This window comes from Maribacter caenipelagi (assembly GCF_004364175.1).
In the GTDB taxonomy this organism is placed as follows: domain Bacteria; phylum Bacteroidota; class Bacteroidia; order Flavobacteriales; family Flavobacteriaceae; genus Maribacter; species Maribacter caenipelagi.
On sequence record NZ_SNZW01000020.1, the window covers coordinates 115,344 to 156,461 of the forward strand.

45 protein-coding genes and 1 tRNA gene are annotated in these 41,118 nt (G+C 36.2%); 25 read left to right on the top strand and 21 right to left on the bottom strand.

All coding sequences use genetic code 11. From position 1 onward, the window contains the following. Positions 1-55: 55 nt before the first annotated feature. The 4 genes from DFQ03_RS18470 to DFQ03_RS18485 all read left to right on the top strand — a co-directional run bounded on the left by DFQ03_RS18470 (position 56) and on the right by DFQ03_RS18485 (position 3,637). Positions 56-1,033: a polyprenyl synthetase family protein gene (locus DFQ03_RS18470; protein ID WP_133674711.1), complete on the top strand. Its 978-nt coding sequence runs from the start codon at positions 56-58 to the stop codon at positions 1,031-1,033. A 144-nt stretch (positions 1,034-1,177) separates the two neighbouring features. After that, complete coding sequence (locus tag DFQ03_RS18475; RefSeq protein ID WP_133674712.1) at positions 1,178-1,741, top strand: RNA polymerase sigma factor; 564 nt, start codon at positions 1,178-1,180, stop codon at positions 1,739-1,741. Further along, positions 1,728-2,474: a hypothetical protein gene (locus tag DFQ03_RS18480; protein WP_133674713.1), complete on the top strand. Its 747-nt coding sequence runs from the start codon at positions 1,728-1,730 to the stop codon at positions 2,472-2,474. The genes DFQ03_RS18475 and DFQ03_RS18480 overlap by 14 nt, the downstream gene beginning before the upstream one ends. 89 nt (positions 2,475-2,563) lie before the next feature. Beyond that, positions 2,564-3,637, top strand: a complete 1,074-nt coding sequence (locus DFQ03_RS18485; protein WP_133674714.1) for a hypothetical protein — start codon at positions 2,564-2,566, stop codon at positions 3,635-3,637. A gap of 58 nt (positions 3,638-3,695) precedes the next feature. Here the strand turns inward: DFQ03_RS18485 and DFQ03_RS18490 are convergent, their stop codons facing one another. Then, complete coding sequence (locus DFQ03_RS18490) at positions 3,696-3,947, bottom strand: zinc-ribbon domain-containing protein (RefSeq protein WP_133674715.1); 252 nt, start codon at positions 3,945-3,947, stop codon at positions 3,696-3,698. 68 nt (positions 3,948-4,015) lie between these two features. On the opposite strand from DFQ03_RS18490, the gene dnaG reads away from it, so the two are divergent. Next, entirely contained in the window at positions 4,016-6,007 is a 1,992-nt protein-coding gene (dnaG, locus tag DFQ03_RS18495) for a DNA primase (protein ID WP_133674716.1), read from the top strand. Positions 6,008-6,080: 73 nt separating this feature from the next. Here dnaG and DFQ03_RS18500 read toward each other — a convergent pair whose 3' ends face one another. Both DFQ03_RS18500 and nadE read right to left on the bottom strand, forming a co-directional pair. Next, a complete protein-coding gene (locus tag DFQ03_RS18500; RefSeq protein ID WP_133674717.1) occupies positions 6,081-6,710 on the bottom strand; it encodes a response regulator in 630 nt (209 codons plus the stop codon). Positions 6,711-6,875: 165 nt separating this feature from the next. After that, a complete protein-coding gene (gene nadE / locus DFQ03_RS18505; RefSeq protein ID WP_133674718.1) occupies positions 6,876-7,664 on the bottom strand; it encodes an NAD(+) synthase in 789 nt (262 codons plus the stop codon). A gap of 70 nt (positions 7,665-7,734) precedes the next feature. On the opposite strand from nadE, the gene gldB reads away from it, so the two are divergent. Then, positions 7,735-8,712: a gliding motility lipoprotein GldB gene (gene gldB, locus DFQ03_RS18510; RefSeq protein ID WP_133674719.1), complete on the top strand. Its 978-nt coding sequence runs from the start codon at positions 7,735-7,737 to the stop codon at positions 8,710-8,712. Then, positions 8,713-9,054 (top strand): gliding motility protein GldC, encoded by a 342-nt coding sequence (gldC, locus tag DFQ03_RS18515; protein WP_133674720.1) that lies wholly within the window; start codon positions 8,713-8,715, stop codon positions 9,052-9,054. On the opposite strand, the gene DFQ03_RS18520 is transcribed toward gldC, so the two are convergent. The 16 genes from DFQ03_RS18520 to DFQ03_RS18595 all read right to left on the bottom strand — a co-directional run bounded on the left by DFQ03_RS18520 (position 9,051) and on the right by DFQ03_RS18595 (position 20,822). Next, positions 9,051-9,710 (bottom strand): DUF2306 domain-containing protein, encoded by a 660-nt coding sequence (locus tag DFQ03_RS18520; protein WP_133674721.1) that lies wholly within the window; start codon positions 9,708-9,710, stop codon positions 9,051-9,053. The two genes, gldC and DFQ03_RS18520, sit on opposite strands and share 4 nt — an antisense overlap. Positions 9,711-10,230: 520 nt before the next feature. After that, a complete protein-coding gene (locus DFQ03_RS18525; protein WP_133674722.1) occupies positions 10,231-10,818 on the bottom strand; it encodes a hypothetical protein in 588 nt (195 codons plus the stop codon). Positions 10,819-10,905: 87 nt separating this feature from the next. Beyond that, positions 10,906-11,541, bottom strand: coding sequence for a transglutaminase-like domain-containing protein (locus tag DFQ03_RS18530; RefSeq protein WP_133674723.1), 636 nt, complete (start codon positions 11,539-11,541; stop codon positions 10,906-10,908). A gap of 467 nt (positions 11,542-12,008) precedes the next feature. Further along, positions 12,009-12,404 carry a group III truncated hemoglobin gene (locus tag DFQ03_RS18535; RefSeq protein WP_133674724.1) on the bottom strand — a complete coding sequence of 132 codons (396 nt, stop codon included), beginning with the start codon at positions 12,402-12,404 and terminating at the stop codon, positions 12,009-12,011. Positions 12,405-12,413: 9 nt separating this feature from the next. Beyond that, positions 12,414-12,758 carry a cupin domain-containing protein gene (locus DFQ03_RS18540; RefSeq protein WP_133674725.1) on the bottom strand — a complete coding sequence of 115 codons (345 nt, stop codon included), beginning with the start codon at positions 12,756-12,758 and terminating at the stop codon, positions 12,414-12,416. A 101-nt stretch (positions 12,759-12,859) separates the two neighbouring features. After that, the gene (locus DFQ03_RS18545) at positions 12,860-13,243 is read right to left on the bottom strand and encodes a DoxX family protein (protein WP_133674726.1); all 384 of its coding nucleotides are present in this window, start codon (positions 13,241-13,243) and stop codon (positions 12,860-12,862) included. A 98-nt stretch (positions 13,244-13,341) separates the two neighbouring features. Beyond that, on the bottom strand, positions 13,342-13,845 hold the full coding sequence (locus DFQ03_RS18550) for a YegJ family protein (protein ID WP_133674727.1): 504 nt from the start codon (positions 13,843-13,845) through the stop codon (positions 13,342-13,344). Between the two features lie 165 nt (positions 13,846-14,010). Continuing rightward, on the bottom strand, positions 14,011-14,739 hold the full coding sequence (locus tag DFQ03_RS18555) for a zinc-dependent peptidase (RefSeq protein WP_133674728.1): 729 nt from the start codon (positions 14,737-14,739) through the stop codon (positions 14,011-14,013). Positions 14,740-14,809: 70 nt separating this feature from the next. Continuing rightward, the gene (locus DFQ03_RS18560) at positions 14,810-15,298 is read right to left on the bottom strand and encodes an AAA family ATPase (RefSeq protein ID WP_133674729.1); all 489 of its coding nucleotides are present in this window, start codon (positions 15,296-15,298) and stop codon (positions 14,810-14,812) included. Between the two features lie 51 nt (positions 15,299-15,349). Next, entirely contained in the window at positions 15,350-16,129 is a 780-nt protein-coding gene (locus DFQ03_RS18565; RefSeq protein ID WP_243834543.1) for a tetratricopeptide repeat protein, read from the bottom strand. Between the two features lie 32 nt (positions 16,130-16,161). Further along, positions 16,162-16,659: a hypothetical protein gene (locus tag DFQ03_RS18570; RefSeq protein WP_133674731.1), complete on the bottom strand. Its 498-nt coding sequence runs from the start codon at positions 16,657-16,659 to the stop codon at positions 16,162-16,164. Between the two features lie 65 nt (positions 16,660-16,724). After that, positions 16,725-17,183: a DUF2750 domain-containing protein gene (locus DFQ03_RS18575; protein ID WP_133674732.1), complete on the bottom strand. Its 459-nt coding sequence runs from the start codon at positions 17,181-17,183 to the stop codon at positions 16,725-16,727. Positions 17,184-17,371: 188 nt separating this feature from the next. Further along, positions 17,372-18,073 (bottom strand): hypothetical protein, encoded by a 702-nt coding sequence (locus DFQ03_RS18580; protein ID WP_133674733.1) that lies wholly within the window; start codon positions 18,071-18,073, stop codon positions 17,372-17,374. 151 nt (positions 18,074-18,224) lie between these two features. Continuing rightward, positions 18,225-18,659, bottom strand: a complete 435-nt coding sequence (locus tag DFQ03_RS18585) for an ASCH domain-containing protein (RefSeq protein WP_133674734.1) — start codon at positions 18,657-18,659, stop codon at positions 18,225-18,227. After that, positions 18,622-20,127: a PIN domain-containing protein gene (locus DFQ03_RS18590; RefSeq protein ID WP_133674735.1), complete on the bottom strand. Its 1,506-nt coding sequence runs from the start codon at positions 20,125-20,127 to the stop codon at positions 18,622-18,624. Before DFQ03_RS18590 ends, DFQ03_RS18585 begins: the two co-directional genes overlap by 38 nt. A 14-nt stretch (positions 20,128-20,141) precedes the next feature. Continuing rightward, positions 20,142-20,822, bottom strand: coding sequence for an ADP-ribosyltransferase (locus DFQ03_RS18595; RefSeq protein ID WP_133674736.1), 681 nt, complete (start codon positions 20,820-20,822; stop codon positions 20,142-20,144). Positions 20,823-21,052: 230 nt separating this feature from the next. Between DFQ03_RS18595 and DFQ03_RS18600 the strand changes: the two genes are divergently transcribed. Further along, positions 21,053-21,430 (top strand): GTPase, encoded by a 378-nt coding sequence (locus tag DFQ03_RS18600; RefSeq protein ID WP_133674737.1) that lies wholly within the window; start codon positions 21,053-21,055, stop codon positions 21,428-21,430. A 1,249-nt stretch (positions 21,431-22,679) separates the two neighbouring features. On the opposite strand, the gene yihA is transcribed toward DFQ03_RS18600, so the two are convergent. Together yihA and DFQ03_RS18610 are read right to left on the bottom strand one after the other, a co-directional pair. Further along, complete coding sequence (gene yihA / locus DFQ03_RS18605) at positions 22,680-23,300, bottom strand: ribosome biogenesis GTP-binding protein YihA/YsxC (protein ID WP_133674738.1); 621 nt, start codon at positions 23,298-23,300, stop codon at positions 22,680-22,682. An 11-nt stretch (positions 23,301-23,311) separates the two neighbouring features. Further along, positions 23,312-24,076, bottom strand: coding sequence for an alpha/beta fold hydrolase (locus tag DFQ03_RS18610; protein WP_133674739.1), 765 nt, complete (start codon positions 24,074-24,076; stop codon positions 23,312-23,314). A 263-nt stretch (positions 24,077-24,339) separates the two neighbouring features. Between DFQ03_RS18610 and DFQ03_RS18615 the strand changes: the two genes are divergently transcribed. From DFQ03_RS18615 to DFQ03_RS18695, 17 genes are all read left to right on the top strand, one after another. Next, entirely contained in the window at positions 24,340-24,813 is a 474-nt protein-coding gene (locus tag DFQ03_RS18615) for a division/cell wall cluster transcriptional repressor MraZ (protein ID WP_133674740.1), read from the top strand. Further along, positions 24,803-25,705, top strand: coding sequence for a 16S rRNA (cytosine(1402)-N(4))-methyltransferase RsmH (gene rsmH, locus DFQ03_RS18620; protein WP_133674741.1), 903 nt, complete (start codon positions 24,803-24,805; stop codon positions 25,703-25,705). The genes DFQ03_RS18615 and rsmH overlap by 11 nt, the downstream gene beginning before the upstream one ends. After that, positions 25,692-26,033, top strand: coding sequence for an FtsL-like putative cell division protein (locus DFQ03_RS18625; protein ID WP_394346276.1), 342 nt, complete (start codon positions 25,692-25,694; stop codon positions 26,031-26,033). Before rsmH ends, DFQ03_RS18625 begins: the two co-directional genes overlap by 14 nt. After that, entirely contained in the window at positions 26,033-28,039 is a 2,007-nt protein-coding gene (locus DFQ03_RS18630; RefSeq protein ID WP_133674742.1) for a penicillin-binding protein, read from the top strand. Before DFQ03_RS18625 ends, DFQ03_RS18630 begins: the two co-directional genes overlap by 1 nt. Further along, complete coding sequence (locus tag DFQ03_RS18635; RefSeq protein ID WP_133674743.1) at positions 28,036-29,499, top strand: UDP-N-acetylmuramoyl-L-alanyl-D-glutamate--2,6-diaminopimelate ligase; 1,464 nt, start codon at positions 28,036-28,038, stop codon at positions 29,497-29,499. The genes DFQ03_RS18630 and DFQ03_RS18635 overlap by 4 nt, the downstream gene beginning before the upstream one ends. Before the next feature lie 31 nt (positions 29,500-29,530). Continuing rightward, on the top strand, positions 29,531-30,751 hold the full coding sequence (gene mraY / locus DFQ03_RS18640; RefSeq protein WP_133674744.1) for a phospho-N-acetylmuramoyl-pentapeptide-transferase: 1,221 nt from the start codon (positions 29,531-29,533) through the stop codon (positions 30,749-30,751). Next, positions 30,751-32,085 (top strand): UDP-N-acetylmuramoyl-L-alanine--D-glutamate ligase, encoded by a 1,335-nt coding sequence (gene murD / locus DFQ03_RS18645; RefSeq protein ID WP_133674745.1) that lies wholly within the window; start codon positions 30,751-30,753, stop codon positions 32,083-32,085. The genes mraY and murD overlap by 1 nt, the downstream gene beginning before the upstream one ends. A 1-nt stretch (position 32,086) precedes the next feature. Next, complete coding sequence (locus DFQ03_RS18650) at positions 32,087-33,295, top strand: FtsW/RodA/SpoVE family cell cycle protein (protein ID WP_133674746.1); 1,209 nt, start codon at positions 32,087-32,089, stop codon at positions 33,293-33,295. Then, a complete protein-coding gene (murG, locus tag DFQ03_RS18655) occupies positions 33,282-34,370 on the top strand; it encodes an undecaprenyldiphospho-muramoylpentapeptide beta-N-acetylglucosaminyltransferase (RefSeq protein ID WP_133674747.1) in 1,089 nt (362 codons plus the stop codon). The genes DFQ03_RS18650 and murG overlap by 14 nt, the downstream gene beginning before the upstream one ends. A 1-nt stretch (position 34,371) precedes the next feature. After that, positions 34,372-35,727, top strand: a complete 1,356-nt coding sequence (gene murC, locus DFQ03_RS18660; protein WP_133674748.1) for a UDP-N-acetylmuramate--L-alanine ligase — start codon at positions 34,372-34,374, stop codon at positions 35,725-35,727. Continuing rightward, positions 35,717-36,436: a cell division protein FtsQ/DivIB gene (locus tag DFQ03_RS18665; protein ID WP_133674749.1), complete on the top strand. Its 720-nt coding sequence runs from the start codon at positions 35,717-35,719 to the stop codon at positions 36,434-36,436. The genes murC and DFQ03_RS18665 overlap by 11 nt, the downstream gene beginning before the upstream one ends. A 5-nt stretch (positions 36,437-36,441) precedes the next feature. Beyond that, on the top strand, positions 36,442-37,779 hold the full coding sequence (ftsA, locus tag DFQ03_RS18670) for a cell division protein FtsA (protein WP_133674750.1): 1,338 nt from the start codon (positions 36,442-36,444) through the stop codon (positions 37,777-37,779). Positions 37,780-37,822: 43 nt separating this feature from the next. Then, the gene (gene ftsZ / locus DFQ03_RS18675; RefSeq protein ID WP_133674751.1) at positions 37,823-39,736 is read left to right on the top strand and encodes a cell division protein FtsZ; all 1,914 of its coding nucleotides are present in this window, start codon (positions 37,823-37,825) and stop codon (positions 39,734-39,736) included. 88 nt (positions 39,737-39,824) lie between these two features. Next, positions 39,825-40,268 (top strand): GatB/YqeY domain-containing protein, encoded by a 444-nt coding sequence (locus DFQ03_RS18680; protein WP_133674752.1) that lies wholly within the window; start codon positions 39,825-39,827, stop codon positions 40,266-40,268. 90 nt (positions 40,269-40,358) lie between these two features. Continuing rightward, positions 40,359-40,432: transfer RNA gene (locus DFQ03_RS18685), tRNA-Arg, on the top strand. 47 nt (positions 40,433-40,479) lie between these two features. Next, positions 40,480-40,722: a GIY-YIG nuclease family protein gene (locus DFQ03_RS18690; RefSeq protein ID WP_133674753.1), complete on the top strand. Its 243-nt coding sequence runs from the start codon at positions 40,480-40,482 to the stop codon at positions 40,720-40,722. Positions 40,723-40,845: 123 nt separating this feature from the next. Further along, complete coding sequence (locus DFQ03_RS18695) at positions 40,846-41,088, top strand: GIY-YIG nuclease family protein (RefSeq protein ID WP_133674754.1); 243 nt, start codon at positions 40,846-40,848, stop codon at positions 41,086-41,088. The last annotated feature ends 30 nt before the right edge of the window (positions 41,089-41,118 follow it).

Genomic DNA, 41,118 nt, shown 5'->3' on the forward strand with positions numbered 1-41,118 from the left:
CGCTTACTGTTAACTGCTAGCTTTTAACTAATTTTGGAATTCTAATACAGAGCAACTGAAAATAGTAGCACAAATAAAGGAACCTGTCTATCAGGAAATGGAGCTGTTCGAGTCTAAGTTTAGAGATTCAATGACCTCTAAGGTTGCGTTACTCAATAGAATCACTCATTATATCGTAAATCGAAAGGGGAAGCAAATGCGCCCTATGTTCGTTTTTCTAACGGCAAAAATGCTGAATAACGGCGAGGTGAACGAGCGTACGTATCGTGGCGCTTCGGTTATAGAATTAATACATACCGCAACATTGGTTCATGACGATGTCGTCGATGAAAGCAATAAACGCCGGGGATTCTTCTCCATAAATGCCCTTTGGAAAAATAAGATTGCCGTTTTGGTAGGTGATTATCTATTGTCTAAAGGTCTGCTACTTTCTATAGATAATGAAGATTTCGATTTACTTAAAATTATCTCTGTTGCCGTTCGTGAAATGAGCGAGGGCGAATTATTACAGATAGAAAAAGCAAGACGCCTTGATATTACCGAAGATGTATACTATGATATTATCAGACAAAAGACGGCAACGCTAATAGCTGCATGTTGTTCATTAGGAGCGTGTTCGGTAAAGCCAGAAAGTGCAGATGTAGAAATCTTCAGGAAATTCGGAGAGCTCTGCGGAATGGCATTTCAGATAAAAGATGACCTTTTTGATTATGGCGGACAGAAAATTGGTAAACCAACTGGTATTGATATCAAAGAGCAAAAGATGACTTTGCCGTTAATATATGCGCTAAACCACTGTACCAAAAAAGAGAAAAGCTGGGTAATCAATTCCGTAAAAAACCATAACAAGGATAAAAAACGTGTAAAAGAAGTCATTGCCTTTGTAAAAGATAAAGGCGGATTAGATTATGCTGTAACTAAAATGCTACAATATAAAGATGAAGCGTTAGAGCTTCTAAGTGCGTATCCTGATTCTGACTACAAAAGTGCTTTAGAGTTGATGGTAAATTACGTAGTGGATCGTAAAAAGTAAATCTGTAAAAAAAAATCCTTCTTTTTAATATTTTTAAATATCTGTTTTTCAGTGTTTTAAAAATTAATTTTATTTTTTGTTTATCTTCAGGCAACTATACCTACTTCTTCTGCGTCTATGCTAATAGAAGACCAAACCAATATTTTGAAAATTATACCTTTTTATAAAAACGAGAAGCAGCTCATTAAAAAAGCAACATCGGGTAATCGCGATGCACAAGAGCGTTTGTATAAAAAACATGCTCCAAAAATGTTGAGTGTCTGCCGTCAGTATATTAAGGATATTCATTTCGCGGAAGATGTAATGGTACAAGGTTTTCTAAAAATGTTCAATAAGTTAGATACGTTTAAGTTCGAAGGTAGTTTTGAAGGATGGTTAAGGCGTATAATGATTCGAGAAAGTATCTCTTATTTACGAAAGCAGCAGTTTGTGGTGTATGATGATGAGGTGTACGAGAAGAATCAGTCTGAAGAAGTTTCTCAGAGCACCGATTTAGATACCGAACACATTCAGCAGTTGATCGATGCTTTGCCACAAGGTTATAAAATGGTTTTTGTATTGTGTACCGTAGAAGGGTATAAACATAAAGAAATTGCAGAAATGCTTTCCATAACCGAAAGCACTTCAAAAACACAGTTATTAAAAGCCCGAAAATTGCTTCAAGACCAATTAAGGCAACAAAATATTATAGGGTATGGAAACCGATAAGTTTGAAAAACATATAAAAGCTAAGTTCCAAGAGCGGAAAATTCTTCCGTCAGAGAATGCATGGGCAAAAATAGCATCAGAATTAAATGATGATAAATCTAAAAAGAAACCGGTGTATTTATGGATGGGCGTTGCGGCAGGTATAGTGGTATTGGTTGGTATTGCACTGTTTTACTTTAATGGTAACGCCGTAAGCAATGAGTTGCCAACTGAAATTGTAGGCACGGAAAAGGAAAATAAATTAGAAGATGTTATTATAAAAGAGTCCATACCGTTTAAAAGTGAAGAAGAAGTGGTAGAGGCAACATCAGAAACTAAAACCAATGTAAAAGAGGTAAAAGTTGAAGAACCTATAGAACCAAAAATACAAGAGTCTAAAGTGCTGGATGATAAAATTGAAGTAACTGTAAATCAAGTGCCAACTAACGAAACTATTCAGAAATTGGTGCCTGATGAAATTATTGACTCTAAGGTGGCAGCTATAATAACGCAGGTAAGTGTTCTAGAACAAAACAGTACAGTGACCGATGCCGAGATAGATTCCTTGTTAAAACGGGCGCAAGACGAAATTTTAAGAGAGAAAATATTTAATAAAGATAAATCTGTTGATGCTATGGCTTTGTTGACAGAGGTTGAAGATGAACTTGATCAATCCTTCCGAGACCAAATTTTTGATTCCCTAAAAGCCGGTTTTATAAAAGTGCGTACTGCAGTGGCAGATCGCAATAATTAATCAAAGACAAATCGTTTTATCCTATATCTCTATACATTGCTATGGGGACAGGGAGCGGAGTTTTATTCATCAAAAAAATCAAAATCGAAATGAAAACAATTACAATGTATTTAATCTTGTTACTGACACTATTTATAGTGCAAAATTCGGTAGCGCAAGAAGATTATCAGAAGAGAATTGAAAACTTAAAAGAGCAAAAAGCTAAAATAACCCGACAAGAAAAAGAGGCTTTAAAATATGAAGTTGAAAACATTAATGAAAGACTTCAGAACGGAAGTATAACCGCAGACGAAGCAAATTTACAAAAGCAGGCAGCGGCAGAAAAAAGAGCTTTGAATATTGACAATAGGATTACCATCATAGAGAATCAAATTAATCTTTTGGAACGGAATGAGGGGAAGACATTGGTTTTAATTGAGTTTGATACGATTTCAGATAAAGGTCTCCGTTTGGGCGTAGATATCAATGGGAAACCTGCTGTGTTTTTTAAATCTAAAAATTGGAAAAGTGAAATACGATATGATAGAAGAACGTATTCAGATTTTGTGATGGCGGTAGGTCTAAATAATGCGATTTTAGAAGGACAGTCTCTTACCGATTCTCCATATAAAATAGGAGGTAGCAGATTTTTTGAAATGGGATGGCAATGGCGTACCCGAGTATTTAAGAAAACTAATTTCTTAAGGTTCAATTACGGATTCTCATTTCAGTTTAATGGTTTAAAACCTAAGAATAATCAGTATTTAGTTTCTTTGGATAATGGACAGTCCGAACTTCAAGAGTTCGATTATGAGTTAAATAAGTCTAAGTTTAGAATGGATAATCTTGTTTTTCCTATACATTTTGAATTTGGACCTTCTAAATTAAAAACTACAGAAAAAACAATCCGTTACTCATTAAGAAATCAGTTTAGAATTGGATTGGGTGGCTATGGCGGATTCAACTTAGGCACCCGTCAGAAATTAAAATATAGTCTAGATGGTGATAAAGTAAAAGATAAGTTTAAACGTAGCTATAACACCAATGATCTAATTTATGGTTTAAGTGCCTATGCCGGTGTAGATGGTGTTCTACTGTATGTAAAATATGATTTAAACCCTATATTTAAAGATGCCGCTGTAGATCAACATAATATTTCCCTAGGTCTTCGTTTCGACCTTTAATAACTTATTTATCCATCAAATTAGCTGTGGTGCCGTGTGTAAAAACCGGTTACTGCAGCTAATTAGTTGTTTTAAATAGTTCTCTTTTCATTTCTTCGGTGAACTCATCTTCATAATAACCACGTTTGCAGTGGTTACATTCTATTGTAGTATTACTGGAAATTTTAAATAGCTTGATCCAAAAGATATGAAAATAGTTCTTTTGGGAAATAGCTATTAAAGTCCCTTGTTGTTGGCAATACGGACATGTACTGTTAAAAAGTTTTTTAGTTTCGGGCTTTCCAGGTCTAGTACCAAAGAATAGAATCATAATGTGTACTTTTGAGGTTCTAATTTAACAAATTTATTTCCCTCCTTTGGAGGGATTAAGGGAGGATTATGATTTCAAAAATTACCATCGATAAAGTATATGAAACCGCTCGTTTAGAAGAGGTTATTGGTGATTTTGTACAGTTAAAGAAGTCAGGTTCGAATTTTAAAGGCTTGAGTCCGTTTACAGACGAACGATCTCCTAGTTTTATGGTATCTCCCGTAAAGCAGATTTGGAAAGATTTCAGTAGTGGAAAAGGAGGTAATGTTGTTGCATTTTTAATGGAGCATGAGCATTTTACCTATCCTGAGGCTATAAAGTATTTAGCGAAGAAATATAATATTGAAGTAGAGGAGACCGAACAATCTAACGAACAAAAAGAACAAGCTAGCGAACGTGAGAGCATGTACTTGGTGTCTGAATTTGCCCAAACGCATTTTAAAGAAATGTTGTGGGAGTCAGAATTAGGGAAGGCAATTGGCTTAAGTTATTTTAAAGAGCGTGGTTTTACAGATGAAACCATCAAGAAATTTGAGTTAGGGTATTGTTTGGATCAATGGGACGGATTTACCACGGCAGCTTTGGATAAAGGCTATAAACTAGAATATCTTGCAAAAACAGGATTGACCATAGTTAAGGAAGATCCCCATAATCCTAATGGCTCACGAAAATTTGACCGATTTAAAGGTAGGGTCATGTTTCCTATACATTCTTTAAGTGGTCGCGTACTTGGTTTTGGTGGGCGTATTTTAACGAACGATAAAAAGGCGGCCAAATATCTAAACTCCCCAGAAAGTGACATCTACCACAAGAGTAAGGTGTTGTACGGTATATACCATGCAAAACAATCAATAGCCAAAGAAGACAATTGTTATTTGGTAGAAGGGTATACCGATGTTATTCAATTTGCCCAACGTGGTATAGACAACGTAGTCTCTTCGAGTGGTACGGCTTTGACACCAGAGCAAATTAGGCTCATCAACAGATTGACCAAAAATATAACGGTATTATTTGATGGTGATGCAGCAGGTTTGCGAGCATCGCTGCGTGGTATAGATTTGATTTTGGAGCAAGGTATGAATGTACGTGTATGTACATTTCCAGAAGGTGAAGACCCAGACAGTTTTGCCAAGAATAATGAGTTAGAAGATGTCATGACCTATCTAAATGGCAATTCTAAAGATTTTATTCAGTTCAAGGCATCGCTTCTTGTAAAAGAGGCAAATAACGATCCAATAAAGAGAGCAGATACCGTTCGAGATATCGTGAACAGTATTGCTAAGATTCCCGATCGTATAAAGAAAGAAATCTACATTCAAGAATGCGCCCAAATCATGACTATATCTGAAGCGGTATTATTTAATACCTTGGCGCAGATAGAGAAGAAAGAAGAGAAGGATGTAAAAAACCAACCTAAAGAGGAGCAGAAAGCTTTTGATATAGTTCGTGGTAAAGAAGTAGATGATCAAAAGCAGGAGAAAGTTGATGTACAATATGTTTTAGAGCGAAAAATTATAGAATCGCTTATGCTGTATGGCAATCTTAAAGAGCAATTTGAAGATCTGGTATTGAAAGAAAATGAAGCAGGCGATTTAGTCTTGGAGCCAGAGTTGTCTGAGATTAAGGTATACGAGAAAATCTATTTGGACTTGCAAGAGGATGAAATAGAATTGGCCAATGAAGATTTTCGTAAAATGTATGCTAGATTGATTGAAGCCTTAAATGAAAAAGAAGAATTTTCAATTACCACTTTCGTTAATGGTCTAGAACAAGAAATGGCAAACCAGATTTCTTCTATTTTAATGGAAGAAGAGCGTTATATGTTACATGATTGGGAGCGTAAAGAGATTTTTCCGAAGAGTAAAGAAATAGGGGTGGCGCAGTTGGTAAGTGAGACCATACTTACCCTACGTTGTTTTTTGATTAAAAAGAGAATGAGCACTTTGCAAAATACTACAGAAGATTCAACTGCAGATAATAGAGAGGTACTAGAAGAAATTATGAACTACATTCAGTTGAACAAGTTGCTGAACAAGAAATTAAATCGAGTATTGTCTTAATATTGAGAATATTTAAAATAAAAAAAGACCCGCTAAAAGCGGGTCTTTTTTTATTTTATTCAGTTGTAGGAATTTAGTACAATTCTAGGGCTTTTGCCTGTTGCAATAAATCTACCATATTGTCTACATTTAATTTTTTCATTAAACGAGCTTTATAGGTACTAACTGTTTTTTCATTTAGGTTCAACCCTAACGCAACTTCTTTGTTACGTTTACCACTAGCTAAAAGTTTTAATACTTCTATTTCTCTAGTAGATAGTTTTCTAAAGAACCTTCTTGGTTTTTTAGTACCTTCATCGAAAGCAAGACGTTGTGCAAGTTCGTTCGTAATGAACATGCTACCTTCACTGACTTTAGTTACTGCTGCAGTAATATATTCTACACCAGATGATTTAGATAAATATCCGAAAGCACCAGCTCTAATGGCACTTAAGGCATAAACATCTTCAGATTGACCGCTGTACATAAGGACTTTTACGTCCGCGTAATCTTTTTTAATTCTGCGTAATGCCGCTATTCCATTAACATTAGGAATATCCATTTCTAGCATGACAACATCGGGGGTTGTGTCTTTAAGTTTTTCGAAAAGTTCTTCGGTAGTAGCTACCTCATCGATCAGTTCAAATCCCTCAGCGGATTCTAGAACCTTCCTAACTCCCATTCTAATGATAGGGTGGTTATCCGCTATTAAAACTTTAATCATTAATTATTTTTTTATATAGATTTCAGAACCTATTTTGTATGAAAAGACAACATGCAATGTAAGGCTTAAAATTCTAAATTCGAAGTCAAAGTTGCATTTTTTTATTATCAACGTATAATTTTCGAGTTTATTTTCGATTTAATACCTTGATTCTTAGTTGAGTTGTTATTTTAACTCTTTTGGTATCTCACAAACAGGTATAGGTAACATTTTATGTTGGTTCATGGTATTCAAACGCATAAAGATAGTGTAAACTTCCTTCTTTCTACCTTCGAAATCATCAACTGTTTTACCCTCGTCTTTCATGTTCATCGCCCATTCTAGTTCAGGGTAAGAGGCACCTAACTGATCTTCATCTGTTCTGTCATCGCCCCATAAACCATCAGTCGGTGCAGCATCGATAATCTCTTCGTTTATACCTAAAACCTTTGCAATGGCATATACTTCGGTCTTCATTAAATCTGCTATGGGGCTCAGATCTACACCGCCATCTCCATATTTGGTATAAAAACCTACTCCGAAATCCTCGACCTTATTACCTGTTCCTGCAACAAGGTAGCGTTCTAGCGCAGCAAAGTAATACAGACTGGTCATACGTAAACGAGCTCTTGTATTGGCTAAAGACATAAATCTGTCCTCTTCATTATCAACAGAAGGTAACGTAGCTACTAAACTATCGAACACCGGTGTAAGGTTTACCGGTTGTCTTTTTACGTTCGGAAAATTTTCCATTAACCAATCAATATGTCTAGATGCGCGATCACTTTGGTTCTCTGCTTGATGAATCGGCATCTCTAAACAAAGAAGATCTAATCCTGTTTTAGCGCATAGGGTTGAAGTAACTGCAGAATCTATTCCGCCAGATATACCAATGACAAAACCTTTTTGTTTTGCGTTCGTAGCATAATCCTTTAACCAATTAACAATGTGCTCAATTACCTTTTCCGTTTGCATACCGCTCCAATTATTTAGTAAAATCAATTAACTTTGCCATAAAAATAAGTTGAACACTGTAAATAATAAAATGTATTGTAAAATACTTACCAAGGTCAAACCTATTTTTATGCTATTATCAGTTTTTTTCATTCTTTCTAGCTGTAATGATAGTGATAAGGTAGCCGAAGAGATTGCCGCGATACCGATGGACCTGAATATTTCGCGATTTGATCGTGAGTTTGCCGCTTCTGGTGAAAAGGGTTTACCTGAATTGCGTAAATTGTATCCGTACTTATTTCCTGCGCCAGATAGTGTTTGGGTCGCCAAGATGAAAGATACCCTTCAAATAGAATTGTTTCAAGAGGTAGGCAATGCGTTTCGTAGTTTTGAAGATGAGGAAGAAGGTTTGGTACAATTGTTCAAACACATAAAATATTATTTTCCGCAGTACAAAGTTCCAAAAATACTTACGGTGACCAATGATGTTGATTATAACAACAGAATTATTTTAACTGATAGTTTGTTGTTTATTAGCCTAGATAATTACTTAGGTTCTGAACATAAATATTATGGCGGTTTTCAACGTTACATTGCACAATCTTTAGATCGCAATTATTTAGTGAGTGATGTAGCAAGTGCATTTGCCAAGCAAGTAGTGCCAAGACCTAGGGATCGTACATACCTTGCCCGTATGATTTATTTTGGTAAAGAATTATACCTAAAAGATAAATTGATGCCAGAGGCTACCGACGGTAAAAAGATTGGATACACTGAGGCGGAAATAGATTGGGCTATTGCGAATGAAGAACCCATGTGGAGAAATTTTATAGAGAACGAATATTTATATAGTACCGACAATAAATTGAATCAGCGATTTTTAGAACCTGCACCATTTTCAAAGTTCGGATTAGAGTTGGATAATGAATCGCCAGGGAGACTAGGTCGTTATATTGGCTGGCAAATAGTGCGTGCTTTTATGGAAAACAATGACGTAAGCATGATGCAATTAATGCCAATGCCTGCGGAAGAAATATTTAAAAAATCAAATTACAAACCGAGAAATTAGATGGCAGATTTACATACTTCAGAAATTACACTGCGCGTAGGATTAGATGAGAATAGAATTCCGGAAACATTAAACTGGTCTGCACAAGACGGTGGTATTGAAAATGAGGAAGCAAAGGCAATGCTTTTATCTGTGTGGGATAGTAAAAACCAAGAGTCTTTAAAAATTGACTTATGGACAAAAGATATGCCTGTTGATGAAATGAAGACATTCTTTCATCAGACATTGGTTTCTTTGACCGATACTTTTTTAAAGGCGACACAAGACGATAAAATGACGGCTACCATGAAAGATTTTTGTGATTATTTCGCAGAAAACCTAAATCTAAAAGATAAAGGTTAAGCTGTTTTCAACTTCTTTTTTCCTTTCGTTTTTTTAATCCAGTAGACAATATATACCGTTCCTAAAACCGACGGAGTTATCCATGCCCACAGGGTATCTTGGTGCATACCTGCAACTATAAATGCGGTAACCGAGGCTATAAGAGCACCTAACATTCTGCTAAGGTGATTTATGAGCCATAGCTTCCTGTTTTCTAATGTGGTCTTAAATAGTTTATAATCTCCGTAGGGTAAAAACAGACCTATTATTCCGAAGAACAGAAAAAGAATGCTGTGCGAATAGCCCTTAATGAGTCCGTTGATACCAAAACCTATCATCAACAAAGCTGATAAAGCCATAATACCTGAAACCAATTTATCTGTCAAATTTGCTTTTGTTTTTTTGACAGATTTAAACGTGAGCGCTCTATTGCCCGCTAATACCATATAAATAGTAAAAATACCTATCAAGAATAAAAAGGTATTGATATGGTTGGGCATTCTCGCAATTACCAAAGAAATAACAGAACTAATAATCATAGACCACGAAAACCATTTGCCAAGTCGCTTATGGTTTAGCCTTCCTTTTTTAACAATGATGCTTGCAATTCCGGTAATAAGTCCTACACCGCCAAAAAAGGCGTGTATGTAAATAAAGATTTCAATGATGTTTTCCATGGTTGGTCGGTTATATGTTACTCAAAGATGGAGCAATCATCAAGAACAAGATAAATTAAGTCACTCAATTGTAAGTTTTGGGTGCTGAGTTGTGTTGGGAGGGAAGTACTAAGTACAAAGTACAAAGTCGGAAGTACGAAGTTTGGGTTATGAAGTACACTAATAAGACCCTTGCGTGTTTCATTCCCTTCGACTGCGCTCAGGATGACATTTCGTTTTACCATATTAAAGAGTACAAAGTCTTAAGTAAAAAGTATATGTCATTGCGAGGAGCATTTCGCGACTTGGCAATCTGTTGAACAAAGGAAACCAAGTAAGTAATTAGTACTTGTGTCAGTCTGAGCACAGTCGAAGACCCTTGTGTGTTCCATTCCCTTCGACTACGCTCAGGATGATAGTAGGTTTTTTAATGTCAAGTAATAAAAATCAAGAGTTAGTGCGAACAAATAAATACTTAGTACAAAAAACGCGAAACGTTTAATTCACCAGAAACCAGCAACCAGCAACGTACAACCATCAACTATTTCCTGTTCTTCTTAGGTTTACAGGTCATACAGAAGTCAGATAGCGTATTTATTTTTGCAATGACTTTGTCGTGCTCTTTTTGAAGTAATTCGGCATCTTTGCCAAAATCGGTGGCTTTAAAGACTTGAGCACTAACGGTATTCATTTCTTCTTGTAGTTCGTTGAAAATGGGCTGAAATAAACTGGAATCGCTAAACGCTCCTTTTTCCTCATAAATTTTCTTGCGTATTTTTCTGGAGTATAGTTCTACCAAATCAAAATCATACCGTCCGAATTGTAGCAGCTGGTTTGCGGTCAATGAATCTGGAGCAACCAAAACAGCCAGGTTCTTTTGAAAAATGGCTTTTACTTTGTCGTTAAAGTTTTTGGTAAACATGAAGGATACCGAGTTCATATTAAAACTGAAATCGATTTTTGCGCCCGAATAAATAGAATAGGAGGTAAGGGCAGCATTAATTTCCGATTCCGGAGATTGGTAATCACTCAGTTGTAACTCGTAATCGGGTGTCCATACCATCGGTTCTTGTGCTATTACCAATGAAGATGAAAATGCTATGAATAAAGTAAATATGAATTTTTTCAAGGGAATTATATTTTCTATCGAATGTACTATAAAAAATAATCTGTAAAGTGGCTTACTAGCGTTTTGAGTATTAAAGTTTGTTAAAACCTACAGCTGAAACTCGGTTTGGTTAGTGCCGGTATCAAAAATATTTGGATAATGCTCGCGTGCATTTTTTTCCATAAAAGCAAGGGGCAAATCTTCAAAATGACCGTAGTCTTCTAGGTACTCCATAAACTGAGTTCCGTCTGCACTGAATTCTTGTAATACGGCATCATTTTCTCCATCAAAATCTAAAGGGGCGACATTGAGCATTTCACATAACGATGCATTGAACGTAGGGGAGAGCTTCAGCCATTTATCATTTATGAAAGCATCGACCATTCCATGGGGAGTAAGTTCGTTAGATCCAAATTTTTCTATTAATCTTTCTACGCCAATATGGTTTTTAACTTTAGCCAAATGAATTCTCGCAGGAATCCCTAGGGCTCGAAGACCGGCAATTAACACAATCGATTTATCGATACAATGCCCTTTTGGGCGCTTTACAATTTCACTGGCACGGTATTTCTCTTTATTGAAACTTAAGCTATAGGCATCATATCGCCATGTATCGCGCACTTTTGTGTATAAGGCAATGGAGATTTCTTTTTCAGAAAGTGTAGTGTCTTTGAATTCGGACACTAGGTCTTGAATCTCGTCACTTTCATAATTAAAAAAATAAGTAGGGGATAGGTAATCCATGCTTTAGGGTATATGCAAATTAGTTGTAATCAATCATGTTCATCGCTTCATACTAAAGTAAGGAAATTTTAGATGATAAAATATAAAGCTAAGGGAGCGAAACTGAATACTGATAATGATCACTGTATCTACCTACTGAAAAACTGTTAAAACTCAGTATAAAGTAAAGAGTACAAAGTATTAAGTAGCTATTATGTTGTTGGAATAGAGAAAATAGAATAAACTTATAATGATTGAACCCTATTTAGCAAAGCTTAATTTTTGTTATTGCAAAAGCCAAAAGCCAAAAGCCAAAAGCCAAAAGCCAAAAGCCAAAAGCCAAAAGCCAAAAGCCAATAGCCAATAGCCAAAAGCCAAACCAACTAAACACTAACCCACTATCAAACTAATTCACTAACACACTGAACACTGAACACTGATACTGCCAACTGATACTGAACATTAACTAGTTCACTAACAAACTAAAATCACTGATTCTCCGGTCTATTCTGCCAAATATGAATATACTGTCCTGTCGACATTCTACGGGCCATATCTTTAGCTTTTGTAGCCAATTCACCCTCGTACAATTCATCGATAGTTTCAAACCATAGCTGTAGCCACTGTGCGAAATGATTTTGAGAAATGGTATGCTTCAGGTTTTTATCGACGTTGACATGTGCCTTAGAAGGACTCCCCCTAAACGTGCGGACACCAAAAAGATTCGATTCCCAGAAATCAGTTAGTTTACTTAAATGCGTAGGCCATTGCTCGTCGGTAATATGTCCGTTGAAGATAGGGCCTAATAATTCGTTTTGCCGTATTCTGTCGTAGAAAGTATGGACCAATACCCTAACATCTTCTCTATTGATAATATCGCTCATGGTCTGCTTTTAAGAATCGGCAACAACTTTTTCTACTCGTTCAGCGGCATCTTGTTTAGAAAGGGTAAGACGCACAATACTGTCAGATTTTGCTAAAAGGTCATGCGCTACATTTGCGGCTAAGGTAATGATATCTCCTTGCTTTAGGATGTGATGAGTGTCTTCTACTCCGAAATCAATTTCTCCTTGTACGATATGCACTATAATCGGGAAAGGAGCTTTGTGCTCTTTCATGAATTGTCCGTTCTTCAAAAGAATTCGGATCTCTTTTGAGAATGAAGTTTCTAATAGTACTTTGGTAACAATTTTGTTATCGTTGAAATCTAAATTTTCGGTAAAAGATATTTTTTGCATGCTACTTTTTTACAAAAGTAATGACCAGTGCTTTGCAGAACTATGACACTTCTCATACGACACTCGTCAATATGAAGTTGAATTAAGAAATACCATTAATTTTATAACAACGCACGTAACTTTTTACTTCTCAATAAAACACTTGCCCAAACAAGAATTCCGAAAATAACCGGAAAAATCGTTAGGTTCATATGGTCTTTATGAATTATATGGGTTGCCACTGCTCCACCTAACCACGCTGTAACAAGCAAACCACCGATAAACATGGTTTTAGGCATTGCGTATAGTACCGTAGACACTAATAAAATTATACCCAAGTACATGACATATTCTGATGGGTATCCCATCTCAACAGCTCCTTTAACTGCCGTTTCGGTTTCTAAAACATTGTTAACGGCACCCATTAAAAGCATAATAATTACAATGCCTTGTAGAATATAAGAAGTCCACAAGACACCTTTTGAGGTTTTTTTTACAGTTTCCATAAAGTACAGGTTGATTTGATTGTCAACTACAATGTACGTTTTATTTAAATAAAATACAGCTAGTTATACTATACAGAATAGTAAAAAAGAAAAAGTAATTATTTAAATATCAGTCCGTTTTCAGCATCAAACTGAGCTTTTTCTTCGGGCGAGAGTCCGTCACGAATAACACGAATGGTATAGCCGCCGACCACTTTGCCGTCGTCATAATACATCCAATCACTAATATTAGCACGGTTTACGGTAATAGTATCACCTAATTGAACTTTGTTGGTGTATACTGGTTCGTTGGCAATAATGCCCATAAAATCGTTATCAATTAACTGAATATCACCCACCCAAATATGTTCGTCACCACCATCGGCATTGAATTTCTGCTTGATCGTAAAATACTCAAAACTAGGGTTGTCGCTGACAAGAGCATTTTTAAATTCATCGATAGAATTTTTGGCATCCACCATAGCCTGGTTCATTTTGGCATTATCATCTTCCACATTGTATACATCGGGTTCGCCAGAGCGTTCTGTTTTATCGGCTGAACCTTCTTTGCATGAGGATAGCATAAATAAGATTGATGCAATAAAAAGTAGCGATTTCTTCATAACAAAAGTGTTTATTAAAGTTGAGGTGAATTAAGGTGTTAAGAAACACAACGTAATAGTTCTTCTATTGTTTTAAGCTATAATTTAGATTTTTATACTCCGACGAATGCCTCGAGAATTAAGATTGTTCTCCTTCCAATAGCTCGTGTCTTGTTTAGCGTTAGTTTACTTGGGGTTTTTACCGTTTCTGGGGTCTTGTTTTAGCACTTTTGCGGTGGTACGGTAAAAGGTAGGTGCGTAGGAGTAAAACTCATGAGGTTGCTCAAAAAAGGTTTCTAGGGTAATGGCAAAAAGCTCCATTAAATTGGTGCCGCCATAATCTCTGAAAATGGTATATTTTCCTTCTCGGATAAGCGGAATTTTTTTGGTAGCTAATTCTTTCCAGGCATTTAGATCCGTATCGTTGAATACTTTTGAAAAATACGAACCTTTGGCATTCTCAATAATGAGACAATGACTGAACTCGTGAATAGCAATATTTAATCCGTCATTGGTAATAATAAAGCCTTTTTCTACAGCAGGCCAAGATAAATTTACGCGCTTGGTCACTGTATTTACATCACCATCATAAAGAACATCTCTACCAGTATATGAGTATGAAGACGGAGTAACAAATATGGTTTTAAAGATGCTCAAGACATCTTGTTTTAAACCAAAAGTTATCTCAACGAAAGCACTAGAAATAACTAATTTCATCTCTGTGGTAAGTTCAAAACCTTCGGTAGAACCAAAATTGGTGGTTTTTAAAAACAGCAACGTTCTCACCACAAAAGAATGTTGGTGATTATCTGATAATGCTGCGTAATAGGAATTCCATTTACTGAGCACTTCATGGCATTCGTACTTGCTACTAGACTTAAGAAAAAAGTTGACGAAGATATGTTTTACGTTCAAGTAGTTGGTTTGGTTGACAGTATGGTTTTACAAAAATAGATTGGCGAAAAACGCTGGTGTAAAATTAGTATTATTCGGTGATAACAACACTACCCAGTAGTTCATTTTCGGTTGGTTTTTCAAACCAATTTTCCATAAAATCAAAATTCTCTTGGGTTACTTCAAACTCAAAAGTTGCTCCTTTTTCGTTGTTGCGTTGCTGTACGCGTTGCCATCTGGTTTCTTTAGAAATATCTAAAAAGTGAAGTTGAATTTCGAACCCATTAGATGCCGCAAATGCTCTAAACTTTTCTCGGTGTTCAAATTTCGATAGACCCAAGTCTAAAATAGCATCGGTATTAGAATCTTCTAATTGTGTTACTACATTTAAGATCATACGTTCTGCTCGTTCTATACGCTCTAAAAACCATTCTAATCCGTCGGTTTCAGTTTTGTCAGGTAGAAACAACGTATTGTTCCATGTATCAATAGAAAAGAGCACGCCTTTGGTTTTCTTTTTGAGCTCGTTTGAGTAAGTAGTTTTACCTGATCCTGTATTACCGACGATAAGGTGTAGCATATGATCTTTATATTAGATATAGTTTTTGTAGTTGCAATTATAGAGTTGTAACTAGTTAAGTGTTGTCAGCTGTTGTTTAAAATCTAAAATTTCATTTAAATAGATTTCATTTAAAAACTCGTTGTAATAATCCTCGCGTTTAGAGGCTATATTTTCTTCAGCTTTTAGAATATGCGCTATAGCATTCTCTAATTCCCCAGTTTTTTGGTACGCTTTAGCAATACCGAAATGAGCTTCTGGTACGTGGTCCGATTGGTTTAAAGCACGTTGAAATTCAGAAATTGATTTCTCGTAATTACCAAGTTCGTATTCACAAAGACCGAGGTAAACAAATGCATGAACATCTGCCCAGTCTTCTTTTTGGTTTATGATACTTTGGTTGAAGAGATCGATAGCTTTTTGATAATTCTTTTTTCCGAAATAACACTCTCCACGTAAAAAGTCAATGTCTTCTCCCCAGGGCGCATCAATCGTGTTAGGTGTTAAACTATCTAATCTGTCGAAGTCACTTAAAGCACCGTCATAATTTCGTAATTTTCTCAATTTCATCCAACCGCTATATCCCAAATGTATTTTTGGATCAAGTTGAACAGCTTTGTCTAAAAGCTCAAAACCTTTTGCGTAATCACCTCTTTTGTTGAAAGCTACAGATTGTTCAAAATAGGCATCAGAATACTCTGGGTATTGCATTTTTAAAATGTCGAACATTGCTTGGGATAAATAAGAACCTTGAAAATGTTCAGCCATTTTAAATCGGTCAACTTTCGGAGCCAATGCCGTGTAATAAAGCATGATTATTGAAAAAGAGAAAAATAGTAGTGTAAAAATCACTTTAATTATTTTTATAAAAGTCTTCATAGTCTTTAAAATATATCTGTGATTTTACCATCCTGAATTTTAAAACTCAAATTGTAATAGGTATCTAGGGTTTGATTGTTCCATTTACCGGCATGCCAATCCTTCAAGTTTTTAATTGATTCTTGAATCTGTTTGATATTACCAAAATTAAAACTGGTTTCCTTTAAATCTGTGTTTACCATTTTTACTCGAAATCTACCTGTTTGATTAGAACAATTAACAACGAATCTAAAAGTAATGATACCCGATTTTTCAAAATTGAGTTGAGTTATAAGTTCTCTTAGTTCTTTTTTTATAGCCCTTTCTCCGCCTTCATAATAAGTGTCGGCCGAATAGTATTGTTGAATTTGATCCTCATCGCAAACCACAAAATCAGAATTGTCAATGGACGCATCAAAAGCGATATCCCCAACTTGACTACTATATAGTGAGTTAACCCAAAAGTAAACGGCTACAGCTATAAGAAAACTGATAAATAAGAGGATATTCAGTTTGTTTTTCAAATCAGATTTTAGTTTTATTATACGATAATTATATCTCTTCAATTTATAAGGTATGATTTGTAATACTACCCATTAGCCTCTTTCGCCTGTTCTTCTAAATCAGCAATATTTTCAAATTTTTGTAGCGGTAGTTCTTTATTGGTCGCTTTAATTTCAGCTACTAGATCAAGAATTAAATCTAAGGGTTTTGCTTCATAGCCAAACATTTTTTGGTCAAAGGCAATACCAGCTATAATTCCGTCATTTTCCATGCCTACACCACAATTTTCTATAAAATCTACTAATGCTATTTCGGTAATCTGGTAGTTGCTCCAATGGTTTATGGTGCAAGATTTCGCCCTGCCACTTTCTGCCCAAAAACAAAGTACACCAACAGGTCTGTCATTTTCATCATCATACTGCACAGATGCTGAGGTTGCAAAACCTTCACGATTTTGCAGCGCATAAACAATGTCTGTTTCGCAAACCGTTTTTATAAATTTCTTATATCTGTTTGCAATGATATCTGAGCCTTGTTGTTCCATGTATTGTGTTTGTGGAAAATATATTTATTAGTAATTGTTCAATTGATTGCTAAAGTAATTTTAATAATTTTAAAATAAGTTGTGTTTTGGAGAACAAAGGCTATGATAAGGAGAAGTGAGAATAGAAATGTTATACTTTTGTTAGTAATATGATTAACTCCAAGTTTCAAAACTATGAAACGATTACTCTAATTTCCACGTCTAGAGGAACTTTGATTACTCTTCCAATATTCTTGACTAGCGTATTTTTCATGTAGCGCCGAAAAATCTTGTATTTGTACATCTTGTTCTTTATGGTCTTTCGTGTGCAAATACTTAGATTCTAATAGATTGCCCATTTTAATATTTTCTGTTTTAATGCAGTTGTCAGCTTTGTAGGTGAAATCGGTAACAAGAATAAGTTTTGTGGCGTCATAATCAGGTAAAGGTGTTGAAGGCGTTGTATCTAAACCAAGTTGTTTTACCACACTCATTGAAGTTGGTGAATACTCCCTAAAAACAGGTTTTGTTGTTTGCTCGTCAACAACATTACATATTATATTATATCCCATATGCTTATAATTTTCTATTTCTGTGGGATAATTATTATTTAGGTATTCAAAGAACTGATATTGCATTTCTCTTTGAATAGCGCCTAAAGCTTGTAGTTTTTGCCCTTTATTCAATCGCGTATTTTCACTCTCTGCCCCATTTATGAAATAAGAACATTTTGCGGGTACGGTAGTTGAAAAAATGGTTCTTTTTTCGGCAATACCTCTTGTGCCGTGTATTGATCTTGTTACGTTAATTTGAAAATTAAATGTATCTCTCTTATCTGTCTTTATAAATTCTTGTGAATAAATGGTTAAAGAAAATAAAAGCGAACCAAAAGCGAATATTAATTTTTTCATAACTAATTATAATTTAGATGATTAAATGTAATATTTTTTTTGATGTTTCGTTAAGGCTGCGGTTCAGTTAATTTGGTATGTTATATATTATAATCTATGAGCCTAGAATAATATTGTCTCAGATTAAAGAAGAATTTGTTTGTTTTTTACCTCAGTTCTTTGTTGGCAGCTGTTTTTGTTCCATATTCAACGCTGTTTTTTCTTCTAAATAGATATATGATTGTGGCGCACAAAAATTATCAAAAATATCTGAAGGGTCAATTCCGTTTTCAAATTTCTGAACTCCGTTAATCTTAATAGAAAATCCTGTTTCAGAGTTTTGGTAATAATTGAAAAAGTCATTTTTATCAATTCCTCCAACTTTATTAAATTCTTTCCAAAGATTCTTCGGATTATTCTGAACTATCTCTTTAATCGTAAAAAAACCAATTATTTTCTTTTCAGGTGACGAAGAGTAAACAAAAATTTTGTCAACAGGTCTTTTAAAGATTTTCTTTCGAAACTCCACCTTTTTAGTTCCCGACATAATTGCCTGTGCATAAACAGGTTTAATTGATAATATAACGCTGGTCAAAGTATCCTTCATTGTTTAATTTGGTATAATCCGTTTCCTTTAATTCTGTTATTGTTTGTAGTTTATTTTTAAAACTATCAATTTCTTTGATTTTTTGTAAGCTAATATTTTTTTTCAAATATGCTATTAACCTAAATGTTATAACGTGTAATTCTCCTTTTTCTTCTAACCATTTTCGTAATTCTATTTCTGTAAAGACAGTTTTTTTTCTAACAATATTCCATAACTTATCAAAATCATTGACAATTTCGATATTTTCTAAAACTCCAAACGGTTCAATTACTTGATTAACTTTAGATGAATAGAAAAATAGTAAATCTCCTTTTTTAGGTTTTTTATTTTTTGAGTTTGAAATATATGCCTTTACAATTGTATTACCTTGAATTTCATTAATGCTATCAGGTGCTTTATCAAATAAAGTTGGCGGTCTTAATTTGCCATCTTTAAACAAACTGCCATAAAAATCAGGACGAATTGGTATTACATATTTTTTTACGTTTGAGTTGTTTAAATAAAATGGATGTGCAGAAATATCATTTTTAGATATTTTAATTTTAGCTTTATCTAAACACTTTACCATTCGGATTTCTATTAATCCTTGACTGTTTTGAAATTCATTTCGATAAAACCCAAATGTTTCAAGTAACTTAATTAAATGAATTTGTTTCTCGTAGACAGTTAGATATAAATATTTGATTTTCCTGTTTATACATAATTCAAACATTTTGTTTAAAAATAGTTCTCCCAGTTTTATACCAAAAGCGGTGTCGTCAACTTTTAAGGTGCATATTTTTAACGCTTCATCAAAAATATTTGGCAATTGATGGTCTTCTATATTTTCTAAATTATAAATTAAAATAGCTTGAAGATTATCTTCAACGATAAGTGTATAGCATTTTCGGTTTTTTATAGCACATTTTTGCAACCATTTATTGAATTCAATTTCTCCATAATCTTCTCTTAAACTATCGAAAAACGTACTGTTAAATTTTGATTCTATTTCTCTTATACTATGTTCTCGAAGAATTGGATGAGATGGTATTTTAAAAGTGAATTGTTCTTCGAGCATTATTAGTGCTTGGTCAATAGTCAGAACTCTGTCGTTTAAGCCTATTTTTAATGCGTTTTTATGGATTCCTTTATCTTGTGTTACAAAGTAGTCAACAAACCCCTTTTCTAATTGGAAAAGCTGTTTATTATCAATCTCATCATTTATTTTACTGTTCTTAAGATTGGAAGTGAATTCTATTGTTGGTTTCGCATAATCTTGTAAAAATTGATATTTGTTGAGTTTAGATAAAATTATTTTTTTTCTATCACTATTTTTATCTCTACTGACATCAAGTGGTATGGCTTTCGGATGATAAAGAATTTCACAATCGTTGGTGTTTGCAATTCTGTAAAATTTAGAGAAAGTTTCCGTAATTACTCGATTGTCTTCGAGTTCAATTAGAATGTTAGTATCTATTAATATTCTCAAAATGTACAGTTTTTTTATATCTCAGTTATATGAATTTGATTTTGAGTTCTATCTACGACGTCAATTTTAAATTTCGTTCCATTTTTAAATAACACTTCAAGCTCGATTTGTATAAAAGTAATATTTTGAATATCCTTTGCGTTACTATTTGAAGAAGTACTAATTACGAATTGAAAATCGGTTTCTTCATCAGAAATTCTACGATTATCTTTATGACAGGAAAGGTAATCATTAAATTGTACTACAGAATTTAATTTAGATTCATAAAAATCTAGCGCAAATTCGACTCCATTTTCTGGTTGACTAATATCTCTATAAAGTATAGCATTATTAGTAGAATTCAATTTATCCAACCCTTTATTTAATAGCTTTATATAAGCATTCTCGTCTTTATGTAGTTTTATGTTACTTCTTAGCAAGTAATTTATGTTTTTATAAATATTATGATGCGTATACATGTAAATTGAAGAAGCCTCGTCTGTACTTAAATTATTTGTAATCATCGCATCTAAGTTTTCACCTGTAGGAGTAGTTTCTCCAAATTGATGATTCTCTAACTTTTTAAGAAATAGTTCATGATGAAATCGGAAATTATTTTTTCCTCTTGGAGGATCAAAAAATTCAAGATTTGATTTTATTGCAGATTTATGTCTAAAATCTTCACATTCTTCAAAAAGTTGAATGATTTCGTCCATGCTCAGTTTACAATTTAATAGATATTTTAAATGGATTAAGAATTTCAAAATTGCTGTTAACTAATGTGTATAATTGCATATATCCCGCTATATCCAAGAGTATGTGTAATCGGAGTCCTAAATATACCACTAAAGAATAAACCTACAATTTACATTTCACACTCCATTACGGGAAACCATAATTGGTTAAAAATTATGTATGGTTTGGGTATTTTTACGACCAAAAGGTCATGTCAAAGAAAATTCTATTTATCTATAATGCCAATAGCGATGCTGGTAGCAAAATGCTAGATTTCGCCCATAAGATTGTGAGTCCAGATACATACGACTGCGCACTCTGCTCATTAACCTTCGGCAACTTCACCGAAAACAAACAATGGACAGCGTTTAGAGAAAGTTTATTAGCCAAAGGCTACGAGCTAGAATTCTTTCATAAAGACGAATTCCAAGAAAGCTATAAAAGCAAATTTGGGCATAAGTATACCTATCCTATTATACTGGTTGAAACAGATCATGATTTAGAGGTGTTGGTGACGACCGAGAAGTTGAACGCTATGGAGACGGTGGAGAATCTTATTGATGAAGTAGGCAGTTTCAGTGATCAGTAAGCAGTTACAGTTTTCAGTTGTTTTCGTTAGCGAGTACCACTGTCAGTTCGAGTGGATTTTTTACTTCCGCTATGCTTCAGTAAAAAATCCACTCGAACTGACATTTCGGTTTATTGGTCACTGAGCGTAGCCAATGTGATACGTGTTCCGGTCTCTTCGACTTTGCCTTCTTCTGGCAGGCAGGCTCAGGGTTATCTTATAGTTTCAGTAGGCAGTTACAGTTTTCAGTTATCTTTAGTGAAGTGTTATCCCTACTGTCAGTTCGAGTGAATTTCGAGGTACGAGAAAATTAGCTTGCCCGCCGATAAGGAGGGTATCGAGAACAGGTTTGGAACACGTGATGGTTCTCGATACAATTTTAGGCTTTCGTTGCACTCATGCTAAAATCACTCGAACTGACAATGCATTTACGAGATGGGTGTCGTGTTCCAAACAAGCAGATAGCCGCGCTTTGCTCGCTATGACGATTATTTAAAACGTCTTTGCGAGGAGCTTTTCGCGACGTGGCAATCTGTTGAATGTGTGTTTTGTATTTGGTTGATAGTTGTTCGTTGTTGGTTTTTCTCGATCGCTGAGCGTAGTCGGAGTGATGCGTGTTCCAAACAAGCAGATAGCCGCGCTTTGCTCGCTATGACGATTATTTAAAACGTCTTTGCGAGGAGCTTTTCGCGACGTGGCAATCTGTTGAAGGTGTGTTCTGGATTTGGTTGTTGGTTTTACTCGGTTGCTGAGCTTACTCGGTCACTGAGCGTAGCCGAAGTGATGCGTGTTCCAAACGAGCAGATAGCCGCGCTTCGCTCGCTATGACGATTATTTAAAACGTCTTTGCGAGGAGCTTTTCGCGACGTAGCAATCTGTTGAAGGTGTGTTCTGGATTTGGTTGTTGGTCTTACTCGGTCGCTGAGCGTAGCCGAAGTGATTCGTGTTCCAAAGTTCTCGACTGCGCTCGAAGTGACATTTCGGTTTTAGAAGAGTAAAAAGTACAGCGTATTAAGTCGTAAGTAATTAAAGAGTACAAAGTAATAAGTACAAAGTATTAAGTAGTGGATGTGCAGTGTAAAGAGAATAGCATAAAGCAAACAGCTCTGAGTACGAAGTACGAAGAACTAACATAAACAGCTATGTACTATGTACTTAATACTTAATGCAAAAAACGCGCAGCGTTAAAAAAACTGTCAACTGGTACTGCCAACTGAATACTAGAACAAGTACTTAATACAAAAAACGAACAACGAACAACGAACAACCATCAACCATTCTTCGTTGCCTCGAAAAACTTCTCGTTGATATCATCTATGTACGCCAGTACTTCATCGCGGCCGCTACGGTGGCTAGAGCTGGTGATAAAATGTGGCGGTGCTTCTTCCCACATGTCTTCTAACAATTGGTCCAAGTATTTTTTTACTTGACGCTCAACAGCTTTCGGTTTTAATTTATCTGCCTTGGTGAAGATGATGGCAAATGGTACTCCGTTTTCACCCATCCACTGCATGAACTCCATATCTATAGGTTGTGGGTCATGGCGAATATCTACAAGTACAAATGAACACACTAGCTGCTCTCGTTGTAAAAAGTAATTGGTGATGTATTTTTGAAAGGTCTTTTTGTCTCTTTTAGAAACACGGGCATAACCGTAACCGGGTAAATCTACCAGAAACCAATTTTCATTGATCTTAAAATGGTTGATCAATTGTGTCTTACCAGGTCTGCCAGATGTTTTTGCCAAGCTTTTACGCTCGGTCAACATATTGATCAAAGAAGACTTACCCACGTTAGAACGGCCAATAAAGGCGTACTCAGGTAAAGGCTCTTTAGGGCATTTGGCAACATCAGAGTTGCTCATTACAAAGTCGGCCGACTTTATTTTCATCCGTAGGGTATTTAGAAATTGTTTTTCGTCAACCACTCATCAAGAATGGTATTGAATTCGTCTGGGTGCTCCATCATCGGTGCATGTCCGCATTTATCCATCCAATATAAATCTGAATTCGGTAAAAGCTCATCGAACAGTTCTGCAACATCTGGCGGAGTAACCGTATCATTTTTTCCCCAAATAATACACGTAGGGGTTTGCATGCTAGGTAAATCTTGCGCCATATTATGACGAATGGCACTTTTGGCAATTGCCAAGGTCTTTACCAATTTTACACGATCGTTAACCGTAGCGAAAACTTCATCTACGATCTCTTTGGTAGCAACTTCTGGGTCATAGAAAACATCTTGTGCCTTCTTTTTAATAAACTCATAATCACCACGTTTAGGGTAGCCATCGCCCATTGCGCTTTCATAAAGACCAGAACTACCGGTGATCACCAATGCCTTTACTTTGGCAGGGTATAATTTGGTGTGTAAAAGACCAATGTGGCCACCTAAAGAGTTGCCTAAAAGAATAACATCGTCTAGCTCTTTATAGTCAATGAATTTTTTAAGGTATTTGGCAAAATTCTTTACCGTTGTCTTTAACATCGGCATAGAATATAGGGGCAGTTCAGGTATAAGAACTTTGTAACCTTTAGGGGGGAAATAAGTATTCACTCCTTCAAAATTACTGAGTCCGCCCATCAATCCGTGTAGAATAATAATGGGTTTTCCTTCGCCTTTTTCTATATACTTAAATCCTCCGTCGTTGATCAAATCGTTTTCCATGCGCACTACTCATCAGTAATTGTCCAAATATAGGTAATTACCGAGAATAGCAAACAACTCTTTTCGATAAGGTGACAACAAGAAACTCTGAGAATTCACTTTTTCAAGATTTACAGCCCGAGTGGTAAAATGAACCCATAAAAATCGATGAAGTGCAAAAAGGTGTTCAAAAGTGGGGTAATTTATTAACAAAGTGGCTTTTAGTGGTAAAATGTGGTAATAATATTTATATATTTGAGTTATATAAACTAAACACATCCAATTTGGACATCTTTTTCTTTGGGACATTTAACTGCAAGGCTGATGCTAAGGGGCGTATTATGCTCCCTGTTGCGCTGCGCAATCAAGTGGCTCCGATCCTAAAAGATGGCTTCTTTATCAAAAAATCATATTTGAGCGAGTGTTTAGAGTTATACCCTGCTTATGAGTGGCACAGAGTAATGGCAGAATTGAACGAGAAGAGCAGGTTCGATGAAGAAAACCTACAGTTTATAAGAATGTATACTGCAGGGCTTCGTCAAGTAGAAGTAGATTCTACCGGACGATTATTGATACCGAAAGACATTATTTCATTAGGCGGCATTACCAAAGAAGTAGTCATTGCACCAATAGGCAAGCGCTTAGAGATTTGGGACAAAAAAGCGTACGATGAATCTATTAACGCATCGAAAGAAGAGAAGGTGGAGTTGGCAAAGCGTGTAATGTTAGGTAAAAAACCAAGTGGAGATGTATCATAACCCAGTATTGCTGAAAGAATCGGTCGATGGGTTGAACATCAAAGAAGATGGTATATATGTAGATGTGACATTTGGCGGTGGCGGTCACTCTAAAGAGATATTGAAAAGGTTGGGAAAAGAAGGCAAGTTGTATGCTTTTGATCAAGATGAAGATGCGCAAGCAAATGCATTAGGTGATCCAAGATTTACGCTTATCGCGGAGAATTTTAGATACATCACCCAGTTTTTAAAGTTCTATGGCATAAAGAAGGTAGATGGTATTCTGGCGGATTTCGGAGTTTCATCGCATCAGTTCGATCAAGCGGAAAGAGGATTTTCTACCCGTTTCGATGCGGATCTGGATATGCGAATGAGCAAACGTAATACGCTATCGGCTTTTGAAGTGGTAAACAAGTACTCATATGATGACCTACGAAAAGTGTTGTTCGAGTACGGCGATATCAGAAATGCGAACGCAATGGCAAAAGTAATTGTTGCCAGTAGGGAAGAAGAGCAGATACAAACTACCGATGCGCTAAAAACAGTGTTGAAGCAGTTTTTACCAGAACATAGACAGCATAAAATATTGGCGCAGATATATCAAGCGATTCGTATAGAAGTGAATCAAGAGATAGAAGTGATCAAAGAGTTTTTGGAGCAAGCTCCAGACTTGTTAAATGAAAAAGGAAGGCTAAGTGTAATTAGCTACCACTCTTTAGAAGACAGACTTGTAAAAAGATTTATAAGGGCAGGTCAGTTTGAAGGAGAGCCGGAAAAGGATTTTTACGGGAATATAGATGTACCGTTAAAAAAGGTTGGTGGTTTGATAGTACCGACTAGAGAAGAAATAAAATTGAATAACAGAGCACGTAGTGCAAAATTGAGAATAGCAGAGCGTAATGGCGAAAAATAAAGTGAAAACGGGTGTATTGGACCTATTGAAGGGTAAATTTTTGGTGAGCGGAGACGCCCCTAAAAATTGGCTGTTCATTATTTTCATTTCTTTTTTGGCAACGGTAATGATCAGTAGCTCTCACAGCGCCGATCAAAAAGTACACCGCATTGCGTTATTGAACGAAGAAGTAAAAGAACTTCGTAACGAGTTCGTAGATATGCGATCAGACGTGCAGCAGCTAAAATTAGAATCGAGCATTACCGGTAAAATATCGGAAAAAGGACTGTTTCCTTCAGAGAATCCCCCGCAGAAAATTAAGGTGAAATCTTTAAAAGAGGAGGAATAATGGCGGCAACAGAAAAAAGCATATTAAAAAGGCTCTACATAGTGGCGGGTTTTATGGTGCTCTTTGCGGGCGCAGTGTTATTCAAGCTGGTTTCTATACAGGTAGTAGACGGTGAAAAATATCAGGCATTGGCCGATACGCGTACCGAGCGAATGTTTACCATTGAGCCGAACAGAGGTAACCTATATTCTGACGATGGTAGCCTTTTGGCAACTTCAGTATCTAAATACACCATCCGTTTTGATGCCGTAACCGTTAGCAACGAAGATTTTAAAGAAAACGTAAAACCGTTGGCAGATGCCTTGGCAAAGAATTTCGGGAAAACATCTTCTCATTACCAGCAGGTTTTAAGAAAAGCAAGAGAGAATAAAAATAGATATGCATTGCTTGTGCGTAACCTAGATTATTCTGAATATATGGCGGTAAAGAAATTTCCGCTATTGAATAAAGGTGCATATAAAGGCGGACTCATTATTGAGCAGCATACGAAAAGAGAGCATCCGTTAGGTAAAATTGCCGAGCGTAGTGTTGGGTATGAGCGTGTAGATGAAAACGGATATTATACCCGTGTAGGTATGGAAGGTGCTTTTGGCGAATACCTAAGAGGAATTTCTGGAAAGCGTTTAAAGCAAAAAATAGCAAAAGGGCAGTGGAAGCCTATCGGTAACGATAATATCATTGAGCCAAAAGATGGTTACGATGTGTATTCGACCATTGACATTAATATACAAGATATAGCGCACCATGCACTTTTAGGTCAGTTAGAGAAATATCAAGCAGACCACGGTACGGTAATCGTAATGGAGGTGAAAACCGGTGAGGTAAAAGCAATATCAAATTTGGGTCAGACTGCTGGTGGTAAATATTACGAGCGGTTGAACTATGCTATTGGTGAATCTCATGAACCAGGTTCAACATTCAAGTTGGTGAATTTGGTCGCTGCCTTAGAAGATAAAGTGATAGATACCAGTTCTGTAATCGATACCGAAAAAGGAGCTTGGAAATTATATAGACATACCATTAGAGATACCAAGCGTGGCGGACACGGAAAAATTACCATGTCTGAAGCTTTTGAAGTATCGTCGAATGTTGCTTTTGCTAAAATGATACATGAAGGGTATAAGAACGACCCAGAGAAATATGTGAACCGATTAATGAGCATGGGTATTCACAAAGAATTAGGGTTGCCAGTCGTTGGCGAAGGAAAACCTGTATTGCGTTACCCAGGTGATAAAGGATGGTCAGGTCTTTCATTGGCGCAAATGGCTTATGGCTATGAGGTGTCTATGACTCCGTTGCAAACATTGGCATTTTATAATGCTATTGCGAACGACGGTGAAATGGTGAAGCCACGATTGTTGAAAGAAGTTAAGGAGTGGAACAAGACTATTGAGAAGTTCGACAAAAAAGTATTGAACTCCGCAATTTGTTCGCAATCTACGGTTAAAAAGGTGCAACAGATATTAAAGAATGTAGTAGAAAAAGATCATGGTACTGGTCACCGTATGTACTCTGAAAATTTTTCTATGGCAGGAAAAACAGGAACTACGCAGACCAACTATGTATCTAAAGATAAATCGAAATACGAATATATTTCTTCGTTCGCAGGATATTTTCCGGCAGACAATCCGAAGTATTCTTGTATCGTAGTAATTCATAAGCCAGATAAAAGTGTTGGGTATTACGGTGCCGATGTATCGGGTCCGGTATTTAAGTCCGTAGCACAAAAAGTATATGCAACATCGCCCTTAACAAGTGAAGTTGATGTAAAAAATGTATTGATAGCTAAAAATGAAGACTCACACCAAGGGTACTATAAGGTAGCACAGCAAAAATATTCCTCCATGCCAAATGTAAAAGGTATGTGTGGTATGGATGCTATTGCCATTCTTGAGAATTTAGGAATAGAAGTAGAGGTAAAAGGAAATGGAAAGGTCAAAAACCAATCTATTACCAAGGGCACCGATTTAAAATCAGTGAAAAAAATAGTGTTAGAATTAATATGATGCATTTAAAGGACATATTATATGGAGTGCGTATTACTGCTGTTAGCGGTACTACCTCTTGTGATATAGCCTCAGTTTGTTTTGATTCTCGCGAGGTGCAAAAAGGTGATGCTTTTGTTGCAATAAAAGGTACGGTTACAGATGGCCATAAATATATTGATGCAGTGGTGAAGGCTGGTGCAAGGGCAATTGTTTGTGAGCAGTTACCAGATAAAATGGTAGATGATGTTACGTATGTACAAGTAGAAAACGGGAATCAGGCATTGGCGTTGATGGCTTCTAACTATTACGGTACTCCATCTAAGAATTTAAAATTAGTAGGTGTTACGGGTACAAATGGTAAAACCACGGTATCTAGTTTATTATATCAGTTATTCAAAAAAGCAGGATATAAAGTAGGCTTGTTGTCCACTATAAAAATTATGGTCGATGATACCGTTTTTCCAACAAAACATACCACTCCCGATGCATTGGTGATCAATAAACATTTAAAATTGATGAACGATGCCGGTGTAGAGTATTGCTTTATGGAGGTAAGTTCTCATGGTATCCACCAGAAAAGAACCGAAGGCTTGGTTTTCGAGGGGGCGATTTTTACGAACCTGTCTCACGACCACTTAGACTATCATAAAACATTTGCAGAGTACCGCGATACCAAGAAAATATTATTTGATCAATTACCAAAAACGGCATTTGCATTAACCAATGTAGATGATAAGAACGGGTTGGTCATGTTACAGAATACAAAGGCTAGAAAAGCAAGCTACGCCCTAAAGAACTATGCAGATTACAGAGCACAGATATTAGAAAATCAGTTCGACGGTCAGTTGTTGAAAATCAACGACCATGAGCTTTGGACGAAGTTAATAGGTCATTTCAATGCATATAACATGCTGGCGATTTATGCAACGGCAGATTTATTAGGATTGGAGCAATTAGAAACCCTGCGCTTATTAAGCGAGTTGGAAAATGTAGATGGTAGGTTTCAATATTACATATCAAAGAAAAAAATTACGGCAATAGTTGATTATGCCCATACGCCGGACGCCCTAAAAAATGTGCTTGAGACAATCAACACGTTGAGAACTGGAAATGAAAACGTCATCACCGTTGTGGGGTGTGGTGGCGATAGAGACAGATCTAAGCGTCCGGTAATGGGTCATATCGCATCAGAGATGAGCAACAAAATTATATTCACCTCTGATAATCCTAGAACGGAGTCCCCATCTGAGATTATTTCAGAAATGGAGGCAGGTGTAGAGCCGCAAAACGTGAAAAAGATTTTATCCATTGAAAATAGGGAGCAGGCCATTAAAACGGCATGTCAATTGGCAGATGATAACGATATCATATTAGTTGCCGGTAAAGGTCATGAGACCTACCAAGAGACCAATGGCGTACGCATAGATTTCGACGATTTTAAAATAGTAAAAGAGCTTTTAGAGAGCTTAGAAAAATAACCAAGGCTTAGTAGCAAAGAATATAGATTATATGTTAACCTACCTGTTCGAATATTTAGAAAAACAATACCAGTTGCCTGGAGCTTCGCTGTTTCAGTTCAGCACATTTCGTGCGGCAATGGCTATACTGTTTTCATTGATGATTGCGACGGTATACGGTAAGCGTATAATTCTATTTCTTCAAAAGCAGCAAGTAGGTGAAACTATTCGCGATTTAGGTTTAGATGGTCAAAAGCAAAAGGCAGGTACACCAACCATGGGTGGGGTTATCATTATTATGTCTACCCTGATTCCTGTATTGTTATTTGCAAGATTGGAGAATATTTACATAATACTATTGATTTTCACCATGCTTTGGATGGGGGCGATCGGATTTTTAGATGATTACATCAAAGTATTTAAAAAGAACAAAGAAGGATTAAAAGGACGGTTTAAGGTTTTAGGTCAGGTAACGCTTGGGCTCATAGTTGGTGCGGTTCTATATTTCCACCCAGAAGTGACTATGCGTGATCACGATAAGACCATAATTACACAAGAATACACTGTAGAACAGGTAAAGGGAGAAGAAATTAAGTCGACCATGACAACGGTTCCTTTCTTTAAAAACAACGAGTTTGATTATGGTAATTTGATATCATGGGCAGGCGACGGAGCAAAGGAATATGCTTGGTTGTTGTTCATACCCATTATTATTTTAATAGTTACGGCAGTATCTAACGGAGCAAATTTAACCGATGGTATTGATGGTCTCGCGGCAGGTACATCGGCAATAATAGTATTTACGCTAGGCATTTTTGCCTTGGTATCTGGTAACATCATATTTTCTGATTATTTAGATATCATGTACATACCACGAGTAGGTGAGCTACTAGTATTTATAACCGCTTTTGTAGGAGCCTTGATCGGATTTTTATGGTACAACGCTTTCCCAGCGCAAGTATTTATGGGCGATACGGGCAGTTTGACCATTGGTGGCGTAATCGCAGTAATCGCAATTATAGTTCGTAAAGAATTATTGATACCCGTGTTATGCGGAATCTTCTTTGCAGAGTCACTTTCAGTAATGATGCAAGTAGGATATTTCAAGTACACGAAAAATAAATTTGGTGAAGGTAGACGTATATTTTTAATGTCGCCATTACATCATCACTACCAAAAAATAGGATATCACGAAAGTAAGATCGTAACCCGTTTTTGGATTGTAGGTATACTATTGGCCATTGTAACTATAGTGACCTTAAAAATAAGATAATGGCACTTTTAGTAGTACTTGGAGGTGGAGAAAGTGGCGTAGGAACAGCCATTTTAGGATTGAAGAAAGGATATGATGTATTTGTATCGGATAAAGGAAAAATAAAAGAGAAGTATAAAAACGTTCTTGAACATTTTGGAATTGATTGGGAAGAAGAACAGCATTCTGAAGACCGCATACTAAAAGCCGATTTGGTAATGAAGAGTCCGGGTATACCGGATAAAGTACCCTTGGTAAAGCAGTTGGTGGCGAACGGTGTTCCCGTAATATCAGAGATAGAGTTTGCATCAAAATACACAGATGCAAAAATCATTGGTATTACCGGAAGTAACGGTAAAACGACCACTACCATGCTAACCAACCATATTCTGGCAAATGCCGGATTAAAAGTGGGTATGGCAGGAAACATTGGTGATAGTTTTGCGAAAATGGTAGCGGAGAATGATTTTGAGTACTACGTACTTGAGATAAGTAGTTTTCAATTAGACGGCATAATAGATTTTAAACCACACATTGCCGTGATAACGAATATTACACCAGATCATTTAGATCGGTATGAGTATGAGTTTGAAAACTACATCGCATCAAAATTCAGAATAGCGGAAAACCAAGACGAAAACGATTATTTGATTTATGATGCAGATGATGCGGTTTTGGTAGAATGGCTGAACAAGCACCCGGTTAAATCAAAATTAATGCCCTTTTCATTGAATAAAATATTTGAACAAGGCGCATTTATAGAACAAAACGAGATAATAATAAAAACAACAACAGACACTATTAGCATGATTAAAGACACTTTGGCCTTAGAAGGTCAGCACAATGTAAAGAACACAATGGCAGCGGCAACAATTGCAAAATTAGTCGGTATCCGTAAGGAAACGATAAGAGCCTGTGTTTCTAATTTTCAAGGGGCTCCCCACCGTTTGGAGAAGGTGTTGAAAATACATCATGTAGAATATATCAATGACTCAAAGGCAACGAATGTAAACGCTGCTTATTACGCATTAGATAGCATGAAAACACCTACTGTATGGATCGTAGGTGGTGTAGATAAGGGCAATGAGTACATGGAGTTAATGCCATTGGTACGTGAGAAGGTTAAGGCAATTATTTGCTTGGGCGAGAATAATGATAAGATAAAGCACGTATTTGGTAATGCTGTAGATCTATTGGTAGAAACATACGCTATGGAAGAAGCGGTGAAAGTAGCCTATAAAATTGCAGAACGTGGCGATACGGTTTTGTTATCACCTGCATGTGCAAGTTTCGATTTGTTTAAAAACTATGAAGATCGCGGAGATCAATTTAAGAACTGTGTAAAAAACCTATAAGGTGTTGAATATATTTCAAAATATAAAAGGAGATAAAGCTATTTGGGCCATTGCGGCACTCTTGGCCTTATTTTCATTTCTACCAGTCTATAGCGCCAGTAGTAACTTGGTGTATGTAGTAGGTAGCGGTACACCGGTTGGTCACTTGGTCAAACATGCCATACTGTTGTTTTTAGGATTTGGAATTATTTACGGAGTTCATAAAATACCAACACATTTTTTTAAGGGGCTTTCTATGATCGCCTTACCTATTGTTTTGGTGCTGCTCATATTCGTATTGGCGCAAGGTAGCTCAAGTGGTGGTACAAATGATAGTCGTTGGATTCGTCTGCCATTGGTAGGCTTTGGTTTTCAGCCCTCGAATTTAGCGGCAGTAGTGTTAATGATATATGTAGCGCGTTATTTCTCTAAGGTTAGGGATATAAAAATAACCTTCAAAGAAAGTATATTGCCATTGTGGCTTCCGGTATTCTTGGTGGTAGCACTTATTTTACCAGCGAACTTTTCAACGGCGGCAATTGTTTTTTCAATGGTAATGGTATTGTGTTTTTTAGGCGGATATCCTATGAAATATTTATTAGGCATTGTTGGAACGGGAGTTTTGTTTTTGTCCATATTCATATTAACGGCAAAAGCGTTTCCAGATTTATTTCCGAATAGGGTAGATACTTGGATGAGTAGAATCGATAGTTTCTCCAATCCGGATGATACGGAGGGGACTTATCAAATTGAAAGAGCAAAAATAGCGATTGCTACTGGTGGAGTAATGGGTAAAGGAGCGGGTAAAAGTGTGCAAAAGAACTTTTTGCCACAGAGTTCATCAGATTTTATCTATGCTATAATCGTTGAAGAATATGGATTAATAGGAGGATTTATACTCATGTTATTTTACTTGTTTCTACTTTTTAGAATAGTGGTCGTTGCCAATGGCTGCGCCTCTGTATTTAGTAAGTTGTTAGTGCTTGGGGTAGGCTTGCCTATTGTTTTTCAAGCATTGATAAATATGGCAGTAGCGGTAGAGTTGTTTCCGGTAACGGGGCAAAATTTACCATTGATCAGTAGTGGAGGTACATCAAGTTGGATGACCTGTTTGGCAATAGGGATAATTTTAAGTGCAAGTAATAAAAGTATAGCCCAGGAGAGTGCTTCTGGCAATGATATTGATATGGATGAAACAAACCCTTTAGAGATTTTAAGTGGGCAGTTATAAGTTTATTCTATCAGGAGGAGGTACAGGCGGGCATATTTATCCTGCGATAGCCATAGCGAACGAATTGAAAAGGAGATATCCTGATGCCGAGTTTTTGTTCGTTGGGGCAAAGGATAGAATGGAGATGGAGAAAGTACCGCAAGCAGGGTACAAAATAGAAGGATTGTGGATTACGGGAATTCAGCGAAAACTGACCCTTAAAAATCTACTTTTTCCAATAAAATTGATAAGTAGTTTAATGAGAGCAAATAGCATCGTATCGAAGTTTAAACCACATGCCGTAATTGGCACGGGTGGTTTTGCTAGTGGTCCGTTGTTAAAGATGGCAACCACAAAAGGAATACCATGTGTGTTGCAAGAACAGAATTCTTTTGCAGGTATTACCAATAAACTATTGAAAGATAAAGTGAAGAAAATCTGCGTGGCCTATGATGGCATGGAGAAATTTTTTCCAAAAGATAAAATTGTAAAAACGGGTAATCCTGTACGTTCAGATTTGGTGGAATTAAAAGCTACCAAAGAAGAAGCTTTAAGTTATTTTGAATTGAATGCCGATAAAAAAGTGTTGTTGGTGTTGGGTGGCAGTTTAGGAGCCAGACGCATTAATCAGCTAGTAGCAGATCATTTAGCATATTTTGAGGCACTAGGATTGCAGGTGATATGGCAATGTGGTAAAGGATATTATGAAACCTACAAATCGCATCAGTCGTCAACTATAAAAGTACATGCCTTTTTGAATTCTATGGATAAAGCCTATGTAGCGGCAGATTTCATTATTTCAAGAGCAGGTGCAGGTGCGGTATCAGAATTGTGCTTGGTAGGCAAACCAACATTTTTTATTCCGTCTCCAGTAGTAGCAGAAGATCACCAGACTATGAATGCATTATCGCTTGTAGGTCACGATGCTGCAATTATGATTAGAGAAAAAGAGCTGGACGCAACATTTAAATCTGAATTTGAATCGGTATTTAAATCAGCAGAAAAGCAACAAGAATTATCAAAGAATATTAAGTCGTTGGCATTACCGAATGCTACGTCTGATATCTGCGATGAAATAGAAAAATTGATTAAATAAAATGAACGTAACGCAAATACATAGGGTGTATTTTATTGGCATTGGAGGCATAGGTATGTCTGCTTTGGCGCGTTATTTTGCGTTCATTGATAAAGCGGTTGCAGGATATGATAAAACCGAGACTCCGCTAACAAAAGAATTAGCAAGTTCAGGTATTGATATTCATTACACAGATGATATCGATACAGTGCTGCAAGAATATAAGAATGATGCAGCGCATACCTTGGTAGTATATACCCCAGCGGTGCCTTCTAGTCATTCTGAATATCAGTATTTTTTAAATAACGGGTTCACGATTAAGAAACGTTCAGAAGTACTAGGCTTAATAACTAAAGATTCTTTTTGTTTAGCTGTTGCAGGTACACATGGTAAGACAACGACCTCAAGTATTTTGGCACATTTGTTAAAAGAAACGGGAGTTAAAATGACTGCGTTCTTAGGTGGAATTTCAGAAGACTTTAATAGTAATTTCCTTTTAGAAGGAACAGAATATTCGGTAGTCGAGGCAGATGAATTTGATCGTTCATTTATGCAATTGACACCCAATGTAGCTTGTGTTACGTCAATGGATGCTGATCACCTTGATATTTATGGCGATGCGCAAGAGTTAGAAAGAACATTTGTAGATTTTACTAAACGCTTAAAACCGGGCGGTAAATTATTTGTTCGTAATGGTTTGCCTTTAAAGGGGCTGACCTATGGTATAGAAGACGATTCGGATTATTGTATCCGAAACATAAAAATAGAACATGGCACCTACATATTCGATTTGGAGACTCCTGACCTCAAACTAGAAGGAGTTGAATTTAACAAACCCGGAAGACATAATTTGTTGAACGGTCTGGTAGCTTTTGCAATGGCGATGCAAGCAGGTTCCCCACCGCATCGTCTTGCAGATGCATTAGCGACTTTCAAAGGTGTTCAAAGACGTTTTTCGTATCAAATCAAAAATGATGACTTCATTTTTATAGATGATTATGCACATCATCCTACAGAAATCAATGCGGTTTTTGAAGCGGTTTCAGAAATGCATCCAACTAAAAAAGTATTGGCAATTTTTCAGCCACACTTGTTTTCAAGAACACGCGATTTTGCAGATGAGTTCGCAAAAAGCTTATCGCAATTCGAAAATATTTTGCTTTTAGATATCTATCCGGCTAGAGAAGAACCACTTGAAGGTATTACGGCAGAATGGTTGTTGGATAAGGTGACAAGTAGTAGTAAAAAATTAATTTCAAAAGAACAAATCCTTTTTGAGATAAAAAAACAAGATCCTGAGGTTTTACTAACAATGGGGGCTGGAGATATAGGTTTAGAAGTTGTGAAAATAAAAAAAGAAATGTCGTATGCAGGTTAATTGGAATTTTATAAAGTTAATGGCTTTAGTTCTGGTAATCATGGGGTTATATGCTTTTTCGAATGAGCGTAATAGTGCTAAGAATGTTACGGGAATGAAGGTAGAATTCATTGGAGATCAAAATTTATACCTCACTGAAGGAGCGGTTAATAAATTGTTAATACAAAATTACGGTAGCCTTGATAATGTGCCTAAAGAAAATATAGTTTTGAATACTGTAGAAAAGGCCCTTGAGGCCAATGAAATGGTGAAAAGTGCACAAGTCTATATAACAATAGATGGTGAGCTAACGTCGAGAATAGTTCAACGTAAGCCAATAGGACGTATTGAGGGGGATTCAAAATTCTATTTGGACGATGAAGGAAAGAGAATGCCGCTTTCAAGTAATCATTCAGCAAGAGTTCCCATCATAACGGGCAATATCAGTGGTAAAAGCCTTGAAGATGTCTATGTCATTTTGGAACAAATAAATAGGGACGATTTTTTTCGTGAATCGGTTATTGGTATTCACATTAAAGGAGAAGAAGAATATCAGTTACGATTAAGGCTTAACAATTTTGTTGTGAACATAGGCGGTATTGAAGATTTAGAGGCCAAGTTTAGCAATTTTAAGGCATTTTATGCCAAAGCGAACAAGGATGAAACCTTGGAAGATTATGCAGAAGTAAGTTTAGAATTCAATAACCAGGTGGTGTGCACTAAAATATAATTAAAATGGAACAAACTAAATATTCAGTCGGTTTAGACATTGGAACAACGAAAATCGTTGCCATAATCGGAAAGCAAAACGAGTATGGTAAAATTGAGATTTTGGGTATCGGTAAGTCCAAAAGTTTAGGTGTACACAGGGGTGTGGTAAATAATATTACCCAGACCATAAAATCTATTCAGCAGGCGGTTGAAGAAGCAGAGGCTAATTCTGGACTTAAAATAGGGTCTGTTGTTGTGGGTATAGCTGGTCAACATATAAGAAGTTTACAGCACAGCGATTACATCACTAGAAAAGATTCTGAGGAAGTGATTGGCGACGAAGATGTAGACTTACTATGTAATCAAGTGCACAAATTGATTATGCTACCTGGTGAAGAGATCATTCATGTTTTACCACAAGAATACAAAGTTGATGGACAAGCTGAAATACGCGAACCTGTTGGTATGTATGGCGGTAGGTTAGAAGCAAACTTTCATGTAGTAGTTGGTCAAGTAGTTTCAATAAAGAATGTTGGTCGTTGCATTAAAAGTGCAGGATTAGATTTGGGAAATATAACTCTAGAGCCATTGGCATCATCTGACGCTGTATTGAGTCAAGAAGAAAAAGAAGCAGGTGTAGCATTGATCGATATAGGTGGTGGTACTACTGATCTGGCCATTTTCAAAGACGGTATCATTAGACATACTGCAGTGATACCTTTCGGTGGTGGAGTTATTACGGAAGATATTAAAGAAGGATGTTCGATTATAGAAAAACAGGCAGAATTGTTGAAAACCAGATTTGGTTCGGCATGGCCGGGAGAGAACAGAGATAACGAAATTGTATCTATACCAGGTTTACGTGGTAGAGAGCCAAAAGAAATCTCTTTGAAAAATCTTTCTAAAATAATTCATGCACGTGTAGTTGAGATTATCGAGCAGGTATATGTAGAAATTAAAAACTACGGTCACGAAGAACAAAAGAAGAAATTAATTGCAGGTATAGTGTTGACAGGTGGTGGAAGCCAACTAAAACATTTAAAGCAATTGGTGGAATATATAACAGGTATGGATACTCGAATCGGGTACCCTAACGAGCACCTAGCAGGCGATTCTGATGAAGAAGTTGCTAGTCCGTTATACGCAACAGCTGTTGGGCTTTTAATGAATGCCATTAAAAACCAGGAGAAGTTGAAATTGACGCAAGAAGAAATTTTACAAGAACAAGAGCAGGAAGAAGAGTTGGTATATGCTGAACGTGATACGGAAGCTGTAGCACGCCCGAACCTGCACAAAGAAAGAAAATCTGTTTTTGATAAGTGGTCTGAAAAATTGAAAGAATTTTTAGATAACGCAGAGTAATAAGCATAGCACAAGAGAATACATAACCAGTAATAATTAGAATATGAGTAAGAACAGCGAATTTGAAAATATCTCCTTTGATCTACCAAAGAATCAAAGCAACGTTATAAAAGTCATTGGTGTAGGTGGCGGTGGTAGTAATGCCATTAATCACATGTTCCAGGCAGGAATTAATGGAGTGGATTTTGTAATCTGTAATACAGATTCTCAGGCTTTAGACAATAGTCCGGTGCCTAACAAAATACAATTAGGTGTATCATTAACAGAAGGTTTGGGTGCTGGTGCCAATCCTGAAGTAGGTGAACAAGCTGCCATGGAAAGTATGGAAGAGATAAAAAGTATGTTGGATACAACTACTAAAATGATCTTCATTACTGCTGGTATGGGTGGGGGAACAGGAACTGGTGCTGCTCCCGTCATTGCCAAGTTTGCAAAAGAAATGGATGTTCTTACTGTTGGTATCGTTACAATGCCGTTTCAATTCGAAGGTAAAATGCGAGTTGAACAAGCACAACGCGGTATTGAAAAATTACGCAATAATGTCGATTCGCTGATCGTCATTAATAATAATAAATTAAGAGAAGTATACGGTAACCTTGGTTTCAAAGCAGGTTTCTCTAAAGCTGATGAAGTATTGGCAACTGCAGCTAGAGGTATTGCAGAAGTTATTACACACCACTATACACAAAACATAGATTTACGTGACGCTAAAACAGTACTATCTAATAGTGGTACTGCTATTATGGGTTCTGCTATTTCATCTGGTTCTGCAAGAGCTAATGAAGCAATCATGAAAGCATTAGATTCACCATTATTGAACGATAACAAAATTCAAGGTGCTAAAAATGTATTGTTGTTGATTGTTTCTGGTGCACAAGAAATTACTATCGATGAGATTGGTGAAATCAATGATCATATTCAAATAGAAGCAGGATACGGAGCAAACATCATTATGGGTGTTGGTGAAGATGAGAGCTTAGGCGAAGCTATTGCTGTTACGGTAATCGCTACGGGGTTTAATATAGAGCAACAAGATGATATTGTAAATACCGAGTCAAAGAAAATAATTCATACGTTAGAAGAAGGTCAACGTGCAGAGGCAATGTTGTTATCTAACCAAAAAACAGTCCATACTTTAGAAATGGATGATGAGGAAGAGGAGGTAAAACAAGTCAAACCCGTAAAAAAGTATGAGTTCGTTGAGGAAGAAGATTTTGACTTGATACCTACAACGAACTATATTAAAAATTTCAATGTTTTTTACGAGGAAGTACTAGCGGAAAATGTTTCAGAAGAAGATTTTGTCATCGTAGATGCACCTTCATCTTTTAGAGATATTGAAGTAATTGAGCCAGAAGAGATACACGTTGAAGAAGAAGATGATCAATTTACGGTAGCTTTTGATAGTTCTTCTAGAGATGAGGAAGAAAAAGAAAACGTAATCATGTTTGATTTACATGATGAAGTAAAAGATATAGATGTTAACGAAAGTATCGAGATTGTTCCGGTATTAGAATATAATAAGAATGGTGAAAAACGCTATAGTTTAGATGACTATATGCAATTAGAAAGCAAGCTTACGGGTGCAAAATCTAAAGCAGAAGAGTTCGAGCCAAAAATTATTGAAGACGAGTTAGTTTTCGAGAGAAAAACAGTAGCTCCAAAAAGAGAAGTGCAACCTGAGGAGCAATTAGATCCAATGGAAACTCCTATCGAAGAGTTATTGAGAGAAAGAGCGGATGAACGTAGAAGAAAATTAAAAGATTTTAACTATAAGTTCAAAAACAATGCGCCTACTAGTTATGATGAAAAGAAGCCGGCATACCAAAGACAAGGTGTTGATTTGAACGAAAATTCACGAGAAAAAAAGATTTCTAGAACATCATTGAGTGGAGATAGTAATGATGATATACAGTTGCGATCTAACAACTCGTTTTTACACGATAATGTAGACTAATAATAGTCTTACAATTTTTTATAAACCCGAAAACTAACTTAGTCTTCGGGTTTTATTTTTTATCTTTGCTGACCAAAATAAAGATGAAATGGGTTTACAGCAAAAAGTAATGGAGCAGTTGAAATTAGCTATGAAAGCAAAGGATTCGGTAGCACTAGAATCACTTCGAGCTATTAAATCTGCTTTATTGGTAGCGAGCACTAGTGGAAGTGCAGAAATAACAGAAGATGATGAGATACAAATCGTTCAGAAGTTAGTAAAACAAAGAAAAGATAGCGCAGCAATTTTTATAGAGCAAGGAAGACAAGATCTTGCTGATCCAGAATTGGCTCAGATTGCAGTAATCGAACAATTTTTACCTGAACAGCTTACAGAAGAAGAAGTAGAGAAAGTAGTTGTACAAACTATAGATGCTGTTGGTGCTTCAGGAATGAAGGATATGGGTAAGGTAATGGGAATTGTTTCTAAAGAATTAGCTGGTCAGGCAGATGGTAAATTGATTTCTACAATCGTAAAAAAGAAATTAGCATAAGTAGATAGTTGGTGGTAGTTGAATTATTAATTTTGCTAATTGCTAATTGCTAATTGCTAATTGCTAATTGCTAATTGCTAATTGAATTATGGCCTCGTGGCGCAACTGAATAGCGCATCAGATTTCGGCTCTGAGGGTTGGGGGTTTGAATCCCTTCGAGGTCACTTAAATTTAAGGTCTTGCTTTTGCAGGACCTTTTTTATTTCAAATTATGTTTTACGTATATATTTTAAAAAGTGAAGTTGATGGTCGTTTGTATAAAGGAATGACTACTGATCTTCAGAAAAGAATAGAACAGCATAATTTAGGTAACAATAAATCTACTAAAGGTTTTTTACCGTGGGTTTTGGTTTATAAAGAAGAATTTGAAACTCGAGTAGAAGCAAGGGAAAGAGAAAAGTATTTTAAGTCAGGTGTAGGTCGTGAATATTTGCAGAATATCATAAATGTTTAATCAGATGCATCAGACCTGCCTGCTGGCAGGCAGGTTTCGGCTCTGAGGGTTGGGGGTTTGAATCCCTTCGAGGTCACTTAAATTTAAGGTCTTGCTTTTGCAGGACCTTTTTTATTTCAAATTATGTTTTACGTATATATTTTAAAAAGTGAAGTTGATGATCGTTTGTATAAAGGAATGACTACTGATCTTCAGAAAAGAATAGAACAACATAATTTAGGTAACAATAAATCTACTAAAGGTTTTTTACCGTGGGTTTTGGTTTATAAAGAAGAATTTGAAACTCGAGTAGAAGCAAGGGAAAGAGAAAAGTATTTTAAGTCAGGTGTAGGTCGTGAATATTTGCAGAATATCATAAATGTTTAATCAGATGCATCAGACCTGCCTGCCGGCAGG

Bases quoted from the DNA above. Each gene is read 5' to 3' on its own strand.
- DFQ03_RS18485 (WP_133674714.1), top strand. From the start codon at position 2,564: ATGAAAACAATTACAATGTATTTAATCTTGTTACTGACACTATTTATA.
- DFQ03_RS18635 (WP_133674743.1), top strand. From the start codon at position 28,036: ATGATGCATTTAAAGGACATATTATATGGAGTGCGTATTACTGCTGTT.
- DFQ03_RS18630 (WP_133674742.1), top strand. From the start codon at position 26,033: ATGGCGGCAACAGAAAAAAGCATATTAAAAAGGCTCTACATAGTGGCG.
- DFQ03_RS18560 (WP_133674729.1), bottom strand. From the start codon at position 15,298: ATGCTACACCTTATCGTCGGTAATACAGGATCAGGTAAAACTACTTAC.
- gldB (WP_133674719.1), top strand. From the start codon at position 7,735: ATGTATTGTAAAATACTTACCAAGGTCAAACCTATTTTTATGCTATTA.
- DFQ03_RS18665 (WP_133674749.1), top strand. From the start codon at position 35,717: ATGCAGGTTAATTGGAATTTTATAAAGTTAATGGCTTTAGTTCTGGTA.
- DFQ03_RS18480 (WP_133674713.1), top strand. From the start codon at position 1,728: ATGGAAACCGATAAGTTTGAAAAACATATAAAAGCTAAGTTCCAAGAG.
- mraY (WP_133674744.1), top strand. From the start codon at position 29,531: ATGTTAACCTACCTGTTCGAATATTTAGAAAAACAATACCAGTTGCCT.
- nadE (WP_133674718.1), bottom strand. From the start codon at position 7,664: ATGCAAACGGAAAAGGTAATTGAGCACATTGTTAATTGGTTAAAGGAT.
- DFQ03_RS18595 (WP_133674736.1), bottom strand. From the start codon at position 20,822: ATGGACGAAATCATTCAACTTTTTGAAGAATGTGAAGATTTTAGACAT.
- DFQ03_RS18575 (WP_133674732.1), bottom strand. From the start codon at position 17,183: ATGGAACAACAAGGCTCAGATATCATTGCAAACAGATATAAGAAATTT.
- DFQ03_RS18535 (WP_133674724.1), bottom strand. From the start codon at position 12,404: ATGAGCGATATTATCAATAGAGAAGATGTTAGGGTATTGGTCCATACT.
- DFQ03_RS18500 (WP_133674717.1), bottom strand. From the start codon at position 6,710: ATGATTAAAGTTTTAATAGCGGATAACCACCCTATCATTAGAATGGGA.
- dnaG (WP_133674716.1), top strand. From the start codon at position 4,016: ATGATTTCAAAAATTACCATCGATAAAGTATATGAAACCGCTCGTTTA.
- DFQ03_RS18610 (WP_133674739.1), bottom strand. From the start codon at position 24,076: ATGGAAAACGATTTGATCAACGACGGAGGATTTAAGTATATAGAAAAA.
- DFQ03_RS18490 (WP_133674715.1), bottom strand. From the start codon at position 3,947: ATGATTCTATTCTTTGGTACTAGACCTGGAAAGCCCGAAACTAAAAAA.
- yihA (WP_133674738.1), bottom strand. From the start codon at position 23,300: ATGAAAATAAAGTCGGCCGACTTTGTAATGAGCAACTCTGATGTTGCC.
- DFQ03_RS18695 (WP_133674754.1), top strand. From the start codon at position 40,846: ATGTTTTACGTATATATTTTAAAAAGTGAAGTTGATGATCGTTTGTAT.
- ftsZ (WP_133674751.1), top strand. From the start codon at position 37,823: ATGAGTAAGAACAGCGAATTTGAAAATATCTCCTTTGATCTACCAAAG.
- murC (WP_133674748.1), top strand. From the start codon at position 34,372: ATGAACGTAACGCAAATACATAGGGTGTATTTTATTGGCATTGGAGGC.
- DFQ03_RS18600 (WP_133674737.1), top strand. From the start codon at position 21,053: ATGTCAAAGAAAATTCTATTTATCTATAATGCCAATAGCGATGCTGGT.
- DFQ03_RS18550 (WP_133674727.1), bottom strand. From the start codon at position 13,845: ATGAAGAAATCGCTACTTTTTATTGCATCAATCTTATTTATGCTATCC.
- rsmH (WP_133674741.1), top strand. From the start codon at position 24,803: ATGTATCATAACCCAGTATTGCTGAAAGAATCGGTCGATGGGTTGAAC.
- murD (WP_133674745.1), top strand. From the start codon at position 30,751: ATGGCACTTTTAGTAGTACTTGGAGGTGGAGAAAGTGGCGTAGGAACA.
- DFQ03_RS18530 (WP_133674723.1), bottom strand. From the start codon at position 11,541: ATGGATTACCTATCCCCTACTTATTTTTTTAATTATGAAAGTGACGAG.
- DFQ03_RS18545 (WP_133674726.1), bottom strand. From the start codon at position 13,243: ATGGAAACTGTAAAAAAAACCTCAAAAGGTGTCTTGTGGACTTCTTAT.
- ftsA (WP_133674750.1), top strand. From the start codon at position 36,442: ATGGAACAAACTAAATATTCAGTCGGTTTAGACATTGGAACAACGAAA.
- DFQ03_RS18585 (WP_133674734.1), bottom strand. From the start codon at position 18,659: ATGAAGGATACTTTGACCAGCGTTATATTATCAATTAAACCTGTTTAT.
- DFQ03_RS18680 (WP_133674752.1), top strand. From the start codon at position 39,825: ATGGGTTTACAGCAAAAAGTAATGGAGCAGTTGAAATTAGCTATGAAA.
- DFQ03_RS18625 (WP_394346276.1), top strand. From the start codon at position 25,692: ATGGCGAAAAATAAAGTGAAAACGGGTGTATTGGACCTATTGAAGGGT.
- DFQ03_RS18580 (WP_133674733.1), bottom strand. From the start codon at position 18,073: ATGAAAAAATTAATATTCGCTTTTGGTTCGCTTTTATTTTCTTTAACC.
- DFQ03_RS18690 (WP_133674753.1), top strand. From the start codon at position 40,480: ATGTTTTACGTATATATTTTAAAAAGTGAAGTTGATGGTCGTTTGTAT.
- gldC (WP_133674720.1), top strand. From the start codon at position 8,713: ATGGCAGATTTACATACTTCAGAAATTACACTGCGCGTAGGATTAGAT.
- DFQ03_RS18540 (WP_133674725.1), bottom strand. From the start codon at position 12,758: ATGCAAAAAATATCTTTTACCGAAAATTTAGATTTCAACGATAACAAA.
- DFQ03_RS18520 (WP_133674721.1), bottom strand. From the start codon at position 9,710: ATGGAAAACATCATTGAAATCTTTATTTACATACACGCCTTTTTTGGC.